The sequence below is a fragment of the Xenorhabdus entomophaga genome (assembly GCF_037996725.1).
In the GTDB taxonomy this organism is placed as follows: Bacteria; Pseudomonadota; Gammaproteobacteria; order Enterobacterales; family Enterobacteriaceae; genus Xenorhabdus; species Xenorhabdus khoisanae.
The window spans coordinates 1-57,671 of sequence record NZ_JBBMXH010000007.1; the positions used below are offsets into that span (position 1 = coordinate 1).

At 42.7% G+C, this 57,671-nt stretch carries 50 protein-coding genes, 2 tRNA genes and 1 pseudogene (1 of these 53 running past the window's edge); 18 read left to right on the forward strand and 35 right to left on the reverse strand.

The window, feature by feature from the left end; translation table 11 throughout:
- The first annotated feature begins 178 nt into the window (after nt 1–178).
- Complete coding sequence (locus AAC854_RS02255; protein WP_422824029.1) at nt 179–1,246, forward strand: PAS domain-containing protein; 1,068 nt, start codon at nt 179–181, stop codon at nt 1,244–1,246.
- A gap of 173 nt (nt 1,247–1,419) precedes the next feature.
- Here the strand turns inward: AAC854_RS02255 and AAC854_RS02265 are convergent, their stop codons facing one another.
- The 7 genes from AAC854_RS02265 to AAC854_RS02295 form a co-directional block, all read right to left on the reverse strand.
- Nucleotides 1,420–2,004, reverse strand: a complete 585-nt coding sequence (locus AAC854_RS02265; RefSeq protein WP_340615712.1) for a hypothetical protein — start codon at nt 2,002–2,004, stop codon at nt 1,420–1,422.
- Between the two features lie 347 nt (nt 2,005–2,351).
- Complete coding sequence (locus AAC854_RS02270; protein WP_340615713.1) at nt 2,352–2,660, reverse strand: peptide deformylase; 309 nt, start codon at nt 2,658–2,660, stop codon at nt 2,352–2,354.
- Between the two features lie 203 nt (nt 2,661–2,863).
- Nucleotides 2,864–4,552 (reverse strand): C4-dicarboxylic acid transporter DauA, encoded by a 1,689-nt coding sequence (dauA, locus tag AAC854_RS02275; RefSeq protein ID WP_340615714.1) that lies wholly within the window; start codon nt 4,550–4,552, stop codon nt 2,864–2,866.
- 216 nt (nt 4,553–4,768) lie between these two features.
- The gene (locus tag AAC854_RS02280) at nt 4,769–5,167 is read right to left on the reverse strand and encodes a hypothetical protein (protein ID WP_340615715.1); all 399 of its coding nucleotides are present in this window, start codon (nt 5,165–5,167) and stop codon (nt 4,769–4,771) included.
- A gap of 1 nt (nt 5,168) precedes the next feature.
- Nucleotides 5,169–6,512 (reverse strand): phosphatase PAP2/dual specificity phosphatase family protein, encoded by a 1,344-nt coding sequence (locus AAC854_RS02285; RefSeq protein WP_340615716.1) that lies wholly within the window; start codon nt 6,510–6,512, stop codon nt 5,169–5,171.
- A gap of 10 nt (nt 6,513–6,522) precedes the next feature.
- On the reverse strand, nt 6,523–8,343 hold the full coding sequence (locus AAC854_RS02290) for a bifunctional alpha/beta hydrolase/class I SAM-dependent methyltransferase (protein ID WP_340615717.1): 1,821 nt from the start codon (nt 8,341–8,343) through the stop codon (nt 6,523–6,525).
- Nucleotides 8,344–8,352: 9 nt separating this feature from the next.
- Nucleotides 8,353–8,976 carry a CDP-alcohol phosphatidyltransferase family protein gene (locus AAC854_RS02295; protein WP_340615718.1) on the reverse strand — a complete coding sequence of 208 codons (624 nt, stop codon included), beginning with the start codon at nt 8,974–8,976 and terminating at the stop codon, nt 8,353–8,355.
- A gap of 174 nt (nt 8,977–9,150) precedes the next feature.
- On the opposite strand from AAC854_RS02295, the gene AAC854_RS02300 reads away from it, so the two are divergent.
- The 3 genes from AAC854_RS02300 to AAC854_RS02310 all read left to right on the forward strand — a co-directional run bounded on the left by AAC854_RS02300 (nt 9,151) and on the right by AAC854_RS02310 (nt 11,764).
- Nucleotides 9,151–9,837, forward strand: a complete 687-nt coding sequence (locus AAC854_RS02300) for a helix-turn-helix transcriptional regulator (RefSeq protein ID WP_340615719.1) — start codon at nt 9,151–9,153, stop codon at nt 9,835–9,837.
- A 281-nt stretch (nt 9,838–10,118) separates the two neighbouring features.
- Nucleotides 10,119–10,943: a VOC family protein gene (locus tag AAC854_RS02305; protein ID WP_340615720.1), complete on the forward strand. Its 825-nt coding sequence runs from the start codon at nt 10,119–10,121 to the stop codon at nt 10,941–10,943.
- 47 nt (nt 10,944–10,990) lie between these two features.
- Entirely contained in the window at nt 10,991–11,764 is a 774-nt protein-coding gene (locus AAC854_RS02310) for an alpha/beta fold hydrolase (RefSeq protein ID WP_340615721.1), read from the forward strand.
- Between the two features lie 219 nt (nt 11,765–11,983).
- Here AAC854_RS02310 and AAC854_RS02315 read toward each other — a convergent pair whose 3' ends face one another.
- Nucleotides 11,984–12,592, reverse strand: a complete 609-nt coding sequence (locus AAC854_RS02315; RefSeq protein WP_340615722.1) for a hypothetical protein — start codon at nt 12,590–12,592, stop codon at nt 11,984–11,986.
- Between the two features lie 249 nt (nt 12,593–12,841).
- On the opposite strand from AAC854_RS02315, the gene AAC854_RS02320 reads away from it, so the two are divergent.
- The gene (locus AAC854_RS02320; RefSeq protein WP_340615723.1) at nt 12,842–13,144 is read left to right on the forward strand and encodes a DUF6622 family protein; all 303 of its coding nucleotides are present in this window, start codon (nt 12,842–12,844) and stop codon (nt 13,142–13,144) included.
- A gap of 227 nt (nt 13,145–13,371) precedes the next feature.
- Here the strand turns inward: AAC854_RS02320 and AAC854_RS02325 are convergent.
- Together AAC854_RS02325 and AAC854_RS02330 are read right to left on the reverse strand one after the other, a co-directional pair.
- Nucleotides 13,372–13,461 (reverse strand) — tRNA-Ser (locus tag AAC854_RS02325).
- A 117-nt stretch (nt 13,462–13,578) separates the two neighbouring features.
- A tRNA-Ser gene (locus tag AAC854_RS02330) sits at nt 13,579–13,668 on the reverse strand.
- A 313-nt stretch (nt 13,669–13,981) separates the two neighbouring features.
- On the opposite strand from AAC854_RS02330, the gene ghrA reads away from it, so the two are divergent.
- Both ghrA and AAC854_RS02340 read left to right on the forward strand, forming a co-directional pair.
- Complete coding sequence (gene ghrA / locus AAC854_RS02335; protein ID WP_340615724.1) at nt 13,982–14,929, forward strand: glyoxylate/hydroxypyruvate reductase GhrA; 948 nt, start codon at nt 13,982–13,984, stop codon at nt 14,927–14,929.
- A gap of 82 nt (nt 14,930–15,011) precedes the next feature.
- Complete coding sequence (locus AAC854_RS02340) at nt 15,012–15,554, forward strand: TorD/DmsD family molecular chaperone (RefSeq protein WP_340615725.1); 543 nt, start codon at nt 15,012–15,014, stop codon at nt 15,552–15,554.
- A 130-nt stretch (nt 15,555–15,684) separates the two neighbouring features.
- Here the strand turns inward: AAC854_RS02340 and AAC854_RS02345 are convergent, their stop codons facing one another.
- Together AAC854_RS02345 and mdtH are read right to left on the reverse strand one after the other, a co-directional pair.
- On the reverse strand, nt 15,685–16,248 hold the full coding sequence (locus AAC854_RS02345) for a lipoprotein (RefSeq protein WP_340615726.1): 564 nt from the start codon (nt 16,246–16,248) through the stop codon (nt 15,685–15,687).
- 51 nt (nt 16,249–16,299) lie between these two features.
- Nucleotides 16,300–17,505, reverse strand: coding sequence for a multidrug efflux MFS transporter MdtH (gene mdtH / locus AAC854_RS02350; protein ID WP_340615727.1), 1,206 nt, complete (start codon nt 17,503–17,505; stop codon nt 16,300–16,302).
- Between the two features lie 173 nt (nt 17,506–17,678).
- Between mdtH and rimJ the strand changes: the two genes are divergently transcribed.
- A complete protein-coding gene (gene rimJ / locus AAC854_RS02355; protein WP_340615728.1) occupies nt 17,679–18,263 on the forward strand; it encodes a ribosomal protein S5-alanine N-acetyltransferase in 585 nt (194 codons plus the stop codon).
- A gap of 41 nt (nt 18,264–18,304) precedes the next feature.
- Here rimJ and tssH read toward each other — a convergent pair whose 3' ends face one another.
- From tssH to AAC854_RS02445, 18 genes are all read right to left on the reverse strand, one after another.
- The gene (gene tssH / locus AAC854_RS02360; protein WP_340615729.1) at nt 18,305–20,938 is read right to left on the reverse strand and encodes a type VI secretion system ATPase TssH; all 2,634 of its coding nucleotides are present in this window, start codon (nt 20,936–20,938) and stop codon (nt 18,305–18,307) included.
- A gap of 81 nt (nt 20,939–21,019) precedes the next feature.
- On the reverse strand, nt 21,020–22,069 hold the full coding sequence (gene tssG / locus AAC854_RS02365; RefSeq protein WP_340615730.1) for a type VI secretion system baseplate subunit TssG: 1,050 nt from the start codon (nt 22,067–22,069) through the stop codon (nt 21,020–21,022).
- Nucleotides 22,070–22,083: 14 nt separating this feature from the next.
- Entirely contained in the window at nt 22,084–23,958 is a 1,875-nt protein-coding gene (gene tssF / locus AAC854_RS02370; RefSeq protein ID WP_340615731.1) for a type VI secretion system baseplate subunit TssF, read from the reverse strand.
- A gap of 33 nt (nt 23,959–23,991) precedes the next feature.
- Nucleotides 23,992–24,546: a type VI secretion system baseplate subunit TssE gene (gene tssE, locus AAC854_RS02375; protein WP_340615732.1), complete on the reverse strand. Its 555-nt coding sequence runs from the start codon at nt 24,544–24,546 to the stop codon at nt 23,992–23,994.
- A gap of 61 nt (nt 24,547–24,607) precedes the next feature.
- Nucleotides 24,608–26,323, reverse strand: coding sequence for a type VI secretion system-associated FHA domain protein (locus AAC854_RS02380; protein ID WP_340615733.1), 1,716 nt, complete (start codon nt 26,321–26,323; stop codon nt 24,608–24,610).
- A gap of 80 nt (nt 26,324–26,403) precedes the next feature.
- Complete coding sequence (locus AAC854_RS02385; RefSeq protein WP_340615734.1) at nt 26,404–26,898, reverse strand: Hcp family type VI secretion system effector; 495 nt, start codon at nt 26,896–26,898, stop codon at nt 26,404–26,406.
- Between the two features lie 133 nt (nt 26,899–27,031).
- Complete coding sequence (tssC, locus tag AAC854_RS02390) at nt 27,032–28,534, reverse strand: type VI secretion system contractile sheath large subunit (RefSeq protein ID WP_340615735.1); 1,503 nt, start codon at nt 28,532–28,534, stop codon at nt 27,032–27,034.
- A gap of 3 nt (nt 28,535–28,537) precedes the next feature.
- Nucleotides 28,538–29,071 (reverse strand): type VI secretion system contractile sheath small subunit, encoded by a 534-nt coding sequence (gene tssB / locus AAC854_RS02395; protein WP_340615736.1) that lies wholly within the window; start codon nt 29,069–29,071, stop codon nt 28,538–28,540.
- 73 nt (nt 29,072–29,144) lie between these two features.
- On the reverse strand, nt 29,145–30,227 hold the full coding sequence (gene tssA / locus AAC854_RS02400; RefSeq protein WP_340615737.1) for a type VI secretion system protein TssA: 1,083 nt from the start codon (nt 30,225–30,227) through the stop codon (nt 29,145–29,147).
- A 41-nt stretch (nt 30,228–30,268) separates the two neighbouring features.
- Complete coding sequence (gene tssM, locus AAC854_RS02405) at nt 30,269–33,904, reverse strand: type VI secretion system membrane subunit TssM (protein WP_340615738.1); 3,636 nt, start codon at nt 33,902–33,904, stop codon at nt 30,269–30,271.
- A 12-nt stretch (nt 33,905–33,916) separates the two neighbouring features.
- Nucleotides 33,917–35,134, reverse strand: a complete 1,218-nt coding sequence (locus tag AAC854_RS02410) for a DotU family type VI secretion system protein (protein ID WP_340615739.1) — start codon at nt 35,132–35,134, stop codon at nt 33,917–33,919.
- Between the two features lie 11 nt (nt 35,135–35,145).
- Nucleotides 35,146–36,492: a type VI secretion system baseplate subunit TssK gene (tssK, locus tag AAC854_RS02415; protein ID WP_340615740.1), complete on the reverse strand. Its 1,347-nt coding sequence runs from the start codon at nt 36,490–36,492 to the stop codon at nt 35,146–35,148.
- Nucleotides 36,485–37,078, reverse strand: a complete 594-nt coding sequence (gene tssJ, locus AAC854_RS02420) for a type VI secretion system lipoprotein TssJ (RefSeq protein ID WP_340615741.1) — start codon at nt 37,076–37,078, stop codon at nt 36,485–36,487. The genes tssK and tssJ overlap by 8 nt, the downstream gene beginning before the upstream one ends.
- A 39-nt stretch (nt 37,079–37,117) precedes the next feature.
- Nucleotides 37,118–37,510 (reverse strand): DUF4150 domain-containing protein, encoded by a 393-nt coding sequence (locus AAC854_RS02425; protein WP_340615742.1) that lies wholly within the window; start codon nt 37,508–37,510, stop codon nt 37,118–37,120.
- A gap of 12 nt (nt 37,511–37,522) precedes the next feature.
- Nucleotides 37,523–38,155, reverse strand: coding sequence for a DUF3540 domain-containing protein (locus AAC854_RS02430; protein ID WP_340615743.1), 633 nt, complete (start codon nt 38,153–38,155; stop codon nt 37,523–37,525).
- A gap of 14 nt (nt 38,156–38,169) precedes the next feature.
- Entirely contained in the window at nt 38,170–39,252 is a 1,083-nt protein-coding gene (locus AAC854_RS02435; protein ID WP_340615744.1) for a pentapeptide repeat-containing protein, read from the reverse strand.
- Nucleotides 39,249–41,843 (reverse strand): DUF2169 domain-containing protein, encoded by a 2,595-nt coding sequence (locus tag AAC854_RS02440; RefSeq protein WP_340615745.1) that lies wholly within the window; start codon nt 41,841–41,843, stop codon nt 39,249–39,251. The genes AAC854_RS02435 and AAC854_RS02440 overlap by 4 nt, the downstream gene beginning before the upstream one ends.
- Nucleotides 41,844–41,892: 49 nt before the next feature.
- Nucleotides 41,893–44,049 carry a type VI secretion system Vgr family protein gene (locus AAC854_RS02445; RefSeq protein WP_340615746.1) on the reverse strand — a complete coding sequence of 719 codons (2,157 nt, stop codon included), beginning with the start codon at nt 44,047–44,049 and terminating at the stop codon, nt 41,893–41,895.
- Nucleotides 44,050–44,822: 773 nt separating this feature from the next.
- Here AAC854_RS02445 and murJ point away from each other — a divergent pair.
- The gene (murJ, locus tag AAC854_RS02450; protein WP_340615747.1) at nt 44,823–46,361 is read left to right on the forward strand and encodes a murein biosynthesis integral membrane protein MurJ; all 1,539 of its coding nucleotides are present in this window, start codon (nt 44,823–44,825) and stop codon (nt 46,359–46,361) included.
- A gap of 190 nt (nt 46,362–46,551) precedes the next feature.
- Here the strand turns inward: murJ and argS are convergent, their stop codons facing one another.
- Together argS and AAC854_RS02460 are read right to left on the reverse strand one after the other, a co-directional pair.
- The gene (gene argS / locus AAC854_RS02455; protein WP_340615748.1) at nt 46,552–48,282 is read right to left on the reverse strand and encodes an arginine--tRNA ligase; all 1,731 of its coding nucleotides are present in this window, start codon (nt 48,280–48,282) and stop codon (nt 46,552–46,554) included.
- A 119-nt stretch (nt 48,283–48,401) separates the two neighbouring features.
- The gene (locus AAC854_RS02460; RefSeq protein ID WP_161796585.1) at nt 48,402–48,539 is read right to left on the reverse strand and encodes a hypothetical protein; all 138 of its coding nucleotides are present in this window, start codon (nt 48,537–48,539) and stop codon (nt 48,402–48,404) included.
- Between AAC854_RS02460 and AAC854_RS02465 the strand changes: the two genes are divergently transcribed.
- The gene (locus AAC854_RS02465; protein ID WP_340615749.1) at nt 48,533–49,087 is read left to right on the forward strand and encodes a VOC family protein; all 555 of its coding nucleotides are present in this window, start codon (nt 48,533–48,535) and stop codon (nt 49,085–49,087) included. The two genes, AAC854_RS02460 and AAC854_RS02465, sit on opposite strands and share 7 nt — an antisense overlap.
- 168 nt (nt 49,088–49,255) lie before the next feature.
- Complete coding sequence (cutC, locus tag AAC854_RS02470; protein ID WP_340615750.1) at nt 49,256–50,008, forward strand: copper homeostasis protein CutC; 753 nt, start codon at nt 49,256–49,258, stop codon at nt 50,006–50,008.
- An 87-nt stretch (nt 50,009–50,095) separates the two neighbouring features.
- Here cutC and cmoB read toward each other — a convergent pair whose 3' ends face one another.
- Both cmoB and cmoA read right to left on the reverse strand, forming a co-directional pair.
- Nucleotides 50,096–51,067 carry a tRNA 5-methoxyuridine(34)/uridine 5-oxyacetic acid(34) synthase CmoB gene (gene cmoB, locus AAC854_RS02475; RefSeq protein ID WP_340615751.1) on the reverse strand — a complete coding sequence of 324 codons (972 nt, stop codon included), beginning with the start codon at nt 51,065–51,067 and terminating at the stop codon, nt 50,096–50,098.
- Nucleotides 51,064–51,837, reverse strand: coding sequence for a carboxy-S-adenosyl-L-methionine synthase CmoA (gene cmoA, locus AAC854_RS02480; RefSeq protein WP_340615752.1), 774 nt, complete (start codon nt 51,835–51,837; stop codon nt 51,064–51,066). Before cmoA ends, cmoB begins: the two co-directional genes overlap by 4 nt.
- 136 nt (nt 51,838–51,973) lie before the next feature.
- Here cmoA and AAC854_RS02485 point away from each other — a divergent pair.
- A pseudogene (locus AAC854_RS02485) lies at nt 51,974–52,099 on the forward strand (RapZ C-terminal domain-containing protein); the annotation flags it as partial.
- A gap of 46 nt (nt 52,100–52,145) precedes the next feature.
- Here AAC854_RS02485 and AAC854_RS02490 read toward each other — a convergent pair.
- Nucleotides 52,146–52,544 (reverse strand): MAPEG family protein, encoded by a 399-nt coding sequence (locus tag AAC854_RS02490; protein ID WP_340615753.1) that lies wholly within the window; start codon nt 52,542–52,544, stop codon nt 52,146–52,148.
- A gap of 284 nt (nt 52,545–52,828) precedes the next feature.
- Here AAC854_RS02490 and aspS point away from each other — a divergent pair, with 284 nt between their 5' ends.
- The 6 genes from aspS to ruvB form a co-directional block, all read left to right on the forward strand.
- Nucleotides 52,829–54,598: an aspartate--tRNA ligase gene (gene aspS / locus AAC854_RS02495; protein ID WP_340615754.1), complete on the forward strand. Its 1,770-nt coding sequence runs from the start codon at nt 52,829–52,831 to the stop codon at nt 54,596–54,598.
- A complete protein-coding gene (nudB, locus tag AAC854_RS02500; protein ID WP_340615755.1) occupies nt 54,598–55,032 on the forward strand; it encodes a dihydroneopterin triphosphate diphosphatase in 435 nt (144 codons plus the stop codon). The genes aspS and nudB overlap by 1 nt, the downstream gene beginning before the upstream one ends.
- 26 nt (nt 55,033–55,058) lie before the next feature.
- Nucleotides 55,059–55,802 carry a YebC/PmpR family DNA-binding transcriptional regulator gene (locus tag AAC854_RS02505; protein ID WP_047964988.1) on the forward strand — a complete coding sequence of 248 codons (744 nt, stop codon included), beginning with the start codon at nt 55,059–55,061 and terminating at the stop codon, nt 55,800–55,802.
- A gap of 120 nt (nt 55,803–55,922) precedes the next feature.
- The gene (gene ruvC / locus AAC854_RS02510; protein WP_047964989.1) at nt 55,923–56,444 is read left to right on the forward strand and encodes a crossover junction endodeoxyribonuclease RuvC; all 522 of its coding nucleotides are present in this window, start codon (nt 55,923–55,925) and stop codon (nt 56,442–56,444) included.
- A gap of 79 nt (nt 56,445–56,523) precedes the next feature.
- Nucleotides 56,524–57,144, forward strand: a complete 621-nt coding sequence (gene ruvA, locus AAC854_RS02515) for a Holliday junction branch migration protein RuvA (protein ID WP_340615756.1) — start codon at nt 56,524–56,526, stop codon at nt 57,142–57,144.
- Between the two features lie 16 nt (nt 57,145–57,160).
- Nucleotides 57,161–57,671 carry the 5' portion of a Holliday junction branch migration DNA helicase RuvB gene (gene ruvB / locus AAC854_RS02520; protein ID WP_340615757.1) on the forward strand. Its footprint extends 497 nt past the window's final position, so 511 of the gene's 1,008 nt are visible here — the first part of the coding sequence; it begins with the start codon at nt 57,161–57,163; its stop codon lies off the right edge, out of view.

Here is a 57,671-nt window from a genome sequence, read left to right on the forward strand (position 1 = left end):
GCCTAAGGGAACCGCTTTTGGCCCACTGACGGAGCAAGCTATCAGCGATATGGAATTGAGGCTGAATATGACACCAAGAAAGATTTTAAATGGGCTGACGCCAATGGAAGCCTATACCGGTCGCATGTTGCACTTATTGCGTTAATCCAGCATAACTTAAATTACGAAATTTCATAATATGAGTAATATAAATCATATGAACACGGCTGACTTTATCTCGGACTGGGTAACAACTGAGGACTCTATTCGTCCATTGGTGTTTGAACACACATCACAGGCATTAATTGTATTAGATCCACACCAAAACCAGTTTATTGATGTGAATATCAGTGCCACTCAACTATTACGTTACGAACGTCATGACATTATTCAAAAAACGGTGACTTCTATTTTCGGTCATTTTAGTCAACTGCCAGATCTTCTGGCATTTACCGAAGAAGCGTTGGAACAAGGTTGGGCCTGGAGTAATGAACTGTATGCCTTTGATAAAAATGGCGGAAAAACTCAGCTGGATATTACTTCCATTTCATTACCCTATAAAAATAAAACATTACTGATATGGTCGCTGGCGGATGTCAAAGAATTAGAATTGCGCCAACACAATAAAAATGTCGATAAAGCCATTCAGGCAGATTTAAAAGAATGGCAAGCCTTACAGGAATTGTTTATAGACTCCGACACCGGTAAGCATTTATTGTTGAGCTCAGTGGGTGACGGTATTTACAGTATTAACAAACAAGGTTTGTGCACCTTTATTAACCCCGCCGGAGCTAAAATGTTGGGGCTGCAAGCTGAAGATGTGCTGAGTAATAATATCCATGAGATTCATCATCATACCCATGAAAATGGCGAGCCTTATCCTGTAGAAGAGTGCCCGATTTATGCGGCGGTACATGATGGTATTGTGTATGAAGGTATTCAGGAAATTTTCTGGCGCCGTGATGGCAGTTGCTTCCCCGTGGAATTTACCAGTACGCCTGTGATTCGTGACGGTGAAATTATTGGCGCAGTAGTTGTATTCCGCGATATTACCGATAGGCTGAATACCGAGAAGCAACTGACCCATGTCCTTGAAGAGTTGCGAGATTTAAAAAGCCGGCTGGAACAGCAAAATGAATATCTGCAAGAAGAAATTTTACAGGAAAATAAATACCATGAAATTATCGGCAATAGCGCATCCATTCTTGTTGCTATCACACGAAAATATTTGATTCTGGCAAAGATATTTCCCACCACATGTCGGTAACGATATAAACACTTACTCCCTAGTTGTAAGGACTCGCATTTATCCGCTTTTTCGGCTCACATTAACTGCAAATGAAATCCGCTACTTATTGGCTCGTCATTTTTTCGTAGGATCTGATTAACGCAGCCAACAAAACTGCAACTGGAAAATCGAAGGAGATAATATATATTTTATTATCTGAAACCAGCCAGAACGCTACGAATATTATTACGTTTTTTCGGACAGTTTTCATACTTGTGTTTTGTTGCCATATTTACATTTTTTAATTTATCGCATAATTGAGCAATATCTTTAGGTGTCCAATACAAATTATGTCCATAAAATATTCTATTGAATGGACTCAATAATCGCTCTACCCCTCCGGCTTTTAAAATTCGGGCAATTATTGTCGCACAATTCTTAATCAAAAAATTGTAATGCACATTCGTATGATTTATTGCTCTTCTTGCACTCAGCATTGCATTTACATCCAAACCATACAACCTGTAATAGACATGATACGTTTCTTGAAATTCCTGAAAAGTTTCTTCATCACTGAAAAATGCGTCTTCCCAAAATTTTTGTTGTCTAATTCTTTGTTGGAGAGATCCTTGTTGGATAGGTCTTCTGGGGTTAAAATCTACCTGATTGTCTATATAATTATGCAGATCGCCTGAATTAATTGCACCAATCAGCATTGCGGCATGACCCGTTATTGAGCCATATTCAGTATATTTAACAAATACTGTAGCACTAAGTTGCCTGTTGTCTGCCATCATGTAAATCCTCTAATAGCCTTCATCTTTAAAATTATCTGTTTAATTAGCTACATTCAATCAATCGCCATTATTTATGAATATAAGCTTATTTTTATTTTCGAGAATTTTCTTTCTTGCCAGCAGATCACAAAACTGGATATATTATTTAATATATAAAATATTTTATTGAAATTTAATAATTAATTTTAATTATATCTAAAATAAAGTTAATCATTATTTGGCTATTTAAAATCATAATCCTTACTTTCCGCTGTAATGGTCTGACCATGCCGATCCAGAGCTTTCACTTTTTCAAATCCGCTCTACATCTGCATAATATCCGGGAATAGATAAACATCCTTCCTGATTTACGACCTTACATTTTTTTCAACAATACTGGGGTTGATTAAAACCAGTGGCTGATTGCGTTCCGGCGAAATATCAATGACTAATACGGCTTCCTTTCTGCCCACCTGTGGTGCTGCCAACCCAATGCCGTTATCCGTGTTATACATTGTTTCCAGAATATCATCAATCAGAGTTTGAACATCCTCTACATCAGTGACATCAACACATTTCTGTTTCAATCTTTCATCAGGAATTGTGAGTATATCTAAAACAGCTATAACCACTCTCCTTTGTTCACGAGCCAGCCAAATAGTTCGGGGCATCAGCATAAATTGAGCTCCGCAATAATGGCTGCCAACTGCTCGGGCTGGCAGGTGATGGAGCAATGTGCCAGGTGCAGGGTAACGGGGGGTGTTATGGCGCAGGGCGTCGAGGTGACAATGACCGGGATAAACGGGGAGGCTTTAGGTTTATCCGTGGCAGTGGGTAACCATTTGGCGACCCACTGGGTGAGTATTTATAGGCAATTAGGTTAATCTATTTCTTCCAACGCCTTGGCTAAAGTAGCATAAAAACTTAATTGCCCTTTGATCGGCTCGATTTTGGCTCTTGCCAGCGTTTTCAAAGGCTGAAAGGAGATATCACACACAACGATATGTTTCTCTTTTCCCGTCTCCCGAACAAATCCCTGAAAAGCGTGTAGACCGCCCGCATCCAGCACTGGAACAGCATCCCACTGCATAATAATGGTTTGATAATCAGCGCCTTTTTCTTTTAACTCAGCAAAAATACGCTCTGCGGCAGCGAAAAACAGAGGGCCGTTAATTCGTACAACCAGCAGACCTTTATCACTATTTGTTGAAGGAGAAATGCTAATTCGGGTCATATTGGCAATTTTGCGCATAAACAAGAGCGATGCCAGAACGATACCGATCGTGATTGCTATCACCATATCAAACAGAACCGTCAGTGACAGACACAACAGCATGACGATGATATCGTCTTTAGGGGCACGGCGGATTAAATCTACAACCTTATGGGCTTCACTCATATTCCACGCCACAATCAGCAAAATAGCTGACATCGCGGCAAGTGGGAGATAAGAGAGCATCGGTGCGAGAACCAGCAGCGTCAATAATACCAGCAGAGAGTGAACAACAGCAGCAATCGGTGAAGTTGCTCCTGCACGCACATTGGCGGCTGAACGGGCGATAGCGGCGGTTGCGGTAATTCCGCCAAAGAGAGGGGCGACAATATTGCCCATTCCCTGACCAATCAACTCACCATTGGAATGATGTTTTTTTCCGGTCATGCCATCCAGAATAACGGCACACAACAAAGATTCAATTGCCCCTAACATGGCCATTGAAAATGCAGCGGGCAGCAGTGCTGATATTGTATTCCAGCTTATATCAAAGGAATGAGTGTCAGGTAAATTCCACGGCAGAATAAATTGGGGGAGAATTGGCGGAATACCCTGGCCCTGTGCGCCATCTTCCAGAATGTAGCTGAATGATGAGCCAATCGTTGCTACATCGTGGCCTAGCAAATACATGATACCCATGACGCCAGTACCTGCAATCAAAGCCGGTAAGTGACCCGGTAACTTTAATCCCAGTTTTGGCCAGAAAATCAAAACCAACAGCGTGGTAAAACCGATAAGTGTATCGCTCAACTGTAATGAAGGGAATGCTTGGGAGAGAGCAATGAGTTTATCGATATAATTTTCTGGCACATGCTCCAGTTTCAGGCCAAAGAAGTTTTGCACCTGCATGGTGGCGATAGTAATCGCAATACCAGAAGTAAACCCCAGCGTGACGGATAAGGGAATATATTCAATCAAGCGCCCCAATCGGGCTAATCCCATGACAACCAGAATAATGCCTGACATAAGCGTGGCGATAAGTAGACCGCTTAAGCCAAACTGTTGTGACACGGGGTAGAGGATCACGACAAAAGCCGCCGTTGGCCCGGAAACGCTATAACGAGATCCTCCGGTGAGAGCAATAACAATTCCTGCAATAGCTGCTGTATATAAGCCATATTGCGGCGCAACACCACTGCCGATTGCCAAAGCCATTGCCAGAGGAATTGCAATAATTCCCACTGTGACCCCAGCAATCATATCCTTGATAAAACGAGAGAAAGAGTAAGGTTCCTTCCAACAAGAGTCAATAAATGCACTAAATGGACGTATCCCCTTAATTTTACGAGTATTCATTGAAATAAAAACCAAAAATAAGACATCAAATGACGTGCTGAAAAAAAGAGAAGACAGAATATCGCTTTTATCAGCACAGAAAGGTGTTATATGTCAAAAAGTTAACTAATAGATTAGCGTTCGTGAAATAAAAATCAAATGATTAAATTGGTTTTGTTAATGCCATGTAATCCTAAAGGGAAACTAGATTCAATTTCGCATGTTTTTGGGAGCAGCTTATCTCATCAAGATAAACAGCAAAAGTACCCCCAGTTGCAGCATCAAACTCATAACTGCTCGTTTTAACAATGAAATTGAACCTTGAAAGCGATCTTTCTGTGTTCGTGACCGGGGGGACTTATTGAATATCAGCAATAATGCCTGATCGAACTCAGCACTCTTTTCAGGATGCAAACTCAAAAGCTGAAAATAGTGGCAATCGAGCCAAATGCGCCAACAATAGTACTGGCTGGACAGGGCAAAGAATAACGACATGGCATAAACTGCATGACTGCTTGCGGTTGTTATCCATATTGTTGTCGCTATAAGTACCGAAAATGCGGATAAACCCGAAATAAAGCGCCAACTTTGTAATGTGGTAATAACTACTTTGTTTGTCAGATTTTCCGGCTGCATATTACATTCTCCGGTCACGATAACATTCTGCCCATTGGATAAGGGCATCCAAATGTGTTTGCCTGAAAGTGACATAAGGTCTTGCTCGGCGAAGCATATCAATGGCGGTGGAAATATCGTACTCAGGGTGTCGTTTCAGTAACCATGCCGCCACTACCATTGCACTACGGGACAGCCCGAGTGTGCAATGAATGAATACGCTCCCTTTTTGGTGCAAATTGTCCAGCGTACAAACTGCGGATTGCAGTGCTTCAGGTCCCAATGGCAATAAATCGATTTGGGGTTGGCAAACGTAGTCTGTTGTATAGATATCAGGTTTCCTGTGCCATTCTGCCGTCATGTCCAACACACTGACTGTATTGGCTGATTTGGTGCTTGACGGATGTGGCAAACTACCAAGAATGATCCCTTCCACGATTTGATTATAAGGCGCGCTTTTTCGCCTGAACCAAAGGTAAGAAATCCAGGCACTTAATTGATAGGGAGCCATTACCCAACGTGCAGACAGTGACATTCGGCCATCGGTTTGCTTTTGAAACACTGAACTGCCCAATCCCGCATAGCCGAGAGCAACCATGAATAAAGATATAGCAGGCCACAACAGGATCCAGAAAACGCCGCCTAATCCAGATGCCATCAACGCAAACAAGAGGCTGCCTGCTGCATAATAGGCAAATAATTTTCTGGCATAGCTATCTTGGCTTGGTTGCCAGCGCCAACGGTGTGTAATAGGGAGCAAGTAACTGATCATGACTCCCACGGCAAGACCGGTGATCACATCAATAAAATGATGCTGCCAGGTCGTAAGAACCGATAAGGCAATGAGGGCAGACCAGATATGCAGCAATCCCCGCCAATAACCATGTAAGTGCGCGGCATAACGCAACCAGAGTAACCATAGCAGGATAATATGTAATGAAGGTGCCTGATTATAGGGCAGGTCAAACAGCTCCAGTTGATCGAATAACCACCCAAAAATGCCTTCGGTCACGGGACGGGAAAACGAAAATTTCAGCGGAAATAACAGGAACCCGACACAGGCAATCAGTGACGCTGTCACCAATCGCCAGCCGTGAATCCATTGCTCACGGCGGCAGGTACAGATAAACAGTGATATTCCGTAAAATAAATCGATACTCCAGTAAGGAATAATCGTCCATGACCAGAAAGGAATGTAATGTTCCCAACTGAACACCATAACTTCCACATCGTCTCTTTGTGCGGTGAGTTGATTGATTTGCCCGTAGGTAATAAAAAAGAACGGTGCCAGAAGCAACAGCCAGACAGCGGCTGTCAGCCACAAACGCGGGCGATTATTGTGAGGAAGTTTTGTCGGGTGTTTCATCTGCCTATTCTCAACGTTGGATTTTTTTGGCGATCGATACAGTGAAAATGCCCCAGTTATCAGTTAATTGATACTGCTTTTCAAAACCAGCGGCTTCTACCAGCGCATCCATTTCTCCCTGAGTACGCCGGCGCATAATCCACGGTTGGTTTTCACGATGGCTGGAAAGAACGCGAGCGATCATTTCAAGTTGTGGATGCCAAGGTTGCCCGGTATATATCAGGTAGCCGTTTTCTGCGATGGCACTGGCAAGGCCACGTAAAGAATCTTTGATTAGCGTATTGTCGGGGAATAATTCATAAAGGCCGGAAACAATGCCCAATGTGGGCTTTGGGGTAATGGACGCAATGCTATCGGCATTAAACGCATCACCGATAACAAAACGAATTTTATCTGCAAGGTGACGTTCTTCAATATACTCTTGTCCTTGATTGACATTGAGTTCGCTGTAATCTCTTAATAAAACGGAATCAACTTTGCTGAAATCATTGATTGCATCAAGAACGTAACGCCCATGTCCAGCCGCGATATCAACAATATGGACAGGTTGGTTTTGTTGATGTAAATAGCGAATGGCCTGACGGATTAATGTCTCCATATTGATTTTTCGTTGCCGTATGCCACGCCAGCCAACGTTACCCCTGAGATATTGTTGATCCAGCGTTCTCCCGAAAATTCCCTGGCCTTGTGGTTGATTGCGATAAACATAATCCAGTGTGGAACCGGAATCAAAACCTGTTTCCAGACCGAGGCGAATGCCTTCAGACGTTCTGCCCAAGCGTGTATTCATTGCCTTACGCATCAGTTTATAACTGAGGTTTTTGGGGCAGAAGCGTGGTAATGGCAGTGATAATTCCCGAAACTCGTCTGCGGTATGGCTCCAAATATCTTCATTGCTGTAATCATGTTGATAACGAGGGAACGCAAAAACGCGATCGATAAATGTACGTATTCTGCTGAAAACCAAATGGCGGTCTTTTTCGCCCAAGGTATCGTGGTAGAACCCTTCCATGACATGTTTTTCTTTAATCGGGGTGTTCAGACGCTGGTAAAATTGATGCTGTGGTTTATGGTGTACAACATAATCGCTGCCAGAAATAAAGAGTTGGGTTGGTAATGTAATGGCGCCGGCATCTTTCACTACACGTTCTGCGGTTTGATAAAGTTCTAATAGAATATTAACGGCAATTTCGCGGGTAATGAGAGGATCATTATCATAAGAGGAGATGCGGGCTTCATCGTGGGTCAGGAATTTCGCTTTCACATAAGAATTGACGAAAAAAACGCCCCGCATTTTCTGCATTAGTTGCAATCCTTGTACCGCAAAGGGGACATACAGCTTGATATCAAACGCAGGTGCAGCGAGGATCATTGCCCGAATTTTTGGAGCGTAATCATGTACCCAGGCAGACACTAACACTGCGCCAACACTTTGACCAATCACCACAATATTTTCCATTTCAATATCGTACTTTGCGCTAATAAACCTCACGAATTCATCAACATCACGAATTGACGTACCCATTGATGGACTATAACCTCGTGGCCCTTCTGTTTTTCCGTGCCCACGGGCATCCCAGGCGAACATTGGTACATCGGGCAGATTGAGTCCATCAACGACATGCTGGATCCGTCCTGAATGTTCATGACCACGATGGAAAATAATGATGGCTTTTCCGGCCTTAGCTTGTTCTTGCTGCGGCCAATAACGGTAAAACAGGGAAGCTGAATCTGATGTGGTGAAATAATGTTCTTCGGCAATACGTTGATTTGATGGTTGTGTATTCGATAAAAGCGTATTTGATGAAAGTGCCTTTGATAACTGTGTCATATTAATTCCTTATTTAGATTGTGACTCTTCATCCAGCCTGATTTCACGCAAGGTTTTAACAACACGCTGATAGCAAGTCATCAAGAGTAAAATGCCCATGAAAGGGAATAAGTAGTGGCTCCAGTTCAAGGCAGAAGGGAAAATTGCAATAATCAATCCATAAGTACCGAAGGCAAAAGCGCGGTCACTTTTTCCCATTGGGCCGTCATAGCGCCGTGATGCACCAATAGCCTGAGTCAAAACGCCAATAAATTCCGTCAGGATGGCCAAAAATAAGATAACCAACACACTCGTACTGCTGACATTCGGTAAAAAGCAGAAAGGGAGATAGAGGGCAACATCGGAAATAACATCCCCAAGTTCATTATAAATAGCGCCTAAATCGGATTTCTGGTGATGCTCCCGTGCCAACATTCCATCAATTGCATTGAGAGCCATGCGGATAAAGAGAAAAACAGGCAACAGCCAATAAAGAGCGGAAGAAGGAAATAGGCTCAATAATGAACCGATAGCGATTGATAAAAACATCGCTCCCAATGTAACTTGATTAGCGGTAATACCATGTTTGTGCAAAGAGATTACGATAGTGCGTAAGAGGTTTTGAAAACGGGGTTTTAGATTATAGATAGTCATCTTGCCCTAAGTTCCTTATAGGTCAAATTATCATCATTACTAATAAAATAAAAAATGTAAATCAAATAAAAGAGAAATTGTTTGATAGATCAACAAATTATTTATTGCAAAGAGATGATGATAAACTTTATGAGTTTTAATCAAATAGCCGATTAATGTTAAGGATACAACGCATTGTCCAGAGCACAACGTTTGTTATCTCTTATGGAGATGTTGCGTAGTTACCATTTTCCTGTACAGGGGAAAGTACTGGCAGAAAAATTAGATATTAGTTTAAGAACACTCTATCGGGATATTGCTACCTTGCAGGCTCAGGGTGCAATCATCGAAGGTGAGGCTGGTATAGGCTATATTTTACGGCCGGGTTTTGTCCTGCCGCCATTGATGCTGACGCAGAATGAAATAGAGGCTCTGGCATTGGGCGCAAGCTGGGTTGCTAAGCGTGCAGATCCACAGTTAAAAACATCCGCAATCAGCGCAATCAACAAAATTGCAGCAGTTATCCCAGCAGAATTAAAACAAGTTTTGGAAACCAATTCATTATTAGTGGGACCTGCTTCCACGAAAATTCAGCCTACCGTTGATATTCAGCAAATACGGCAAGCAATCAGTGACAGGCGTAAAATCACCTTTGCTTATCGGGATCTGAAAGGAAATCAATCCGAAAGGACGGTATGGCCATTTGCGTTGGGATATTTTGAAAATATCAGTATTGTCATTGGATGGTGTGAATTACGAGAAACATTTCGTCATTTCAGGTCGGATAGAATTAATCATTTAAAGGTTGAAAAATGGTGTTATCCGCGTTCAAGACAGTCATTACTTAAAGAATGGCGGGAAACACAAAAAATACCGAATTAGTGACTCTAGTGTATATAGAGCCAATCTCTCTCAATGAACGGGCGACTAGAATATTCCTAATAACATTATTCTCACCCCTCAGTCATCCCAGATTTTTTTAAGTAGCATATGCACCAAATTCTTCGGAAATGCCAAATATGCAGCATGATAAAAGTATAGATATTTACACGTCGAATTAATAAATATAGAAAACACTACTGACAAAAACTGTCACACCAGATTGCTACCCTGTGAACTCTACAACATGTTTTGAGTCAGCTATCTAACTATTGGAGTTTTTCATGTTAACCCTAACTTTTTCTACATCGATAAATGCAAAACCATCTCAAATTTGGGCACATTATATTGATTTTGATTTGCGGAAAAAATGGGAAACTGGCCTCGAATATCTTAAATTCGAAGGTGAAGTGAAAACTGGGCAATATGGCAGAATGGTATTAGGTGGAATGCCTGAGATACGCTTCTATCTTGCAAAGGTAGAAGTGAATAAAGAGTTCACCGATCAGGTTAATCTGCCACAGGTGGGAATATTAACTTTCTGTCACCAAATTTTGACCGATGAAAATAGCATGGCAAAGCGCATTCAGGTAACTGTTACTTTTGAGCCTGAAACGAATATGCTAAATACCCAGGCTGAGGGCTTCTTCAAACAAGTGACGCAAGATCTGGTTGAAACGATATCAAGGCTTAAGGCGATTGTTGAACAAAATGAAGCTGAAGCAAATGGAATGGTAGACTCCATCCTTGTTAATCCTAATCTTCAACTGATTTATGTTTCTGATATCGGGCGTTCTACGGTTTTTTATAAAACTATTTTCAATGCTGAACCGATCTTTTCCAGCCCGCGTTATGTGGCATTTTCTGCGGGTAAGGCGGCAATCTTTGCGATTTGGAGCGGAGGGGCAAAGCCTGATAGCGCTATTCCGAGATTTTCTGAGATTGGTATTATGCTGTCATCCAGCGAAGAAGTTGATCGACTCTTTGAAAGATGGCAAGAAAACACAAACATTGAGATTCGACAGGAGCCTTATAATGATGTGTTTGGACGCACTTTCCTCGTGAAAGATCCTGATGGTCATACTATTCGAGTGTGTCCTTTGGATTAAGAGCCTATCCCATTAGGCTCTAAGGTAAATGAAGGAGATATTATTTTATGTTAGGTTTTAATCATCAAAATGGTAGTTACTTAGAAACTGATGGCGCTCATATTTATTATGAGCGGCAAGGCAATCCAAATGGATATCCACTGATTTTTTTGCATGGTGGTTTAAGTGACATTGAGACATTTAACCGAATTGTGGACGAACTTGGAAATACTTACCAACTTATTGGTATAGATAGCAGGGGACAGGGTAAATCGACGTTAGGGCAAGGAAATTTATCGTACAAACAGCTTCAACAAGATGTAGAAGCAGTTGTCAGATATTTAACGTTAGGAAAATGCAGCGTTATTGGTCACAGTGACGGAGGTATTGTGGCGTTGCGACTGGCTGCGGCGGGAAGTATTCCAATTGATAAAATAGTCATCATAGGCGCTCATTGGACATTAAAAGAAGAGGACCCGACGAGAGAGATATTTACACTGGTGACGGCAGATGGTTGGCGAGCAATGTTACCTGATAGCTATGAAAGTTATCATAGACTGAACCCAAAAGCAGATTTCAACAAATTGTTCAGCAGTATTGTTCCTATGTGGCTTGATGATAGTGAGAGCGGTTACCCCAATGAAACTATCAGCAGAATAACGTGTAAATTGCTGGTGGTTCGGGGAGATAATGATAGCTTGGTTTCTCGTAGCAATTCAGCGGAATTAGCCGATAAAGTCACGCATTCTTGTTTTTTGAATATTCCTTTTACGAGACATTCGCCCCATGAAGAAAAACCAGAGTTGTTGATACCATTTTTGAAAGAGTTTTTATCAAATTAGATTTATACCCAATGGATTTCAAGATGCGTCGCGGCGGCAAGGGAATGAATCCCGGGAGCATAGATAACTATGTGACCGGGGTGAATGAGCGCAGCTAACAAAGAGGCAACTTGAAAGACGAAGAGTATAGGTTGCTAAATTAATCATGCCTGAGATATACACGATTGCATTTTTTGCTAAAAGCGTAATTGTGTCTCAGGCCTGTAGTCTTTCAGACTATTATTCTGCACGATTAAAATTTTTGAACTTTCTAACTATTGTTGATAGCATTCTTTTTCGGATAAATCCACTGGCTGGTCTTATGGCAAACCAATATAAAGTGCATATCTTTTGTGTTTTCTTGTTGGGACAAAAAATAAATGTTTCCGTAACTAATGAGCGATAACCATCGGGATATTCTTTGGTCAAAAAACGCAATACTAGTTTAGCGGATGTGTCATCATTAAAACTCATAAACGATTCACAATCAGGCTGATGTATAACGCCCAAATTAGCTTGCCAGAACCGACCCGTTAACCCCATGGATATCTCATGATCATTTTCATTTAGTATAGTGAATGTTTCTAAACCAAAATCATGATGCTGGAATTTTTTACTATTTGTTAGCTTTCCCAGTAAATAAATAGGCAGACTTCTAATGTTTATCAACGCATTGGTAAATATATCATCTGAGGTATCAAATTTCTTCACTGCTTGGATTATTTCTCTGGCAGGCGCATTTATTGGTTTAGATTCGTGGATTTCATAAAAATGAAAGTAAGGTAAAAATGGTGTTGGATATTGCCATTTTTTATGTTCTTTATGACTAACAATTCCTAAAAATGTCATGATTTTCCTCTTGTATTGTATTTTTTTGGTCTAATTTAGATAATAAGCGAAACTAATTTCATATTGATATATTTTCTTTATGTAATCTTTAAGGTGGACTTATAAGGTAATGATAACAGGATGATTTATTTTCTTCATATTATATTAAACCTGATTTTCATAACCATTATTGGTGAATAAGTGTGAATAATGGTCTATTTTATTTAAATCATTAATCATTTTATCAGCAATATGATAAAGGGAGGTGATATGTCGATTCTGACCATTTTGAAAGATACGCCACTCTGGGTTTGGATTTTATTTGCTTTTTTAATTAAACGAGGTGTCAATGCGTTATATGACAGGAAAATGAGAATTGAACGTTTGTTCTTTTTACCAATATTGTTTTTTATATGGGGTGGTTACAATGTATTGAATGAGACAGTATTTACAAATGTTGCATTATTAATGTTTATATTGGGGATATTGGCGGGAGGTGTTGTAGGATGGGTATTATGGAAAAACCAACCTAGATTAAGAAAAGGAAGTTACATTCTTTCAATTTTAATCTGATGTTTGGTTTTATAAGCGGTTTGTCTGATGGCGTTTTTTGGGGCGGGACACTGAATTTATTTATCCATTATTACAGAAACAACCTTAAAAATAGGCAGTGAGATAATTTTATGTTCCCTGTATTCACATAATAAGTTGCTGGGTGTGTCTTTGTTTAGGGGGATATAAATTGGTAGGGGTTTAAACGCAAAAAGCCCGAACATAAGTTCGGGCTTTCACGTATAAAATGGCGGTGAGGGAGGGATTCGAACCCTCGATACGTTTTCACGTATACACACTTTCCAGGCGTGCTCCTTCAGCCTCTCGGACACCTCACCAAATTTTGTTTTTGCAGTACTCTATAAGAGTACCTTTTGCTACATGCCCAATCATTTTTGATTGTGAATGCACTAAAAAAAAGCCTGAGCGTTTTGTTCAGGCTCTTTCAAAGAATATGGCGGTGAGGGAGGGATTCGAACCCTCGATACGTTTTCACGTATACACACTTTCCAGGCGTGCTCCTTCAGCCTCTCGGACACCTCACCATATTTTGTTATTGCAGTTAACTCGTTTAAGTTCATCGCTGCAACGGGGCGCTACTATAGGGAAAAGCAGAGCAGGCGTCAACAGGGTTGTGATGATTTTTTCCGGCTTTTTGATTGATTAGACAAATAAAAAACAATTTGCATGCTTGGCAATCAATTATGAAAGTGAATGCACTTTTTCTGCAACGAACCATGGCAAATATGTTAAGCAGATAACATTATTAATATTTTCATTCCTGTCTTTCCACCGGAAGCTTGCAACCTTCCGGCAATAGGTTAACCCTATTAGAAATACAAAAAGGAATGAGATTTTATGAACATTATTTTTTATCACCCTTCCTTTAATTTTAACGCTGATAAATGGATTCAAGGAATACAAACCAGATTACCTGAAGCTAAAGTCCGGCAGTGGGTTCATGGTGATGATGCTCCCGCTGATTATGCACTAGCCTGGTTACCCCCCCATGAAATGTTAGCAAATCGTCAGAACATAAAAGGCATATTTGCACTTGGCGCGGGTGTGGATGCCATCCTTAAACAAGAGTCGGAAAATCCGGGCACGCTGCCTGCGGGGGTTCCACTAATACGCCTTGAAGATACAGGAATGGCCCGGCAGATGCAGGAATATGTCGTTAATGCCGTTTTATACTATTTCCGCCGCATGGACGAATATAAACAATTTCAGGAGCAGCGCATTTGGAAGCCAGTGGCTCCCCATGACCGGGAAAAGTTTGTTATCGGTGTCTTAGGGGCAGGGGTTTTAGGGCTGAGTGTTATTGAGAAATTACGGGAATTTGATTTCAACGTTCGTTGCTGGAGCCGTACTCCAAAACAAATCGATAATGTTGAAAGCTTTTACGGAGAAGGGCAGCTAAATGATTTTCTTTCTGAATGCAAGGTGTTGATTAATATTCTGCCAAATACGCCGGAAACTCATGGTATCCTCAATTTTTCATTATTTAGTCAGTTAAAATCTGGCTCATATGTGATTAACGTGGCACGAGGTGTTCAGCTCATCGAACAGGATTTATTGACTGCTATTGATGAAGGCTATGTCGCTGGTGCAACGCTTGACGTATTTATTAAGGAGCCATTATCAAATCTTCATCCTTTCTGGACTCATCCGCGTATTAATATCACTCCACATATTGCGGCGATTACCATTCCTGATAAGGCCATGGATGCGATTTGTGAGAATATTCAACGAATCGAAAATGGAGAGTCACCTACTGGTCTCGTTGATATAGCTCGTGGCTACTAACAAGTTGCTTTACAGCAAGGCAGACGATTAGGGACAATAACCGTATTTATTATTAAGTAAGTTATTGAGATTGGATGAAATCATGAATGAATTTTCGATTGTTTGCCGTATTTTGGGAACATTATTTAACCGTGCACCACAAGATCCTGTTCTGCAACCTTTGATTGCCATGATTGCAGAGGGGAAACTGAAACAGGCATGGCCTTTGGAACAGGACGAATTACTGGAGCGATTACAGCAACACAGTGAATTATCGGTGATTGAAGCGGATTATCAATCTCTGTTTATTGGGGAGTCTGCTGGCGTACCCGTTTGCCGTTCTGATTATACTGATGAAGAAGAAAGTGAAGTCCGTCAGTTTTTAGCAGAGCGGGGTATGCCTTTGTCTGAAACGCCTGCTGATCAATTTGGTTCTTTATTGTTGGCTGCTTCATGGTTGGAAGATCAGGCGGCGGAAGACGAAGTTCAGGCTCAAATTACCTTGTTTGATGAGTACTTGTTACCTTGGTGTGGGCAATTTCTCGGTAAAGTTGAAGCCCATGCAACCAGTGGTTTTTATCGGACTTTAGCGATTGTCACTCGCGAAGCATTGCAGGCGTTGCGTGAAGAGCTTGAATCTGAGTGACAATGTCACTTTATCGATTTAGCGCCTGTTTTAAAAGACAAGCTTAATAGATAAATCCGCGGTTAACTGAAAGATAAGATAAAGGCAATTAATTAATAAATTGCCTTTATAATTTTTTTGGTAATAAAAATTATTTATCAGTCAAACTGATAACCAGTTTTCCAGGCTTAACTTCTAACCCTTTGGCTAATGTTACAGCAGCAGCTTCAGCTTTGCTTTTTTCCGGATTTAGCACATAGACCGGATGAATATCAAAGAATTCGCTCAACGAAGTATTCAAGTAAGGCATCAAAGCCTTAATCGGAATGGCGGCTTTTTCTGGCGTTGTCTGGTAGTCGACGACCTCTAAGTTTTTAATGAAAATAGCCTTTTTTTCTGCATTGAATACCGGCTTAGCTCTGATAATCAGTTTCATGTCAGCCTGAGTCGCTCCCAGCAAACTCACCAATTGAACTTTTGCTTGGGTTGATAGTTCAATTTTTTCTGGATCTTGACGACCCACCTGACTGGTTAAATCACCCAATGTGATATTGGCTTGGGCTACCCCGGGGATACTGATTTGCTTTTGATAATGAACTTTTTTTAATAAATAGTCATTAAGTAAACTTTCGCTGATGCTGACTTCCTTGAATTGATCACAGCCGCTGATTAAACCCACCAGTACCAATACTGTGCCTAAGAAAAATCTTCTCATGTTGTCTCCTTTTATTTTCAACAGGCAGATTTTACACGATTAACTGTGTAATTAATGTCTGTTAATCATGACAGGTTCAATCTTCTTCTGATTGAATTGGCGATTCAGGGCATAAATAGTTATTAATCCCGCTAATCCCAGCAAAAGCCACGGTAATTGCGGCATATCCAAGTTCTTGCCTGTATCATAGAGCCATCCACCGCCGGTATAACCGAAAGCGCCGCCCAGCGCCAGCCCCAGCCGACTGAATCCCATATAACTGCCACGGGCGCGGGGATCAGCCAGTGACGCACTCAATGTTTCACGGGCAGGTTCTGCTGTCACCATCCCCAGATAGAATAAGCTTATTAAACCAAATATGAGATGCAATTGACTGACCCAACCGATCGGGAACATGCAGATACTCATTAAAAACAAGCCAGCCATCAAGCGCTGTTCCTGCCGAAAATATTTTTCACTCCAGCGCGCGATGGGATAGAGCAGAGTCAGGGAAATCACTGCTTCAATAGCATACATCCACTTAACGGCAGTCGCCGTACCGGAAATTTCATGGATAATGATCGGGAACATCAACATGACTTGTACTGACAAAATAAAATAACCGGTCAACGTCAGCACATAGTAAAAGAACCGACGATCTTTGATGACACGACCCATACCTTCTTTGATGGGGGTCCGGGTTGTTGATATACGGTATGCAGGCAGGAGCCAGGCATTAAATAAGGCGGCGAGCACAAACACCGCTGCACCAATCCAACAGACGATATTGAAATTATATTGCAGCAACCAGCTTCCTATCAGTGCACCAATGACGGCTCCTGCACTGTCCTGCATCAGTAAGAGCGAATAAAAGCGTCCTCGTTCATGGGGACGGGTCAATTTAATGATCAGTGCCGCTCTCGGAGGATCAAATAATGTTCCGCCCAATCCCGATAAGACACAGGAAAAAATCAATATCCAAGGCTCAGAAGCGATTGCCATCAGGGCAAAGCCCAATGCCCGCAATAACATGCCGGTAACAATCATTGGCTTGGCACCGAACCTGTCTGCAATAGCACCGCCAAAAATACCCAATCCTTGTTGTACAAGCTGACGCAGGCCCAGAGCCAAGCCCACGATAACCGCGGCCCAACCCGTTTGTTCGACGAAACGAATTGAAATCAGGGGAAAAACAACGAAAAATCCTAAAACAACTAATAAATTATCCAATAAAAGAAAATATTTACCCAAGCTGCGTGCTTGTGAAACTAATGACATTTTGCACCATTGAAATATGAAAAAATAAATGTGATTTTTTATTATTTTGGACTTAATTTGACCTTTAAGGTAGGGGGATATAGATGATATTTTTTTATCGTAAGAGGGTGATTATTATTTCTATAAAAGCTAAATTATTGAAGAATTTTTCAAGATAAATATCAGGAGAGGGCATGTTTGGTTATCGTTCTGCATCACCCAAAATTCGCTTTATTACGGATAGAATGGTCGTTCGTCTGGTGTATGAACGGGATGCTTATCGGCTGGCTGAATATTATGCAGAAAATAAAGATTTTCTTAAGCCATGGGAACCAACGAGGGATGGTAGTTTTTATCAACCTTCGGGGTGGACAAATAGATTGAGTTATATTGCGGAATTGCAACGGAAGGAGGCGACATTTAATTTCCTGTTATTAGACCCAGGTGAAAATGAAGTCATGGGCGTGGCTAATTTCACCAATATTATGCGTGGAGCATTTCATTCCTGTTATCTTGGTTATTCTTTAGGTGAAAAATGGCAGGGACAGGGGTTAATGCACGAAGCGTTGTTACCGGCAATTCGTTATATGCAGCGCTATCAGAAAATGCATCGGATTATGGCTAATTATATGCCGCATAACCATCGCAGTGGAAACCTACTCAAGAAGCTCGGTTTCGAACAGGAAGGTTATGCCAGGAATTACTTAATGATTGATGGCATTTGGCAAGATCATATACTGACAGCACTGACTGATCACTTATGGGATGTTGGGTTATAAGTCAGAAATATTCTACAGGATAGGTGGTTTTGATTAGCTGTTTAATCAGTGAACTGAAATTGAAACTCACCTTGCTCAAGGGATACTTGCAATTGACGATAGTGTTCATCGTGGGCACTGGCAAAAAGCAGTTGCCGGCTGATTTGTGGTAGCAAAGTATTTGTCAGGATAGCATCAACCATGCGCCCACCCGATTCAATTTCTGTACACCTGCTGACGATATGCTCAACCATTGCATCATCAAATGTCGCTGTAATGCCATGATTTTCCAATAGGCGTTTTTTAATTCTTCCCAATTGCAGGTGCACAATATTGGTCATCACTTCATCACTTAATGGATAGTAAGGAATGACCAGCAATCGCCCCAGCAGGGCCGCAGGAAACACGTTCAGTAATGGCTTACGCAATGCAGTGCTGAGTTCATCTGGCTCTGGGATAGTGTCCTGTTGAGTACAGAATGTGCTGACTAAATCAGCACCGACATTGGATGTCAGGATAATGATGGTATTGCGAAAATCAATGTGGCGTCCCTCTCCATCTTCCATCCAGCCTTTATCAAAAACCTGGAAGAAAATTTCATGGACATCGGGATGCGCTTTTTCTATTTCATCCAACAATACCACACTGTAGGGACGGCGTCGGACAGCTTCAGTCAGCACACCACCTTCACCATAACCGACATAACCGGGCGGAGCCCCTTTCAGGGTCGATACCGTATGTGCTTCCTGAAATTCACTCATATTGATGGTGATGAGGTTTTGTTCTCCGCCATACAGCGTTTCTGCAAGGGCGAGTGCCGTTTCAGTTTTACCCACGCCAGAAGGGCCGCATAACATGAATACACCGACCGGTTTATTGGGATCATCCAGTTTGGCGCGTGAAGTGCGTACACGTTTAGCGATTAACTCTAACCCATGATACTGACCGATGACGCGCTGGCTGAGTGTGTCAGCCAACCGTAATACGGCATCAATTTCGTCTTTTACCATCCGGTTGAGAGGGATGCCGGTCCAGTCTGAAACAACTGAAGAAACAACATTATCATCTACGGCAGCAAAGATAAGGGGTTCTTCTCCTTGCAACGTTTTCAATTGTTGTTGTAATTCTGACAGTTCAGCGTGTTTTGTCTCAAATTCATCATGCTGCTCTTCGTGTAATTCCATTCGCAGATGAATAATTTTATTGATCAATAAAAGTTCCTGTTCCCAGCGCTCTTGCAACTGCGTTCTTTGTTCTTCCAAGGTCGATAGTTCACTAAGAATAGTTTCTGAACGTTGTTGATCACCGATACCGACTTTGGATTCTCGTTCAGCAATGTCCAATTCAATTTGCAATGCTTCTATGCGGTGACGACAATTTTCCAGTTGCGGCGGTTCTGCATGTTGGCTGACAGCAACTCTGGCGCAAGCGGTATCGAGCAGGGCCACCGCCTTATCCGGTAATTGGCGGGCAGGGATATAGCGATGTGAAAGGCGAACGGCAGCTTCAACGGCTTCATCCAGCAAAAGTACGTGATGATGTTGCTCCAAAGGATGGATCAGGCTGCGTAGCATGAGCAGTGCTTTGGTTTCATCAGGCTCATGAACCTGAACCACTTGAAACCGGCGGGTTAGGGCAGGATCTTTTTCGATATATTTTTTATATTCAGACCAAGTAGTGGCACCAAGAGTACGTAATTGACCACGTGCTAACGCAGGTTTCAACAGATTGGCAGCATCTCCGGTTCCTTGTTGCCCGCCAGCCCCAATTAAGGTATGGATTTCATCAATGAACAAAATGATCGGAATTGGGCTGGATTGCACTTCATCAATCACTTTACGTAAACGAGATTCGAATTCGCCTTTGACGCTGGCCCCTGCCTGTAGCATTCCGATGTCCAACAGCCAAAGCTGGACATTGCGCAAAGGTGGTGGAACTTCGCCTGCGACAATCCTTAATGCCAATCCTTCAATGACAGCGGTTTTGCCAACGCCAGCTTCACCCGTTAATAGAGGGTTGTTTTGACGGCGGCGCATGAGAATATCAACGATTTGACGAATTTCTTCATCACGTCCGGATACGGGGTCCATTTCACCGTTACGTGCACGGGCAGTCAATTCTTGCCCATATTGTTGTAATGCCGATTGCTGTAATGACGATTTTTCCCCTGCCTGTGAAGTGGTTCCCTGTACATCTGATGGTGATGTATTTACCTGAGATTCATCGCTTTCACTGCAAATTTCATTGAGATTGTCGAGCAGAATATCCGCATTAATGCGATCAAACTGAGGAGAAATGGATTTCAATACATTGCGTAAGTTAAAGGTTTTCAATATGCCTGTCAGCAAATGTGCACTGCGAATCTCATTCACGCCAAATTTAAGTGAGCCGTATACCCAGGCGCGTTCTACAGCATTATCAATATGCTCAGAAAGATCAGAGATGGCACTGGCTCCACGTGGCAAGCGATCCAGTGCTGTAACAATATCTTTAGTCAGTGCGGATTCATCCAGCGCAAAATGGCGGATAAGTTGCCGTAAGTCACTATTTTGTTGCTGCATGAGTTGATGCAACCAATGTACTAATTCGACATAAGGATTGCCGCGTAATTTGCAAAAGGTTGTGGCATTTTCCAAAGAGGTGAATAAAACACGGTTAAGTTTGCCAAAGAGGACAGAACGGCTGATTTCTGACATAGGATATAATCCGTAGCTTATTGTTAACAGAAGTTATGCGTGTGGGAATAATGTAGAGATAGTGTGGAAACAGGAAGTGCGCTAAGAAGCAATTAAGTACTCTGAGTTATAGAGCAGGTCTCCGCGATGGGCTGGCTGTTCAATTTTGCCGAGCCAACTGTTCAGGCCCAATTTTGTCGGTTCTGATAAATGAATTCCTTTTATATCAGATTGATGGAGTATCAAGCGAACATCCCATGCGTATTCAATCCCCAGATATTGATAAACCCAGTCACGTAATTGTTGTGATTTTGGCCCTCCCGGCAAGAACATGCCATATTCAGCCATTCTTAACGGGCCCAGTTCAATGCGAAATTTATGTTGGATATCGTACAGGGCCGTCCCTAAAAAGGCAGAAATACCTAAACGGGGCATATTGCGTCCGGTACTTAACTGAGCCTGATCGGGTACTCCGATTTCTAGCCATTGAGGGATATTTTGGATAATTTTCAGCGGAATATTGAAATAACCGAACAGTATCTTTGCCAGTCCTTCTGCGTTATGCCCCGGACGGGAAAGGTGACCAGAGAGTGAATAACGGGCATGTTCACTAATCGAGTCTGTTTTTTTCTGAGCGGACAATCCCATACCTATCAGGCAGGAAAGATAATGGCAAAAGCGTTGGTTATCCTGACGGTCTAGTGATACGGTTGGTTGGGCATTGGCCCAGGCGCGGTAGAATAACAGGATTAATCTATGATGAAATAGATTGGTAAATGCGTTCAGGGTAGTGTCTTGAAAATTATATTGCCGTGCATAGGTATATTCGGTCATGTGTAATGGTAATGGCCCATTGGGGCCAAATAAACCGAAACTGTAAATCAACATATCATAGAGTTTTGAATTCTCCCGTTGTTTGACCTCAGATATGGTCGATGGCGCGAAAATCATGGATGCTTTTTGCCCTAACCGCAAGAGTTCGTATTTTGGCAACGGGGAAGACCCGAGCATGTAATATTCCCCGGATTGGGCATCTATCCGGCGTAGGGTTTGGAATAAATCGAATTGCCACGGTGTCTGGGTGAGCTGCTTCCAAAAATCATCCGGTAAGCGACATATACGATGAATGGAGATGGCGTTTTCTTGACTCATATTCATTTTGTCTTTTATATCAATTTCTTATTACCCATCTGGGCAGGCCAAAAACCGATATTGCCACGTTGCTGGCTATACAATGTCATTTCGGTAAAGGAATTCATGGTTACCAGATTAGAGAAGAGCTTTTCCAGTACACTGCCTAACAGCCAAGGGCTGGTGCCTGCAAATTCCTGTTCATTCACTTCCAACCGAATACTGACGCCACGGGCAAAAACTATCGGGCCGGGCACAGGAACCCGTCGATAAATGGTTTTTAATGAGCAATGGCGAATGCCATTAATCTGGCGGATGATAGCTGGCTCTGCAAGGTTGGCATACAGACTTAACAATTGCCGTAATGCTTGAGTGCCTTTTTCGTCATTTTTGTCCATGAAGTGCGAGTAATTAAGTTGAAGTTGACTGATTAAGTTCCAGGAGGCTGAACCTTGCGCCAGGGCCGGGCGTGGGGCGGTTGGCCTTTTGAGAAACATAATCTTATTGATGGGAATGGAATCCAGCATGGCAAAGTTGTCGAGATCTTGTTGGCGCAGCATCGCAGACAAATCACGGTTGGTGCACATGATATCGGCAGTCAGGAATTTTAGCTTATTGGGCCATGGAGAGTGTTGTTCATCAACAATGGAAACAAAAGTTTCTGTACCAACATAACTGGATCGCGTCCCGTATTGGCGGGCTTGTTCAGATAAAATACGGGGATCACGGCGCAAGGAAAAATAAGCACCATAGTTGTTTTTATCATCACTGAAAGTAGACCAGAAGGGCCTGAATACTCGCGTTTCTTTATGGGTGATATCAACGCCGCGCAGACGTTGTACCGAAAAAATTTCGTAATCCAGAGGGCGGGTATTATCAACAACCAAATGATATTCATTGGAATTTTCTTCCACTGTGACACGTTCAGTGACTTTGGGAAATAAATTAATGACAGGCGTACTGTTTAAGGTCAGGTAAGAGGCATCTATCAGGCGTTCCAGATCAGCATCGACTTTATTCAACAGCAGAATCAGTTCAAATTCATTCTTTTCTTCAGTTTGTTTCAGTAAAGATCCCATGCCGCTGATACTAAAGAATTGAAAACGTGCCGGAAAAGTAAAATATTCCTGAAGTTGCCGGTATCCGCTGAAATTACGGGGATCGTTAGGGAGCAATGACTGGTCATCATCAAATCCCTCATGATGTGGAAAAATATCGGGTAAAACCTGATATTGCGGGGTGTCACCAAGCGTCTTACATACCATGCCAACGGAATGTTCCATAATCAGTTCCAACAACTGTTGGGATTGAATATCTGGCCCTGAAAGAAAAAATACCAGCTTGTTAAGCGCCAGTTCATTAAGGAAAAATTTTTCCTGGCATTTCAGATGAATGCGCAGGGCGCTGACGGCACCGTATTGGTGAAGGTTTAGTGCCACCAGTGGAAGATTGGCCGGAATTTTGCCAAGTTCCACATGTTGCAGATGTAACGGTTGTAAGGTGACATCTTGAGTGGTGGCGTAGTGAAAAGTAATGCCGTCCTTTTTCAGCGTTTGGCAGTGCATGATAGTTCCACGTGGCACTAAAAACCCATGACTGATATCCCCCTTGCTGGTATCAGGCTGGAGTTCGACAATCGCCATTGAAGGAGTCGGAGACAGATAATTAGGATATAGCATCTCCAGTAAATGCTCGGAAAAATGCGGAAATTCAGCATCCATTTTTAATTGGATGCGGGAGGTCAGAAAAGCAAAGCCTTCCATAAGACGTTCAACATAGGGATCGACAACATCGATACCATGCATTCCCAGACGATTGGCGACTTTCGGATAACGTTCGGCAAATTCTTTGCCCATTTCACGCAAATACACCAATTCACGGTTATAGTACTCAAGCAGTTTACTGTCCATGGCCACCCCTCTTAAGTTGTCTTTATCTTAACGTTATCCGGCTTCTCGTATGGTGAAGTAACCATTTTCCAGATCGATATCACTGCGGAATAGGAATTCGAGTGGCCAGGGAGCACACCACAAAAACCCTTTTATTTCTATGGATAAGGTGTTGTATAAAGTCAGTGAATGGGTATCGGAAATACAATTTATCTCAAGCTCATCGGGGATGATACGTGGTTCGAATATGTGAATGGCCCTGGTGATTCTGTGCTGAATATCTTCCCATTCTATTCCTGACATGTACTTACCCGCCAGAGGAGGCAGACCAAAGTTATAAACAGAACGAAGGATCTCCGGAAATGGGCTTAAATCCTGATCTGATTCACTATTGATACTATTGAGTAACCATTGTAAATCTCTCAGGACACTTTGTCGCAAGGCACTGTGTGACAGAAGATAACTGTTGATAGCTTCTTGTTTTTTATCCGGTTCGTTATCCGTGAGCTTATCCAGCAAAAGGGGCTGCATTCTATCTTTGGCGGTAATACGCGCCGCTTTATTCCGGCTACGATAACCACCATGCAGCAAAGTGATATTGTCATTCATGGGTTACCTATTGATCGTCAGGATAATGGGGGAGTGATGAGAAAATGGTCAGCGATAAACGTTATTTTTGGGCCCTGTCTTGGAAGTCTTTATACCGATTAACTTCTGCTTCATAGGCTTGCAGAAAGCCTTCGCCAAACAGGACAGAATCCTGTTCAAGCTCACTGGCGGTTGTTTGATAATATTTGATGAGGTAATCCCACATTGATGCTTTGTAGGTTGACGATAGAGACAAACGGGGTAAACACCCTTCACTCTGTGCTTTTTGTTCAAGAAGAACGGGGTGGAATAATTGCAATATGTCTGCCACATTGGCACGTATCCCCGCAATCATCCCCAACTGATGGGCCTGTAATTCGATCAGAACATCGCGGGTTGCCTGCTCAAGTGGCATAAACCCGGGCATATGACCGCCAAATATCAGTGCCAAAATAGATTGACCCGAAGGTAAAAGTTTAAATGGATTATTTGCCTCTGATTGCATTTGGGGTATGTCTGCATCTGCTTTGCGTTTAAGTAAATTGCGTGAGGCGTTAAGTACCACAATGCCTTGAGATAATTGACTGACCAGTTGCCCTAATTGGTACATGTGGTGTTCATCAAATTGCACTCTGTGGAAATCTTTCAGCCCCATGCCATCCAGCAAGGCCGCCAGCAATTTTCCTTCCAATATGGATTCGTTGTTTTGATGATGGAAAGTGTTTTGATGGTGAGTCGTGTTTTGATGGTGAGACGTGTCCTGATGATTATGGAGAATTTCTTCTATGGGGTTCTTTATCTGTGCCTTAGTTGTTTCTTGTTTGGGTTTTTCTTGTTCGAAAAGTGGCGGCGAGGGAGTCTCTGGCGTAAATAGTTGTGTTTTTGTATATGCCGGTACAGGGTCTGATTCGGGAATAAATTGAGGTTCAGAAACATCAGAAGTAATTGTGCCATCCAAAGAATTTAGCGGGGCTGCATTATCCAACAACATGTTCAGGGGATCATCATTATTTTTGGCATGTTGTCGGGGGCTGATTTGTTCGTTATCAAACAATGTCAGTGGGTCCACTTCCTTTTTATCTTCATCTTGATTGCCATCTGGTTCGTTACGTTGCAACAACGTTGTAGGAGTATGATCATTCAGGATATTTTCTCGCTGGAAAGTCGTATCTGAATCGAACATAGCAATGGGATCTGTCGCCCGTAACTGTAGCGTTTCAAGGACGGTTGTCGTTTCCATCTGCGCTAAAGGGTCAATCGGATTCCGCTCCTTATGCTGCTGTTCTCTTACCAGAGGATGATTATCGTTCAATCTCTGTGTGTTTGGTGCTGCCTGATGCAGATCTGAAGGAGACGAGGGATTGGATGTCGTAAGAATTTGCTCAAGATCGTCCCAAACTTCGTTGGGAATTCTTGATTTATTCGCATTCGGTTGTTGGTTATCACTATTTGTCAGGTCGGCGGCCCGAGATGGTGAACTCTTCTTTACATCAATGATCTGGATTTGATATTTGCCGATATTCAGCACATCACCATCACGAATTTCAACCTGCCGATCAGGTGCCAACGGTATCATATTCAGTAAAATATCGGATGCAGAACCCTGATTGTTAATCCGGCATTCTCCATCAGCAGAAATGGATACAATAGCTTGCAATCGGGCAATAACCAGATCTTCATCGGGTAAACACCAGTTATTATCTGCGCTGCGGCCGATAGTGCCACCGGGAGGAAGAAAATCATGACTCTGTTGTGGAGGCTGGCTTGTACTCGTGTTTTTGACAATGGTGAATCGCATAATCACGGATACCTATTGTTGATGGAGTAACTCCCCTCAGGGTATCCTGAGGGGAGTTATTGATGTGGTTTATATGTGTATCAGCCGACTTGATTAGTGTAAGAATCCCAATCGTAACTAACTTCAGCACCTTTAGCACCCGAAGCAAATTCTTGAGAAAAGTAACTTTCTTTATGTTTTTGAAAGGCTACAACTAATGAAGAAGAGAAGCCGTTCGCTCCGTATGTCAGGAGGGAATCTGCGATTAAGGCATTTGACAGAACTAACTTATACCAATCTTGTTGTTTTCCCCCTTGGCGACGTACTTTAAGTGTAGCTTCTTTAATGTGTGTCCCTTTGACGATATATTGGCGCAGGGTAACGGCTGATTTATCAAACAGAAGCTCCAGAGTTAAGCCAGAAACATCTACAATACCGGCACCCAGTCCGGTGCCCTGATTTTCGTGGTTAACGCGGTTAGCCAGTTGAAGAGAGAATGACTTAACGGCTGTCCAGTCCTTGAAGTCTTTATCACCTGCTTCGCCTGAAACACCTTTAAATTGAATGTAGGCATCAATGCCTGATGCAGTAGACATAATTTTTCACCTTAATTAATAAAGTTTAGCTGAGTCCAATAAATGAATATTGGGGTTATAAAGAGATATGTGTATTGCTGTCTGAAGATTAGGGATGGGTTATTGTTTAGAAAGCATGATGTCTAATGTTGCGTTATGCTCCTTTTAATGAAGGAAGTTTTGAAACCAGACGTAGGGAAACGGTCAAACCTTCTAGCTGATAATGAGGACGCAGGAAAAATTTAGCCTGGTAATATCCCGGGTTGCTCTCGACTTCTTCTACCTGAACCTCTGCGGCCGCCAGCGGTTTTCTCGCTTTGGTTCCTTGTGACGAGTTGACAGGATCACCATCCACGTAATTTGTAATCCAATCATTAAGCCAGCGTTCCATATCAGCACGTTCTTGGAAACTGCCTATTTTGTCGCGCACGATACATTTCAGGTAGTGGGCAAAACGACAGCAGGCGAATAAGTAGGGCAGGCGTGCTGAAAGGTTAGCATTGGCAGTGGCATCAGGATCGTAGTATTCGGATGGTTTTTGCAGTGACTGAGCACCAATAAAGGCAGCCATATCGGTGTTTTTACGATGCAATAATGGAATGAAACCATTTTTTGCTAATTCTGCCTCGCGGCGATCGCTGATGGCAATTTCGGTGGGGCACTTCATATCTACACCGCCATCATCAGAGGGAAACGTGTAGCAAGGAAGATTTTCCACAATACCGCCAGATTCTACGCCGCGAATAGAGGTACACCAGCCATACAGTTTAAACGAGCGGTTAATATTCACCGCCATGGCATAAGCTGCATTTGACCAAGTGTAGTTGCTATGCGTCGGGCCTTCCGTGTTTTCCTCAAAATTGAAATTATCAACGGGATTTGTAAGGGCGCCGTAGGGTAAACGGGAAAGGAAACGTGGCAGTGCTAAACCGATATAACGCACGTCTTCCGATTCGCGTAAACTGCGCCAGGGCGCATATTCAGTATTTTGGAAAATCTTTGTCAGATCTCTGGGATTGGCTAATTCCTGCCAGGATTCCATCTGCATCACACTTGGCGATGCGCCTGAAATGAACGGGCAGTGTGCTGCTGCGCTAACTTGTGCCATTTGGCGCAAAAGCTCAACATCCGGTGCCGTGTGGTCGAAATAGTAATCCCCCACCAGACAGCCGAATGGTTCACCACCAAACTGACCGTATTCCGCTTCATAGATTTTTTTGAAAATCGGGCTTTGATCCCAACTAACTCCTTTGAAACGTTTCAGTGTGTTGCTCAGCTCCTTTTTGGAAAGGCACATCACACGGATTTTCAACATTTCATCGGTTTCTGTGTTATTGATCAGATGATGCAAACCACGCCAGGCGCCTTCCAGTTTCTGGAATTCCTCATGGTGCAAAATATGATTCATCTGCTGTGAGATTTTGGAATCGATTTCAGCAATCAATGACTGAATGGTACGATAAGTATCACCAGAGACAGTCACCGTATTTTCCAGTGCTTGCTGTGCCAGCGTTTTCACCGCATTTTCAACTGCATTGCGGGTATGATCACTTTGCGGACGAAATTCCTTATCCAGCAAGGTGCTTAATTCATCAGGGGTATATTCTTTCGATGCCTGCCCCTGTTGCACCTGAGTGTCTTGTTCAGTTGCGCTCATCAATTACTCCTTAACATCTTCAGTGCCATCTCCCGAAACGGTATCTTCAGGATTTGGCGTTTCCGCCAACGATTTCAGTAGAGCGGGATTTTGCAATATTTCGGAAATCAGTTTCTCTGCGCCGTTTTTACCGTCCATATAAGACAGCAGATTTGCCAACTGAATACGGGCTTCCAGCAATTTAGCCAAGGGCTCTATTTTTTTAGCTATGGCATCTGGCTGAAAATCCGTCATATTTTCAAACGATAACTCAACATTCAATTTGCCATCACCCGTCAGGGTATTATCAACCTGAAAGGCTACACGGGGTTTTATTGAATTCATGCGCTCATCAAAGTTGTCAACGTCAATTTCCAGAAATTTGCGGTTATTGATGTCAGGTAAGGCTTCTAAAGGTTTTCCTGCCAAATCAGCCATAACTCCCATGACAAAGGGTAATTGAACCACTTTTTCCGAGCCGTAAAGTTCAACATCGTATTCAATCTGTACTCGGGGAGCACGATTTCGGGCTATAAACTTTTGTCCGCTGGACTTCATGACAAATTCTCCATTATTGGCTAGATAGATAAATGAGTAAGTCGAAACCCATTGGGTATAAAATAAGCAGTGATTAATCCACATCAGGGTTGTTTAAGCGCCCAAAAACGATTTCGAGCTGACTTACGCTTTCTGGTGAAAGATCGTGAATAATCTTCATAAAATCGCGGTCAATTAGCCGCTGAATGCGATCAATCATCATTGGAGCCGGGTGGCTTGGCTCGTACTTTAGAAAATAAGCTTTAGCTTTTTCCAATAAAATGCGTGCTTCATCGCGGTTACTGGCCTCAGTTTCATGCCAATAGAATGATGGCATTTTTTCCGGGCTGGTAATGGTTGTTGATGGTGAAGTTATCTGTTCTGTAGATGTTTTCTGTTTTATCGACGGAACCGATCCGGGTAATTCTGTATTGGCAGCATTCTCTGAAATATCTATTCCTGCATTATGAATGGGACAAAATTCAATAATTGTATCCAGCTGTTTCAGGAATTGTGGCAGTTCGGGTATGTGATTATTGGATAAATGATGGCGAATAATATCCGTCAGGGCGGTAAGATGCTCACGAATGGCTATCATTGCCATAATTTCAGGGTTATTGGTCTGTTGCCTCAATTCATCTATTAATCTGGTACGCCCACCTGTATAACCTTTGATTTCTGTTACCGTGCCATTAAGGAGTGAACAAACTTCCTGCAAAGATAATTCCTTCGAAACACTTTTCAGAATAACGGTACGCTGAGCTTTTATCGTACAGGGTGAACCATCTTCAATGGCTGCCAATGTGTTTAATCGAAGTAAAAAATCATATTCCCCGTCGAATTCCAGTTTTGGCCATACTTCTTCCCAATAACGCTCCAGAGTCTGACGGAGTAAACCCAGCCCGTCGGCATAACCAGACAACCCCCGAATGTTCAGCCATGACTGAGTAAGGGCAATGATAATGCGTAGATCTTTAGAGCGGGAAAACAGTTGAGTAGCGTGTTTTTCAACTTCTATCCAGTTGGGCGGTTCGGCCGGAATCAGTACATCACCAAATTGCTGCTCCGGTTTTTCGATTAAGATTTGTTCTAATGCCAGAAATTCACCATCATATTCGAGGTATTCCCCACAGGGTGACTCCGCACTGATTGGGGCAAGTAAGGTATCAATGTTCATGGTATCTTCAGCTTATATTCAGTTTGAAGTGGGGCGATTGATCATGCTGCTTTAAAAACCTGAGGGTTCGGGCAGACAAAAGCAGGGAGTTTAAACGGGCTTAACACGCTGTTTGGGGTAAACTCCAGTAAAACAGTATGACCATCAATATTAAACCCTGCCCGAAAGCTCGTATTATCAGTTGTTGAATTGCGTGAGATGCGCTCCGCGTGATCCAATAGCCGGTTCAAAGCCCAGAATCCGGAAGTCGATAAATTCGTGGTTGTGCCATCGCTTAAATTCAACTGGATGCGAACCAGATTTTTTTTGGCAGGGCCGGGCCAACTGATGAGCTGTGAAAGTTGTGGGCCGTGGCTATATTGCAATTTCTGCCCATCTACATCCAATATCATGCTTAATATATCGTTACTCATGCTGATTGGACGAACCATAACACTGAATGATGGTGATGGGCCGTTGGTAAATAAAGCATTGCGGATAACTTGAGCTTGCTGGAAAGGCTCGAGCAAATCCCCTCCATCGGTTAGGGGCTTGCCATTCATTCCCGGCAAAAACTGCCATTTTGGTAAAGTCATATCTACTTTACCCACTAAATTTTTCTGAAAAAAACGGTCCATTAAACCTGTTTCGGGAGCAAACATCCGCGCCATATCATTAGGTTTGATATCGTTGCGGGCTTTAGGCATCAATGGATAACGATTAGCAATGGCCTGATTGCAAAAACCGCTGATTTCTGCCTTGAGATGCTTGCCGACATTTTTTATATCACTGGATTGGGTATCGCTGCTGGCTCCAACTGCCAATGAGGAAATCATGTTGCTGAATGGTACGGGTAAATCTTTAGATGCTGTTTGTAGTTGCATGATAATAGTATTGGGAGGGAGAGGCATATCAGTATTGATTGCATTTTGCAGGGCAGTTAAATATTGATATAGCTTACCAACATCTTGCAACGTTGTATCAAAAGGTATGTTTTGATTATTAGCGCTCGTATTTTTTGCTAATGAAATAATATCTGCAAAATGCTCTTCCAAGTGTTGTTCTGGTGTGGGTTGGGCATTATTTGACAATATTTGTTCGGGAACTAAATTTGTCAATTTGCCCGATTTATTTTTTGCGATGTTGCCAAGTTTATTGGTACCAAGTTTCTTGGCACTATTGATAGCCATGTTTTTTTTTTGATTCAGAGTGATATTTTTACTGGCATTAACCAGAAGGCGGCGTATAGGTGAATCAAAAGAAGACAGCAAACGTGCTGTATTGATTCGTTGATCTAAATCATCGATATTATTTAAGCGAATATCAGAAAGAAACTTATCCCAGTGATATATGTAGTCGTTGATATAGAACTGTTCAACGGATGCTTTTATTTCTTTAGTCGTCTGCTTTCGCGCATAAGTATCAAGCACCCAATTATCTTGCGAATACAGCGTGGTCAGAAAAGTATTGAGATCTTTGTCAATGCCTTTCTGATAACCGGCCGGAGTGAACATACCAGGTATACCATCAGTGATGGGAGTCCCGCTGGTGCGTGAGAAAACTAACTCAGCTTGGGGGCCTGCAAGTGTGACCAAATTCACTGGAATTAAACTGGAATCATCCAACAACTTATATTTCAAATAATTGTAAGCGCGTTGTGCTGGTGGAGTGCTGCTGATGAATAGTTGTTTTTGCTCGACCAAATTATCATTGCGTATAAACGGTGATGTGACGACTTGGTTATCCAGTAATTGACCGATATGCCGATCAATTTGTTGATACTGATCTTGGGTGGTATTTGTTTTTAAGTCAGTTTTCAAATATTCCATTACCCAATCATGCAGAAATTTTCCGTCGTAATGTTGAGGCTGATATAACATTTGATACGCTTTTAACGTATTGTAAGTTTTCTCTATATCATCGCCATTATCACTATGCAGTTGATTTGTGATAAGTGATGCTATTTGTGGCAGCAGCAATGTTTGTAATGCTTTTCTATACAGAGATTGACTTGCACTACTGACTTGTTCACCGGAATACAGCCCCATACGGTAAGAGAGCGGGGGATTTTCTAAGGAAAAATCGTTGCTTTTATCTAAATAAGCCAGGCCATTTAAAATGGGGAGCAGGGCATAAATATCCTCGTTCTTCTGTAAGTTAGCGCCTTGTTGAACAATGGCCGGAATTTTGGCCTGTACTTCCATCAGATAATTTTTGTTATTGTTATAGCTGGTTAAGAATAAATCGGTAACCAGCGCCAGTATCACAGTCAGGACAATATATCCCAACCCATCCAGCAGGCGTTTGCGGTATATCCACCAACGGTTATAGCCCGCCATTCCTGCTTCCTGAAAGATGTTTTCCAGCAAATTCTTTAAAAAATAGGTTTGGCGGGCCGGTTTAGGATACCCGATCGCTTTATCATTCCCCCATGACATTGAGTCACTATCGTTATTTGTCGCCAATTGGAACCTATGGTTAAATTTTTCCATAACATTATCTAGTGGGGTCCCTTCTTGTATTCCGCTGGTGAAATACAGCCCTCGTGGGTGGCTGGGTATTTCAAATCCTGATCTGGCGAATACGATTTCAAAATAATGTGCAATCAGTGGACGTAAGGCAGCGAACTCTTGTGGAAACAGGTAACTTTCAGCAGATTGCCGTGCATTTTGTCCATTTAAGAGAATATGGGGAAGTTCAGCATCCAAACGGTGCTGTAATTGGCTATATTGCTGTTCAAATATTGTATTCAGATTCCAGTCAGTTTTTTTATCCCAAGGAAAGTTGAATCCCCAAACCTGCTCACGTAATGTTTTGTCAAAATGGTTGAAATAAGCGGTAAATCCTTTTAACAAATCGGTTTTGGTAATAATGATGTAAATGGGAAATTGTATTTTAAATTGTTCATGTAACTCTGACAGACGCCTGCGCAGCATATAGGCTTGCTGATCCCGTGTTTCAGTTGATGGATTAAGTAAATCTTCCACACTGATAGTAATAACGATCCCATTGAGGGGTTGGCGTGCACGATATTTATTCAACAACCGGATAAAATTTTTCCATTCTTTAGCGCCTTGCTCGTGCGGACCGTTCTGCGTGGTGTAACGCCCGCTGGTATCGAGCAGCACAGCGTTATTGGTAAACCACCAGTTACAATTGTCCGTACTTCTCATGTACGAAACCGATTTTCTAAGATAGTCAGCCAATGGAAAATGTAGGCCAGAATTCGCCAGCGCTGTTGTTTTACCTGAATTGGGTGCTCCGATAATGAGATACCAAGGTAATTGGTAGATATATTGACGACTGAAAAAATTTATCCAATGAGGTTTCTTGTTATTAAGTAAGCCGGAAAAATAGGCTTTTTTCAATAATCGTGCAGCATCAGAAAAACGCTCTGCCAAGGTAATATATTGTACACTTTGTTTTTTTTCCTCTGCCTCATCCTGACTGATATTCAATTGGTTAGCTAACTTTTTATTGAGCCATGATTGATATAGCCGGGGGAATAACTGATTTAAGAGCCAGGTCAGGTAAAAAGAAATAATAATTATTATTCGTATCGTCATTGACTTAAAAGGGACTGCATTCCCGACAGAAATAATCGGACCAATAAACCAAAGAGCACAGGAAATAATCGTTATTCCGATAAAACTCCATGTCAATCGGCTGGTGATGACAGAAAGGAGCGCATTTAGCATGTCTTCTTATCCTTACATCGTTTGGCTGACAGGAGGTGCTAACAGTGTAATCTGGACGCGTCTGTTTTTGGCCCGATTGCCGGAAGTATTATTTGGAGCGACAGGATCACTGGCACCTTTTCCTTCAACTTTGACTCTTTCAGGATGAATTAAATAACGTTGTAGTTCTCTTTGTACCGATTTGGCTCTGGCCAGCGATAAAGCATAGTTAGATGAGAAACGGGAATAAAGGGTATTAATGGGAATATTATCGGTATATCCGGCGACTAAAATCTCGCCTTTGAAATTATTCATTGCTTCTGCAATATCTTTGATGACATCCAAATAACGATTTTTGATCTGAATTGAATTGCTTGTGAACAAACCGTCTCCTTTTAACGTGATCACGCTTCTGTCAGGCGTGTCTATGACATTTAATAACCCTGCTGAAATGTCGCCTTTCAACACTTCCTTCAGGTTCAGAACAGGTGATGCGGGTGGAGAGACTGGATTACTGACCGTCACGTTGGGTAAATCAATTTGGTATATTTTTGCCAAAACCGGATTGAGTATATCCCCTAACCGCCAATTCAGGCTGATATACAGGAGACACACCAAAAAGCTGAGTAATGCCGCAGAAACCCATATTGGTACAGAAAATCGCCAGGATTTGCCCGGTACTGTGATGGCTTGTACGTTTGATGACAGCTCAGCAGGGGGGTTGCCTCGAATCGAACGTATTAACTGAAACAGGCGTTGTTTCACTGTTTCCAACTGGGTACGGCCGTTATCCATAACACGGTAGCGCCCTTCAAATCCCAGCTGGAGGCAGAAGTTAATGAGTTCCAACAGGAATATATTTTCTTTGGGGTTTTGCGATAATTTAGCCAACAGTTGGAAAAATTTTTCTCCTCCCCAGGTTTCGTTGTGAAAAGTAACGAGTAAACCACTTCCTGACCAAACACTGCGAAGTCCCCAGGGGGTAAGCGCAGCCGCTTCGTCCAATGCCGTGCATAAACAGTAGCGTGCGCCAATGATCACGGCATAGGGCAGCTTGGCATGTTGGCACTCCACCTCAAAACGCCGTATTTCATTGATCAGTTGCTGCCGTAAATCTGTGGGATCAGGGTGAACAATAGAATGCCGAATCTGTGGGATGGTATTCAGCAGTGGATTTGAGGCAGAAACCAATGGGTTATAATTGGCATCACTAGAAAGTATATTATGTTCTGCTTTCTGCTTTTCTTGCATTCTCAGCCCCGTTACCTCGATTTTTCCTGATTACGGACAGCCCAGAACTCTATGTTCAGACCGGGGAACTCACCTGCCAGATGTAGTGCAAAGCCACTGGATTTCTCCATCTGCTTCCATAAGTCTCCCTCTTTTTCCAATTCGAAATAGACATAGCCTGAATGCCAGGGAATTTGTCTGGGTACAGATGGCATGGCGCGCAGCGGAATACCGGGTAATTGCAGTTGTACCAATTCACGTATGCGATCAATGGGGGAAATTTTCATCTGGGCCGGGAAGTTGCTCATCAATATATCATTGGCAACGTCAGCATGGATGGCCAGAATAAAGCTGAACATATGTATCATATTGGAATTCGGTAACGTAGCTATGTTCAAGCCATGAGAATATTCCGTTAATGGTAACTGAATCGCATGTTCTTCCAGAATGATTGATAATCCCTGACGCAGTTGTAACATTAGTTGATTGAAACATTGCGTCAAATTGTCATGGTCATAGCGAGGTAAAACCTCTTCAGGCAGTCGATTCTGGGAATATGTTGCTAATTCAGTAGCAAATTGCAGCCATTCACTGAATAAACGTTCTGGATGCAGCAATGACAGGTTCAGAATATGGCTCACCTGACCGCTATAGCGATTCAAAAGTGACAGTAAGAGAAAATCCATAATTTCAGAGTCATTGTAGCGCCCTAACTGTAATAAACGTTGGCTGATTTGTTGACGGCGCTGTTCCAATAAACCTTGTATATTGTTGATAAACCCTATGATTTGTGGACTTGCACGGCAGTTGAGCAGGGAAGGAATGAAGAGTGAATCAAGATGAAGTTTATTGTCACTTGTTTTATTCACAACATGTACGATGCCCAATGCAGTCCATTCTGGGGTCAAATCAGATTCCAACATTAAACGCAAACGCATTTTCCCGAACTGTATTGTGGCATTGCCGACTGCCATGGCGTTAGCATCATTCACTTCAACTTCAATGCTGACAAAACGTGCCATAGATTCCTTTTGTTCACTGAAAATAACCTCTTCTTTTCCTCGCCGAAAAGTTGGTAAAGCCAATACTACATTGATATTTGTGTCATTTTCAGTAAGTTGCAAAGGAATGGGAGCATGGGCCGCATCGAAATTAAATGGTGTTCCATCAGGAAAAATACCGCTGGCTGAAGAAAGTTTTACTTTACCCTGATTAAGTAGCTCTTGATCTAATTCAAAGGTCAAAAATCCCCAATAGTAAGGTGACTGTGCCATCCCCCAGTCGCGGATATAGGCTTCCAAATGATTTTCAGCCTGCTGGAAATGGTGGGGGCGTAAAAACATACCTTCTGTCCAAATAACTTTTTCTGATCTATTCATTATTTTCTTCAGTTCCTGCTGTACAACTTAAGTTGCATTCTTTGATGAGACTTAAGCCATTGTTAGTGACCTTAACGCACACATGTAGTTCGTCAGGAGAAGAACGCCAGAACTCATAAAAAGAGGGTTTTTCAGGTATGGGAACGGGAAATGAAATACGCCATTTCTTACCGTGCAATTGCTTATATCCAGCAATAATTCCAATGTAATTGGCCTCTGGCAGATTTTTTTCCAATAAATAAAGTTCAGCCTGGAAAGGGCGTATAAAAGATTGATCTTCATTAACCATTTTATCACCTAATGTATCCTGAGCTTTATCTTGCAAAGCAAAGAAATCAGCAGACATAAATTCTTCTTTCGATTTCAATAAAAAAAGATGTATCTTCAATGGCGATGAATTATTGACGTTAGGTGTATTCGTAAAGATTATTTTATAAGGGAGTAATTTTGTTTTTTTTTCTTGCGATGAACAGCCTGCTAAGGTCATAAGAAATATTAACGGGAATATACCCTTAAATAACCATCTGGTTAGGTTAATCTTACCTATTATTTTGATTTTCTTTCTTAGCGAAAAGGATAGGATCATAATGCCCACCAGGATATATCCCAATATAACTTGTAAATACTAAGCGGCACTGATAAGAACTTTTGTCTGACTGGGTACGATACGGGAACCCATCGCATTAGTTGAATTCTGTATGCTGGAACTCGACAAACGTGTTACCGGTGTACCTTTGATCAAGACAGAGTTAGCGCCCATGACATGGCGGGATGGTCCCATTACAGTACCGGAAGCGGCGCCAAGACTGACACCGGGGTTATCTCCGGTTGTCAGGGGAATGGTTGTTGCTAAATTATGTGCCGGGCAGCCCGCCAATAGAATGTTGAGTGCGTTACTGATGGCAGTTGCACCTTGTGCCATATTGGGATAAGCCACTGGCACGGTGTAAAACATGGGTGTTAAACAGACATCGGGAGTCGCCATATCCATTCCACCACTTTGCGTATTGGCAAACATAATCTCTTCTCCTTAGCCGATATGAATTTGTTCAGCATCAATTTTGGTGATAGCTTTGGCTGACACGATTGTGTTTTGAGCATGTAACCGGACATAGTTTTCAGCCTGTATATCCAATTGACCGGCATGAACTTTCTCTGTCTGGGTTGTATGACGAAATAGCCGATTACTCATTTGTGTTACCGTCTGCCAGAGGGATTCAAACTGGTTGCCAACCAAACGCGTGATTGAAACCCATGCAGACAATGATTTTCCACTGTATTGCATTTCATCAATATGGCAGTTTCCGCTGCTGGCCGTGATATTTAACCCATTGCTATGTATATTTAAATTGCCATGGGACGTGATAGTAAGGTCGCCGGGAACGCTGATTTCAGAGAGCGTCTGTTGCTCCTCACGTTCTAATATGGCTAATATCCAGAGCTGATCATCGATTTTTGTAATTAAAACGATATCTCCCAGATTGGGGGCCAATAGGCAACTGGCTGCCCGCCGGCAATGCCAGCCACGGTTATTTTTGCTCTCTGCCATAAAGCTGCCATCCCGGAGAATACAGACGATCTGTCCGGTAATCTGTTGTAATGGTTCGGTCGTCAGAGAGGAGGTAAAGGCATATGAGGAAAGTGCATGAGAATGTTTCGTCATTTTGATTCTCCTGATTAAATCTTATTATGTGGCATATTATTGTGTTGCATACTCCACTCTTCAGCAGCGAATAGCTCAGGATCATTTTCCAATATGCCCTGACGGTCTGAAAATAATGCTCCGTCCTGTTGAGCACGATGAAAAAGTGTTCTCATGAAGTGGGCTGTGCGGAAATCACTGTTGTTGATGTTTGCATAGGAAAGATCGGTATAAGTCATATCGCAACCCGTAAATTGTGAATTCACTGCATGCACTTTGTGCATTATTGCCAATGGGAGCTTACTGTACCGAAAATCGGCAGACTCAAGGCATGCTCCGATAAAAATGGCTTGTTCAAACAGGCTGTTTTTGCAACAGGCCCGGGTTAAATCTGCCTCCATAAATAACGCCTGAGCAGCATTGACGTAGGACAAGAGAGCGTCTTGTAAAACAGAGCCTTTGAAATTGCAGTTAGCCAATATTGCGTGATTGAAATTGACTTTTTCAAGTTGGCTATTTGTGAATTGGCATTCTTTAAATGTCTGCTTGTGGAAATTTTGATTACGTAGATCGCATTCAAAAAAAACAACTTTGGTAAATTCACTGGCAGTAAAATCGACAGTCTGTAAATCCTGACAAAAAAAAGTCACTCTGAATAAATGACCGTGGCTGAGTTTTGTTTGATCCACGGGGGAATCAAGAAATATAACTTGGTCAAAATGACTGTGGCTGAAATCAGCATATTGTAGTGAACAGGATGAAAACTGAGAGTCGTTTAGTTTTGTTGCCGTAAATTGCGTTTTTTTCAAAACAGATTGATTGAAAGTGTTGTTTATCAATGTGCAGTTATTGAAAGTTGTTTGCCCGAAATCGCACTGTTCAAAAATACTTTGTTCAATGACGGCTGAGTCGAAAATAGCGCCTTCTGCCCGGCATTGGGTAAAAACGGACTCTTTTATTACAGCATGAGAAAGATCAGCACCGGAAAAATCGACTTCTCTAAAAATTCCCCCGGATAAATCACGTCCTGTCAGGGATATGTTCTGTAAATTGATCTTTTCAATAACTTCACCCTGTTTAATTTTATCCACTAATTCATCAGCAGTGAGTAAATTCATATCACATCCTTATTCCGTTTGGGCAATGTTTTGATGTGTTTAATGTAAGCATTCTCAATTGAAGTTGAATCGCTGATAATTGACTGGGACATATCAGCACGGAATAGATTAGCTTCCCGTAAATCGGTATTGTTGAAGCTGCATTTCTGCATTAACGTACTCATCAGGTTGGCATTGTTTAATAGGGCGCCCCGAAAATCAGTTCTGATAAATATGCTTTTCATTGCATTGAGATACTGCATATCCGCCGATTGGCAGTTAGCTTCACTCAGGTCACTATTATTTAAGGTTGTGGCATAAAACTTGGCATGAACCAGAGGCATTTGGCGCAAGTTGCATTCCGTCAACGTCGCATGGCTGAAATCAGCCTGATTCAGTTCACTGTCCATGGCAAATGCGCAGGTCAATAAATTCGCTGAGCAAAATTGGCTTCCGTTTGCTTTAGTTTCTACCCATGAACAACTTTCCAGTTCCGCATGGTTGAAAACTGCTTGTGTCAGCTTACATTGAATAAATGAGACTTTATTCAGATGGGCGTGATTGAATTTAAGTGCCGGTAGTTCAAGTTCCATAAAAATGCAGTCTTTCCATTGTGAATATTGGAAGTCGCAATGGGTAATAAAAATATTTTGTAGAAGCAGGCCTGTAAATACAACGTGGTTAAAGCGACAATGATCAAATCGGGTTTCTTGCAGTTGTGTCTCATTAAAGCTTGCAGAAGAAAAATCACTCTGTTCACATTTAGCCAGAGCCAGACTGGCCTTATCCAATTTGGTTCCGCGTAATGAAGCGTTGCAAATTTCTGTTCTGGCAAGAACAGCTTCGCTGAAATTAGCTTCATCTAGCTGACAATGATTTAAACAGGCGCTTTCCAGCAGGGTCTGAGTGAAGTTGGCTCCCCGCAGATCCAGATCTGACAAATCAGCGCCAGTAAAATCCATGCCACTGAAATCTTTTCCTTCCAGCATGATTTTTTGCACGCGTTTCCGAATGATCTGTGACAGGTTACCCGTTAAACGCAGAGCCGGAGCTTGCGTTTGTACTGAGGATAAGTACATTGTATGTATTGATTTTTCCATTTGAGCCAGATCATCATCACTGAGCTGCATTTCGTGTTGCTGCTGGCGTAATGTATCCCTCATTCGATGCAGATTTTCCGGCCCTCTGTGCTGAGGTTTTGTCGTTGAGTCATCAACATCAATTCCTTGCTGTTTAGCCTGAGCGATTGCCTCCGCCTGTTTCAACTCAATTTCAGCCTGTTTTCTGGCGGCATCCTGTTCAGTTTTTTCTACGAATTCGGGTAGTTCATCCAGTCTGGGAAGTGAGATGGGGGCACTTTCAACGTCGAACAGGGTATTAATATCCTGACCATATTCAGCCATCCGCTCTTTTTGTTGCTCGCGCAGACGTTTTTCACGATTCTGAAAATTCTGTTGCAATGGAGAAGGTGAATCATTTTGGGGTTGCTCTGTATCCAGCCACGAGCCGATAATTTCTTCAGGAATAAGATCTTTTTCCCGGAAAGTATATAGCGCCCCTTTTTCCTTATCCATACGTTGCTCAAGAACGTGCAAATAATGACTCTCTGGACGGGGATTATCATTTAATTCCAGTGCAGAGATCATTTGTAAAACATCTTTGGCATCATCTTCATTGATTTCTGCACTGCCATGCCAAATCAGGATCATTTGCTCTAAATGAGGAAAGAACCATATTGTCGTTTTGCGCATGACGACTTCTTCAACAATTTCTTCATCAAGGCGTAACCGTTTTATAAAACAGCGCGCGTTCCATGATGGCAAAATCCCCTCCTGCACCGGTTTTTCTGGATGCATGTTCCAAATACGCCATTGCGCCTGTTCCGGCAGGGCACTATTTTCTGTCCACCATTGATCTTCGGGAGCGGCATTAAATAATCGCCAATCGATATCATGGGAAAATCCGGGGAATTCGTTTTCTAACCATTCCTTATCGTATTGTTTTCCGATGCGGCTAAAACGACGCGACCATGTAAAATCTAACGGGCAAAAACTTGCCGGAGCAGGGAGTTCTTTCTGTGATGTTAATTGCTGTTGTGACATCAAACGGTTATGCAACGCTTCAATATTGGGTAAACGGTGAACCTTCATCCCGTTTTCCTGTTCTTCTGGATTGAAACCGATACCGTGTGGATTCTCTTCATAACTTTTTCCACCAAAAGCCCGGCTCCAATCCAGACGCATCTGTGCAAAAGTATGGGGTTTTGAAGGCTTATCATCGATCCAATAGCGATCACCGAAAGCCGCTAACGTTTTTTCCAACTGCCCGATTTGAATACGTGCAGTACAGGCAGTTTTATCTGTCTGATGGTGTGTGTAGGCATATCCTGTCGCCAAAAATTCAGCACAGGATTTAGGCATAGCTAAGTCAATAATCCCATTGCACGTTTTCAGCTCATTTTCTGCCAATTGCCAAAGCTCGGGTTCTGGACGCAGGCGTGGGGCAGAACCCATATCAGCCAATGCCATCATAGAGATGCCAAGGTGATTTTTTTGCAGCCAGCGATAAGGCCGATAAAGTACACTTAAACGTAGGGGCTTAATGATTTTCATTGAAATACTGACGGATATTTAGTTGTTCGGAAAAAGCACCAGAAATGCTTCAGGATATTATGTGCAATTGGCTATTGACGATATTGCAAGAGGATTTATTAAGTGCAAGTTTTGATTCATCCACTTTCATTTTACTCTTTGAAACTTCTATACTTGTTTTATTCAAAGAGGCTGTTTTTCCAGTGATAGAAATATCGGTTTGTTCAAAACTAACACTGGTTTTGCCATGCCTAAAACCAGTGTTAGAGGAGCCTATTAAAGTTTTACTTATACTTAATGCTGTTACGGCGTAAGAAAAGATTTTAGCTGAGAAAAAAGAAAAGGGCGTGTCAATTTCCACTTTGGTATCACTTTTTATCGTAATGAGGCTGGGGCTTGTGATCGTTGTTTCCCCTGTAATGTTCTGTACCCAATCTCCATTAATTTTTGCGTCTAATTTTCCTTTAAGTTTGTACGTATCTCCTCCATCGATCTCTGTTTTTCGTCCATTATTGATGGTTTCGTGCTGGCCTTTTTTGATAGTCAGTGTATCTTTACCTTCAATAGTCGTTTCATGGTTTGCCTTATAAGTAAAATTAGCATCACCTTTTACGGTATCTTTTTGTTGTTTTTTTATTTCAGTAGTGCGATTTCCATCAATAGTGACTTTTTTATCTTTTTCCACCGAAATATTCATATTTCGTTCTGCGTGTAGATCAAATAATTCTTTATCTGGTTCGTCATCTAAATAGAGATAATTGGCCTGGTCATGTTTACCTCCTTTCGTATTTGACATAATACCTACACGGGTTTGATGTTTGGGCAGATCCCACGGTGGCATATTTTCATTATTATAAGTACTGCCGATGACTAAAGGCTTATCAGGATCACCGTTGACGAAGCTGATAACAACTTCTTCACCCACGCGTGGAACACATACGTTACCATAGCGCCAGCCAGCCCAATAGCTTGCAACGCGTATCCAGCAAGAGCGGGTATCATCATTTTTGTCGTCTCTGTCCCAACGGAATTTCACTTTTATCCGGCCGTATTTGTCAGTCCATATTTTTTTACCCTTAGGGCCTGTGACAACGGCGGTTTCAAGGCCTGTTACTTTTGGCCATGGTGTCACTGCCGAAGGTTTCCAGGGGGTGTTAGCCGGGATAGCATCAAATTGAATGATATTTTTATCTTGACCAGGGGAATATTGAGCCTGATTAGATAGGTAAGGCGCTTCATAAAGAAAGTAGTGTGCACCTGTGATTAGGTAGTCACTGTGGTCATCACCTTTGATATCATTGGGTAGCAGTAGTGTGAAAGTATGTCCCGGCGCTATTCCCAGTACGTTTCCTTTTCCATTAATCAGCTCGCTTTTTGCTTCGGCTGCCTGCTGGAGCACTCGTGCATAAAATTCCCCTTGATCGTGTTCGACATAATGTCCGGGCCAAATGAATATCTCTGTATCATCAAGGGAACTGGCTGGGGTCTGAGTGGCGGTATATAATTTAGCCCGTGGTTTACGGAAGTTGTAGTCATCAATACTATAGGTATTGGGTATAGTGATGCTACTGACATTCCAGTTATAGATATATTCTGAATCTGGTGAGTATTTTTTTGATAAGTTTCCCGCATTGACATATTTAATTGTTTGATATCCCGGCATGGGCTGATGTAACTGGGGGGAATCAATCAGAATCATAGTATGGCTTCCCATAGTATGGTTGAAATAGTAATAAATTCCTTCATGCTCCATCAGTCGATGAATAAAATCGAAATCAGTTTCATTATGTTTAACGCAATATTCCCATGTGCGGTATTTTTCTACGAGTTGATTTTCAAAAATAATGCCTGCTTTATTCAATACTTCTGTAATAATATCGGGTACATTTTTATTTTGCCAAATACTATAGCCAAGTCTTTGTTTTAATTCCCATAATCTGGGTCGTACTGTGGCAGTATATAAATAGAGACCTTCATCATCTTTATAGAATGGAGCATAGGATATCTTTTCTATATAACCATTTAAATATCTTGTCGGTACTGACTTGTTTTTTATTTCTACGGTTAGCATTGTATTATGTAGAGATATCGGATCTGATAATCTCTTTTTACTCAATAGCTGAACTTCAAACTCGTAAGCTTCTGATAATCTTTCTATCCCTACAAGTGATTTGAAATATAAAGATTTTCCAGATAGTGAAGTATGTGCAATAAAATGTCTGCCCATAAAATTTCCTTGCTCGTGTTTATAGCTACCGCATATCCCTTGTGATCCAAGGAATAATACAGTGATTAGGTTGATGTATGGAGGTGGTTTCTCTGACTATGAGTTAAGCATAATGTTTACTATTTGCAATTATTGATGCCTCTTCGTTTATAAACCATATAATTTTATTTTTATTATTTCATGACATGGTTATGTATGTATTTATTAAATAAGATTTTTTAAAATAAAAAGATATCCTCATGGAAAGTGACATCATAAATGAGTTTATTAAATCATGGTATTTGGTGGTATTGATATATAACTATTTAATATTTAAATATTTTATTGAATTCTAGTAACCGAATATAAAAAGTTGTAATCTTCTGCAAAGTGAATGTTTACGATCTTATTAACACGTTTTTCAGCAAAAAATATATTTAGAAATAAATAGTTGACTAAAATTTAAAGTTTATTTTTTTTAATGTGTTTGTCATGTTTTCTGTAAGTAACTATAAATTTATTTTTATGATGTTAAGTGCCTGCACTAAGAAACCTGATGTTCGGTAGAGTGAGACTAACTGGGTGGGGGATGAGCGAAAACGCTGAATAGTCCCTGATTATCAAAACCAAAATAACATCTTGTAAAATCATTTAGTTATATGTAGATTGTTTAAACTCTTTTCAGCTTTGAGATGAATGAAAATCATTTAATATTCAGCTATATTGATCTTATCATCCTAATAGCTTCATACATTTTATGCTCATTTCATAAAAATCAATTTTAGAATAATATCATGAACTTACTCAAATCACTGGCAGCGGTTAGCTCAATGACGATGTTTTCTCGCGTTCTGGGCTTTATTCGTGATGCCATCATTGCCCGTATATTTGGAGCCGGCGTGGCAGCGGATGCTTTTTTTGTTGCTTTCAAGCTTCCTAACTTGTTACGGCGTATTTTTGCCGAGGGTGCTTTTTCACAGGCATTTGTTCCTATTCTTGCTGAATATAAAAATCAGCAGGGTGATGAGGCAACCCGTACATTTATTGCGTATGTGTCGGGAATGTTGACACTAATTTTGGCGATAGTCACGGTGATAGGTGTGATTGCCGCTCCTTGGGTTATTTATGTGACGGCCCCCGGTTTCGCTGATACGCCGGATAAGTTTGTTTTAACCCGTGATCTGCTGAGAATTACCTTTCCCTACATCTTCCTGATATCGTTGGTTTCTTTATCAGGGGCTATCCTCAATACATGGAATCGCTTTTCTGTGCCGGCGTTTGCGCCTACGTTGCTCAATGTCAGTATGATCGTCTTTTCACTGTTTGTGGCACCTTACTGTAATCCGCCTGTGATGGCATTGGGGTGGGCGGTTATTGCTGGTGGTATCTTGCAATTGACCTACCAGCTTCCTCACCTGAAAAAAATCGGCATGCTGGTATTACCCAGAGTTTCTTTCCGTGATAGTGGCGTATGGCGTGTTATCCGCCAGATGGGGCCAGCTATTTTAGGTGTTTCAGTCAGCCAGATTTCATTAATCATCAACACTATTTTTGCTTCATTTCTGGTTTCAGGCTCCGTTTCGTGGATGTATTACGCAGACCGTTTAATGGAATTGCCTTCCGGGGTATTGGGGGTAGCACTGGGGACGATCTTATTGCCTTCATTGGCGAAAAGTTTTTCTAGTGGGAATCATGAAGAATATCGGAAATTAATGGATTGGGGGCTGCGTCTCTGCTTCTTGCTGGCCTTACCTTGTGCGGTGGCGTTGGGTATTCTGGCAGAGCCATTAACGGTATCACTTTTTCAATACGGCAATTTTTCCGCCTTTGATGCAGAAATGACGCAACGGGCATTGATCGCCTATTGTTTTGGTTTAATGGGATTGATTGTGGTTAAAATTCTGGCGCCGGGTTTCTATTCCCGTCAGGATATAAAAACGCCGGTTAAGATTGCAATTGCAACTCTGATCTTAACTCAGTTGATGAATCTGGCTTTTATTGGTCCACTGAAACATGCAGGGCTGGCGCTTTCTATTGGTTTGGCTGCGTGTTTCAATGCAAGTATGCTCTATTGGCAATTGCGCAAGCGTGAGATCTTCAAGCCATTGGCAGGATGGGGCGTATTTCTGCTGAAACTGGCGGTGGCCATTGCGGTAATGGTTGGGGTATTGCTGACAATGTTGTGGTTTATGCCCGCTTGGGAGCAGGGCAATATGGCATTACGTCTGCTACGGTTAATGGGTGTTGTGATTGCCGGGGCGGGTAGTTATTTTGCAGCACTGGCTCTGATGGGATTCAGGTTGAAAGATTTCGCCCATCGTGGATTGCAATAAGTTTTTTCATTTATCATAAATAAGCTAATAAGAAGCCCGTTATTAATGGGTTTTTTAAATTTTATTTGCCATTATGAACTTAGGCTATGCTCTTATTTAAATGGTTTTTAGAGTTTGTTACAGGCAATAAAATTATTAATTTTAAAACTGGCGTAAAACAATTTATTTACGCCAATTTTAAATAAAGTGTTTACATCCGTTCTACTGTCTGGATACCCAAAGTATCAAGACCTTGCTTCAATGTTTTCGCCGTCAGCAGAGCCAATTTCAGGCGGCTTTGGCGCACTTCTTCGCTATCGGCACTCAGGATCGGGCAATGTTCGTAGAAACCAGAGAACAGGCCTGCCAAATCGTACAGATAAGCACACATTACGTGAGGCGTACCTTCGCGGGCAACAGTCATGATGGTTTCTTCGAATTGCAGTAAGCGAGTCGCCAGAGACTGTTCGCGTTCTTCGTTCAGAAGAACCGGTTTTGTCAGGCTGTTTTCATCAATTTCAGCACGTTTGAAGATAGAATTGACGCGGGTATAAGCATACTGCATATAAGGTGCGGTATTGCCTTCAAAGGCAAGCATGTTATCCCAGTCAAATACATAGTCGGTGGTACGGTTTTTGGAGAGATCGGCATATTTTACCGCGCCAATGCCCACCGCTTCGATAACTTTTTTCAGCTCGTCTTCAGGCATATCCGGGTTTTTCTCACGGATCAGCGCTTCCGAGCGTTCAATCGCTTCATCCAGCAAATCAGACAGTTTTACTGTACCGCCTGCACGGGTTTTGAATGGTTTACCGTCTTTACCCAACATCATGCCAAACATGTGGTGTTCAAGCGACATGGATTCCGGGATATAACCTGCCTTGTGTACAATCGTCCAAGCCTGCATCAGATGTTGGTGTTGGCGTGAATCAATGTAGTAAAGAACACGGTCGGCATGCAGAACTTCATGACGGTATTTGGCACAGGCAATATCTGTGGTGGTGTAAAGGTAGCCACCATCCTTTTTCTGGATGATAACGCCCATCGGTTCACCTTCTTTATTTTTGAATTCATCAAGGTAAACCACGATCGCGCCATCACTCTCAACGGCAAGCCCACGCTGTTTTAGATCGGCAACAATGCCCGGCAGCATATCGTTATACAGGCTTTCACCCATAACATCTTTTTCTGTCAGGGTGACGTTAAGGCGGTTATAGGTTTCCTGATTCTGTGACATGGTGATATCAACCAGCTTGCGCCACATTGCACGGCAATATTCATCACCGCCTTGCAGTTTCACGACATAGCCGCGGGCACGAACAGCAAACTCTTCGTCTTCATCGTAAGTTTTCTTCGCTTCACGATAGAAAGCTTCCAAATCCGCCAGCGCCATTTTATCGGCATTCTCATTCTGGACTTTTTCCAGATAGGCAATCAGCATCCCGAATTGGGTTCCCCAGTCACCGAGATGGTTGGCCCGGATAACGTTATGACCCAAAAACTCCAGAGTACGCGCAGCGGCATCGCCAATGATGGTGGAACGGATATGACCGATGTGCATCTGCTTGGCAACATTCGGGGCAGAATAGTCGATAACGATAGTTTGTGGTTCTACTGGCGTAATACCCAGTTTTTCGGCTGTCAGTGCAGTTTCGACATTGGCAGCAACCCACACTTTATCCAGAAAAATATTGATGAAGCCCGGCCCCGCGATTTCAATTTTGCTGGCGATTCCTTGCAGATCCAGCAAACCGACGACTTTTTCTGCCAATTGTCGGGGTGGCATGCCCACTTTTTTAGCTGCCGCCATGACGCCGTTTGCTTGGTAGTCACCAAATTGGGCTTTTGCAGATTGACGAACGTGAGCTTCGCTGTCGGCTGGAGCACCGGCTGCAATCAACGCGTGGCTGATTTTTTCTGAAAGAATGGCCTGAATATTCACCGTGTTACCTTAAGTTACGCACAAAAGCTCCTGCATTGGAATTATGCAAACACTTTCAAGCGTGTGGATTTTAGAAAATAACGGGTTTTATATCATATTCAGCATCCTGCATGCTACCATCAGCCCGCGTTGGTGGTATGACTTTTTGTTTTCAGCTTGTCTTTCAGGCGATTCTTCGCCATTTCTAGGGTAATTGCCGTGTTTTCCACATGGCAGGAAATATTTTTGACGACTTTTTGATGGGTACGAGATGACACACTTTTCAGCAATTTCTGAATTACAGGATTTAGTTTCTGATTTAGGGGCGTTTGAACAAAAATTAATGCAATTTGGTGGGCATCTTGGTTTATCTCTTGAGCAATATTCCGCAGATCATATTTCCCTGCGTTGTCATGAAAGTGTGATAGCAGATCGCTGGCGTCAGGGCTTTCTACAATGTGGTCAGTTGATGTCTGAAAATATCATCAATGGTCGCCCAATTTGTTTGTTTGAATTGGAACAGCCAATTACCGTGCTTGAATGGCAAATTGATTGTGTGGAGCTGCCTTATCCGGGTAAAAAACATTATGTTCACCAAGGCTGGGAACACGTTGAACTTGTTCTGCCTGTAAAGCCAGAGCAACTTATACATGAAGCCTATCAGTTATTACCCCATCCGCTTCCTGACGGTTTTCGCACAAAAGAGAGCCATCCTAAAGGGGAGAAGGAAAGGTTACCAAACCCAACATTAGCGGTAACTGATAGTGAAATCACGATTAAATTCCACCCTTTTTCTATCAAAGACATTATCAAAAGTGAGTACTAGTCAGCAAAAATGACTTTTTTTCATGTAGGTTCAGCAAAAAATTCTAACCTTGTGACTTTCAACAAGCCACTAACGAAAATTAATTGTCATAGTTAATAAATTCATTAATGAAATATTTTGAAAGCATATAATCGGTTTGTTGGCGAATTTATATCCGAGGGGCTTTAAATGATAAAGCTGGAAATTTGCTGTTATAGCATAAGTTGTGCTTTGGTTGCGCAACAAGCAGGTGCTGATCGCATTGAATTATGCGCAAGCCCGTCGGAAGGTGGGGTGACTCCTAGTTTTGGGGCGTTGCGGCAGGCAATGCAGCAGATATCCATTCCTGTGCATCCTATTGTCCGGCCAAGGGGGGGAGACTTTTGCTATAGCAACGGGGACTTTGAAGTCATGAAAAATGATGTGGCCCTTATCCGTGATATGGGGTTCCCCGGCATTGTTTTTGGAGTTTTGAACGAAGAAGGTCATATTGACTGGCTTCGTATGCGGCAACTGATGTCGTTGTCAGGGAATATGGCGGTAACTTTTCATCGTGCTTTTGATATGTGTCTGAATCCATATGCTGCATTACAGCAACTAACTGAGCTGGGTGTGCAGCGCATTTTGACCTCAGGCCAACAGCAAAATGCTGAAATGGGGCTGCCTCTGCTAAAAGAATTAGTCGAAGCCAGCCAAGGGCCGATTATTATGCCGGGAGCGGGTGTCAGAATGAGTAATATCGGTAAGTTTCTGGAAATTGAAACGACGGAAATTCATAGCTCAGCAGGTAAGATGGTGCCTTCTTCTATGAAATATCGAAAGGTTGGTGTGACGATGAATTCAGATGAGCGCGATGTAGATGAATATTCATACTACCGTGTTGATGGTCAGTTAGTTGAATCGATGAAGAATATCATTAGCCTGTTCAAACGAAAAAAATAAAATATTAATTATTTTATGCCAGTTAAAGGTGAAATTTAATTATTAAGGGTATGAACTGCCATAACGGGCAGTTCATACACCAAATGATTATGGCTTACGCGCGATAAGAACAGCCCGTAATGGTGCAGGGTAGCCTTCAATCGTTTTACTGTGATCGCCCGGCTCAAGAAAATCAATCAGGGATTCAGTTTTCATCCATTCTGTCTGACGTTGTTCATCCACTGTTGTAACCGCTTGATCGACAATCCTGACATCTTCAAAACCGCATTTTTCCAGCCAGGCTTTCAGCATCTTGGCTGATGGGATAAAGTAGACATTCCGCATTTGTGCGTAACGTTCACCCGGAATGAGGCATTGGTGTTCATCACCTTCAATGACCAAACTTTCTAAAATAAGCTCACCACCGGAAACCAGTTGGTTTTTCAATTGCCACAAATGATCGAGGGGAGAACGACGGTGATAAAGCACGCCCATTGAAAATACGGTGTCAAAGGCTTTTAATTCGGGTAATTGCTCAATACCCAATGGCAGAAGATGGGCACGTTGATTGTTACCCAGTAATTTTCTGACTGCTTCAAACTGGCAAAGGAAAAGTTGGGTTGGATCAATACCCACAACGAATTGTGCTCCTTCACCCACCATGCGCCACATGTGATAACCGCTGCCACAACCGACATCCAGCACGGTTTTCCCTTCTAAAGGCGAAATATGGGGAAGAACGCGATCCCATTTCCAGTCAGAACGCCATTCGGTATCAATCTCAACGCCATACAGTGAAAAAGGCCCTTTGCGCCACGGCATTAATATTTTAAGAATATTGCGGATGCGCGCCTTTTCACCATCGGGCAATTCGGGTTCATGTGTGGCAATAACACCATTTTTCAGGTTAAGGTGAGAAGGTTGAATCTCAGGCAAATTCTCCAGATTTTTTACCCACGAACTGAACTGACCATGCAGTGATGCTTTTTGCCAATGGTTCAATTGCGCGGGTAAGCATTCCAACCAATGACTCAAGTGATTTTTGGCGATCAATTGATAGAAATTGCCGAAATCGATCATTGGTCAGCTCCCTTTATTGCCAATAGTGAACCAAAATTAAAGCACTGGAACCAGACTTCAACATGCTGGAACCCTGCTTGTTTGAGACGTGATTTATGGGTTTCAACAGAATCTGTCCGCATGACGTTTTCCAGCATACTGCGTTTCTGGCTGATCTCCAGTTCACTGTATCCATTGGCTCGCTTGAAATCGTAGTGCATGTTGAATAATAATTCGCCGATTCGGTCATCTTCAAAATTGAATTTTTCAGAGAGAACCAGAACGCCGCCGGGTTTTAATCCCGCATAAATTTTATCCAGCATTTTCTGACGATCATCAGGATGCAGGAATTGCAATGTGAAATTCAGCACAACCATTGACGCATTTTGAATATCAATATCAAGAATATTTTGTTCGATCACCTCAACGGGGATGATGGCCTTGAAAGAGTTAATATGGCGACGGCAGCGTTCCACCATTGCAGGTGAATTATCGACAGCAATAATACGGCAACCTTCTGTATCACAGTTATCGGCACTGATGGCGCGGCGGATTGATAACGTGGCTGCGCCAAGGGAACAACCGAGATCATAAATTTGACTGTCCGGCGTTACAAAACGTTCTGCCAGCATACCTATCATGGAAATGATATTGGAGTAACCGGGAATGGAGCGTTTCACCATATCAGGAAAGACTTCGGCAACCCGTTCGTCGAAATTCCAGTCGCCTAAATTGGCGATAGGGGCAGAGAACAGGCTGTCCCGTTGATTATGAGGATCTTGATTTGACATAACAGCATTGGTTTTGGAAACAATAATAAGAAGCGGGCATTCTAACAGAATGCGGGAAAAGGCAGAAAGGGATAATCAAGAGAAACCCGCCGGTAGAGATAATTTTTGACTGAATTAGCCGATAGTTTCGCTAATTAATGAGCAAAGTTATCTGACCGTTGCCATCAGTTGTTCCGGCGGTAAGCTCTGTTCCGTTTACATGGCGGAGCGGCTATCGGGTTACTTTCGCTCCCGTGAAAGTAACTCCAATATTGGGTCATAACATCAATATATGGGTTTTATATAGTGAGCCACCTACGATGAGCTATTTACGAATAGAGAGAAAAAATTTGTTCCCAAGGTAGATAGTAAATATTAGTAATAATCATTATCAGCATTGAGATATAGGTTGCCGCCATACCCATACGTCGCCAGCGTACCTCGCGATGACGCAGGCCAAAGTAGTGCAGTAACCTGCCGGAAAGTAACACTAACCCACAAATATGCAGCATCCAGACGGCTGCACCATTCATCTCCATTACGATCAATAACAGCATTGAGATTGGAATGTATTCAACCGCGTTACCATGAACCCGAATGGCTGTTTGTAATTCGTAAAAACCGCCATCGCCATAGGCTATTTTATATTGCGTTCTTAATTTGACTACATCCAGAGACAGCTTAATCAGTAGTAGTGCGCCCAGTATTATATAAAGCGAGCTAACCATTTTTAACTCCATTGCCTAACCAAAAAACGGCCGAATGATGATAAACCCCAAAAAGCAACCTGTCGCTATAAATCATAGTATTTAATAATAAATCCTATGAATGTTATCGGGTAGCAAAAATTGTCTTGATAAGAACGATGTTATAGCCTTATCTCTGGTTAGAATTTCCAGTATAATGGCTATCTTTTTTGACAATTCTTCTCAAAAGAACAATCTTTTTTCGAAAGAACAATGCCAAAATTTCCGCAGCAGAAAGCATAACGAGCTGAGTAAAAGGATATTGTATGCGTACTAATTATTGTGGGCAGTTGAGCCGAGCCCATGAAGGCCAAAAAGTGACTCTTAGTGGATGGGTAAACCGTCGTCGTGATTTGGGTGGTCTGATATTTATTGATATGCGAGATCGCGAAGGTATCGTTCAGGTATTCTTTGATCCGGATCAGAAAGAGGCATTTGCTCAGGCTTCTGAACTGCGTAATGAATTTTGTATCCAAATTACAGGAACGGTACGTGCCCGTCCCGACAGCCAGATCAATAAAGATATGGCGACTGGTGAAGTGGAAGTGTTCGCAGACAGCCTGATGATTTTCAATCGCTCTGAGCCATTGCCACTGGACAGCAACCAGAACAATAGCGAAGAGCAACGTCTGAAGTATCGCTATCTTGACTTGCGCCGCCCTGAAATGTCACAGCGTCTGAAGACGCGCGCAAAAATCACCAGTTTTGTTCGCCGCTTTATGGATGATGCCGGTTTCCTCGATGTGGAAACGCCAATGCTGACCAAAGCAACACCGGAAGGTGCCCGTGACTATCTGGTGCCGAGCCGTGTTCATAAAGGCGAATTTTATGCGTTGCCACAGTCTCCGCAGCTTTTTAAACAATTGCTGATGATGTCAGGTTTCGACCGCTATTACCAGATTGTAAAATGCTTCCGTGATGAAGACCTGCGCGCAGACCGTCAGCCTGAATTTACCCAGATCGACGTTGAAACTTCCTTTATGACCGCTGAGCAAGTTCGCGAAATCATGGAAAAAATGATCCGCGAATTGTGGCTGGATGCACGGGGTGTCGATTTAGGCACTTTCCCAATCATGACTTTCGAAGAAGCCATGCGTCGCTTTGGTTCGGATAAACCAGACCTGCGTAACCCACTGGAGCTGGTGGATGTTGCTGATCTGGTCAAAGACGTGGAGTTTTCCGTTTTTGCCGAGCCGGCAAATAATCCGAAAGGCCGTGTTGCCACGATCTGTGTTCCTGGCGGAGCAGAATTAAGCCGTAAGCAAATTGATGAATACGGTAAATTTGTTGGCATCTATGGTGCGAAAGGTCTGGCATGGATGAAAGTTAACAACCGTGCTGCGGGTTTGGAAGGGGTACAAAGCCCGATTGCCAAATTCCTGTCTGCTGAGGTTGTTGAAGGCCTGCTTTCCCGTACCAATGCGCAGGATGGTGATATTCTGTTCTTTGGCGCTGACAAGAAAAGTGTGGTCACCGATGCAATGGGTGCGTTGCGCCTGAAACTGGGCCGTGACTTGAACATCACCGATTTGGCAAGCTGGAAACCGCTTTGGGTTGTTGATTTCCCAATGTTTGAAGAAAACGGGGAAGGTGGTTTAACGGCAATGCACCATCCATTTACCTCTCCACGCGATATGTCAGCGGCTGAATTGGAAAGTAATCCTGAATCCGCCATCGCAAATGCTTATGACATGGTTATCAATGGCTATGAAGTGGGCGGTGGTTCTGTTCGTATTCACCGTAGTGAAATGCAACAGGTTGTATTCCGCATTCTGGGTATCAATGAAGCGGAACAACAGGAAAAATTCGGCTTCTTATTGAACGCCCTGAAATACGGTACGCCGCCACATGCCGGTCTGGCTTTTGGTTTGGATCGCCTCGTTATGTTATTGACCGATACTGATAATATTCGCGATGTCATTGCATTCCCGAAAACAACAGCAGCGGCATGCCTGATGACTGATGCGCCAAGTCACGCAAACCCGGCATCATTGGAAGAACTGGCAATTTCAGTTGTTAAAAAAGAGAGCGCATAATGGCTTATAAGCACCCTGAATCTGTATTGGTTGTGATTTATGCCGTTAACAGCAAAAGGGTGCTGATGTTACAGCGACGGGATGATCCTGAATTCTGGCAATCCGTAACGGGTAGCCTTGAAGAGGGTGAAAAGCCGCGGGAAGCAGCGTTGCGTGAAGTACAGGAAGAGATAGGCATTGATATTGTCAATGAAGATCTTAATCTGACAGATTGCCAACGCTGTATTTATTATGAGATTTTCTCACATTTGCGATATCGCTATGCTCCGGGTGTGACACGCAATAAAGAACATTGGTTCTCTCTGGCGTTACCTGAGGAGCGGGAAATCCTGTTGACTGAACATTTGGCTTATCACTGGCTGGCAGTTGAAGACGCGGCCAGCCTGACGAAGTCATGGAGCAATCGGCAGGCGATTGAAGAATTTGTTATTTAGTTTACTGTTTTATCGGAGATATTTTCATGGCAGGTCATAGTAAATGGGCCAATACAAAACACCGCAAAGCTGCGCAGGATGCAAAACGCGGTAAGATTTTTACCAAAATTATCCGTGAATTGGTAACGGCTGCACGTTTAGGTGGCGGTGATCTCACTTCTAACCCGCGTTTGCGTGCGGCAGTCGATAAGGCGCTGTCTAACAACATGACTCGCGATACCCTGAACCGTGCGATTGCCCGTGGTGTTGGCAATGATGATTCAGATAACATGGAAACCATCATTTATGAAGGTTACGGCCCGGGTGGTACAGCGGTGATGGTTGAATGCTTAAGTGATAACCGCAACCGTACTGTTTCTGACGTTCGTCATGCTTTCACCAAAACCGGCGGGAACTTGGGTACTGATGGTTCTGTTTCTTATCTGTTCACCAAGAAAGGGGTTATTTCCTACGCGCCGGGCTTGGATGAAGATGCAGTGATGGAAGCGGCGTTGGAAGCAGGTGCTGATGACGTTGAAACTTATGATGATGGCGCAATTGACGTCTATACTACTCCAGAAAGCTTCGGTGATGTTAAAGATGCTCTGGATGCAGCAGGCTTCAAGGCTGATTCTGCTGAAGTCTCCATGATCCCGTCTACCAAAGCGGAACTGGATGCAGAAACGGCACCTAAATTACTTCGTCTGATCGACATGCTTGAAGATTCTGACGACGTTCAGGAAGTTTATCATAATGGTGAAATTTCTGATGAGGTTGCAGCACTGCTGTAATTTTTATTAGGGTTCACAGCGTAGAGAAAGTGTTCCTTATCTTTAGGATATCAGGGCACTTTCTCTAACGTTTTTATCCCCCTGGCACAGGCGGATATTTAGGCGAATAGATAGTTTGATATGGCAATTATCCTAGGTATTGACCCCGGCTCCAGAGTCACGGGGTATGGCGTGATTCGCCAGAATGGACGGCAGCTTATCTATCTCGGTAGCGGTTGTATTCGGACAAAAGTCGATGATTTGCCCACTCGTTTGCAGAGGGTTTATGCCGGAGTTACCGAAATCATCACACAATTCCAGCCCGATGCTTTTGCAATAGAGCAGGTTTTCATGGCAAAAAATGCAGATTCAGCCTTGAAATTGGGGCAAGCGCGCGGTGTAGCAATTGTGGCCGCCGCAAACCAATCCATTCCCGTATTTGAATATGCGGCCCGTCAGGTTAAACAAACGGTAGTAGGTACAGGAGCCGCTGAAAAAAGCCAGATTCAGCACATGGTACGTTCGATGCTGAAATTGTCGGCTGAACCGCAGGCCGACGCCGCCGATGCTCTGGCAATTGCTATTACGCACTGTCATTTCAGTCAAAATTTACTGCGGGTCGGTGATGCACGGTTAAATTTAACGCGAGGGCGTCTGAAATAGTTTGTGCTGGATATACGTCCAGCCTTTTTTGTGCTATAAGCTAGCGGAACAATTTATTTTCATTTTCAGGGGGTAAACAGTGATAGGGCGTTTGAGAGGAACCGTGTTGGAAAAACAGCCACCGTTGGTTTTATTGGAAACCAGCAATGGTGTCGGTTATGAAGTTCATATGCCAATGACCTGTTTTTATGAACTTCCTGAAATTGGCCAGGAAGCCATTTTATTTACACAATTTATTGTGCGTGAAGATGCCCAGTTATTATATGGGTTTAATGATAAACAAGAACGTGCGCTGTTCCGTGAGCTGGTGAAAGTGAATGGTGTCGGGCCTAAACTGGCTCTGGCGATCCTGTCTGGCATGTCTGCCCAGCAATTTGTGGCTGCTATTGAACAGGAATCTATTGCTTCATTGGTCAAGCTGCCGGGAGTCGGCAAAAAAACGGCTGAAAGGCTGGTAGTCGAAATGAAAGATCGCTTTAAAGGGCTGAATGGCGATCTGTTTAATCAGAGTAGTGACATTAATTTGCCTGCCGCTGCCAAACAGGCGAATTCCGATGCTGATATTGAAGCAGAAGCTGTGGCCGCACTGGTTTCTTTGGGATATAAACCACAGGAAGCCAGCCGAATGGTAAGCAAAGTCGCAAAACCGGGCGCAGATTGTGAAACTCTTATTCGAGAAGCGCTTCGTGCGGCTCTGTAATTTTAGGAGTTAAGTAATGATTGAAGCTGATCGCCTGGTTTCGGCAGAAGTTCTGCAAGATGATGAAGCCATTGACCGCGCCATTCGCCCCAAGTTTTTGTCTGAATATGTCGGGCAACCCCATGTTTGTGAACAGATGGAAATTTTTATTCAGGCTGCGCGGCAGCGTGGTGATGCACTGGATCACCTGCTGATTTTTGGCCCTCCCGGATTGGGTAAAACCACGTTGGCAAATATTGTTGCGAATGAAATGGGGGTTAATCTTCGCACAACATCGGGGCCAGTGCTGGAAAAGGCAGGCGATCTTGCCGCCATGCTGACTAACCTCGAACCTCATGATGTGTTGTTCATTGATGAAATTCACCGTTTATCACCCGTTGTAGAAGAAATTCTTTATCCTGCAATGGAAGATTATCAACTGGATATCATGATTGGCGAGGGGCCTGCCGCTCGCTCAATCAAGATTGATCTCCCTCCCTTTACACTGGTTGGCGCTACCACTCGCGCGGGTTCTCTGACCTCACCAC

Coding starts and splice junctions, on each gene's coding strand:
- AAC854_RS02255 (WP_422824029.1), top strand. CDS start 179: ATGAGTAATATAAATCATATGAACACGGCTGACTTTATCTCGGACTGG.
- AAC854_RS02265 (WP_340615712.1), bottom strand. CDS start 2,004: ATGATGGCAGACAACAGGCAACTTAGTGCTACAGTATTTGTTAAATAT.
- AAC854_RS02270 (WP_340615713.1), bottom strand. CDS start 2,660: ATGCTGATGCCCCGAACTATTTGGCTGGCTCGTGAACAAAGGAGAGTG.
- dauA (WP_340615714.1), bottom strand. CDS start 4,552: ATGAATACTCGTAAAATTAAGGGGATACGTCCATTTAGTGCATTTATT.
- AAC854_RS02280 (WP_340615715.1), bottom strand. CDS start 5,167: ATGCAGCCGGAAAATCTGACAAACAAAGTAGTTATTACCACATTACAA.
- AAC854_RS02285 (WP_340615716.1), bottom strand. CDS start 6,512: ATGAAACACCCGACAAAACTTCCTCACAATAATCGCCCGCGTTTGTGG.
- AAC854_RS02290 (WP_340615717.1), bottom strand. CDS start 8,343: ATGACACAGTTATCAAAGGCACTTTCATCAAATACGCTTTTATCGAAT.
- AAC854_RS02295 (WP_340615718.1), bottom strand. CDS start 8,976: ATGACTATCTATAATCTAAAACCCCGTTTTCAAAACCTCTTACGCACT.
- AAC854_RS02305 (WP_340615720.1), top strand. CDS start 10,119: ATGTTAACCCTAACTTTTTCTACATCGATAAATGCAAAACCATCTCAA.
- AAC854_RS02310 (WP_340615721.1), top strand. CDS start 10,991: ATGTTAGGTTTTAATCATCAAAATGGTAGTTACTTAGAAACTGATGGC.
- AAC854_RS02315 (WP_340615722.1), bottom strand. CDS start 12,592: ATGACATTTTTAGGAATTGTTAGTCATAAAGAACATAAAAAATGGCAA.
- AAC854_RS02320 (WP_340615723.1), top strand. CDS start 12,842: ATGTCGATTCTGACCATTTTGAAAGATACGCCACTCTGGGTTTGGATT.
- ghrA (WP_340615724.1), top strand. CDS start 13,982: ATGAACATTATTTTTTATCACCCTTCCTTTAATTTTAACGCTGATAAA.
- AAC854_RS02340 (WP_340615725.1), top strand. CDS start 15,012: ATGAATGAATTTTCGATTGTTTGCCGTATTTTGGGAACATTATTTAAC.
- AAC854_RS02345 (WP_340615726.1), bottom strand. CDS start 16,248: ATGAGAAGATTTTTCTTAGGCACAGTATTGGTACTGGTGGGTTTAATC.
- mdtH (WP_340615727.1), bottom strand. CDS start 17,505: ATGTCATTAGTTTCACAAGCACGCAGCTTGGGTAAATATTTTCTTTTA.
- rimJ (WP_340615728.1), top strand. CDS start 17,679: ATGTTTGGTTATCGTTCTGCATCACCCAAAATTCGCTTTATTACGGAT.
- tssH (WP_340615729.1), bottom strand. CDS start 20,938: ATGTCAGAAATCAGCCGTTCTGTCCTCTTTGGCAAACTTAACCGTGTT.
- tssG (WP_340615730.1), bottom strand. CDS start 22,069: ATGAGTCAAGAAAACGCCATCTCCATTCATCGTATATGTCGCTTACCG.
- tssF (WP_340615731.1), bottom strand. CDS start 23,958: ATGGACAGTAAACTGCTTGAGTACTATAACCGTGAATTGGTGTATTTG.
- tssE (WP_340615732.1), bottom strand. CDS start 24,546: ATGAATGACAATATCACTTTGCTGCATGGTGGTTATCGTAGCCGGAAT.
- AAC854_RS02380 (WP_340615733.1), bottom strand. CDS start 26,323: ATGCGATTCACCATTGTCAAAAACACGAGTACAAGCCAGCCTCCACAA.
- AAC854_RS02385 (WP_340615734.1), bottom strand. CDS start 26,898: ATGTCTACTGCATCAGGCATTGATGCCTACATTCAATTTAAAGGTGTT.
- tssC (WP_340615735.1), bottom strand. CDS start 28,534: ATGAGCGCAACTGAACAAGACACTCAGGTGCAACAGGGGCAGGCATCG.
- tssB (WP_340615736.1), bottom strand. CDS start 29,071: ATGAAGTCCAGCGGACAAAAGTTTATAGCCCGAAATCGTGCTCCCCGA.
- tssA (WP_340615737.1), bottom strand. CDS start 30,227: ATGAACATTGATACCTTACTTGCCCCAATCAGTGCGGAGTCACCCTGT.
- tssM (WP_340615738.1), bottom strand. CDS start 33,904: ATGCTAAATGCGCTCCTTTCTGTCATCACCAGCCGATTGACATGGAGT.
- AAC854_RS02410 (WP_340615739.1), bottom strand. CDS start 35,134: ATGCAAGAAAAGCAGAAAGCAGAACATAATATACTTTCTAGTGATGCC.
- tssK (WP_340615740.1), bottom strand. CDS start 36,492: ATGAATAGATCAGAAAAAGTTATTTGGACAGAAGGTATGTTTTTACGC.
- tssJ (WP_340615741.1), bottom strand. CDS start 37,078: ATGATCCTATCCTTTTCGCTAAGAAAGAAAATCAAAATAATAGGTAAG.
- AAC854_RS02425 (WP_340615742.1), bottom strand. CDS start 37,510: ATGTTTGCCAATACGCAAAGTGGTGGAATGGATATGGCGACTCCCGAT.
- AAC854_RS02430 (WP_340615743.1), bottom strand. CDS start 38,155: ATGACGAAACATTCTCATGCACTTTCCTCATATGCCTTTACCTCCTCT.
- AAC854_RS02435 (WP_340615744.1), bottom strand. CDS start 39,252: ATGAATTTACTCACTGCTGATGAATTAGTGGATAAAATTAAACAGGGT.
- AAC854_RS02440 (WP_340615745.1), bottom strand. CDS start 41,843: ATGAAAATCATTAAGCCCCTACGTTTAAGTGTACTTTATCGGCCTTAT.
- AAC854_RS02445 (WP_340615746.1), bottom strand. CDS start 44,049: ATGGGCAGACATTTTATTGCACATACTTCACTATCTGGAAAATCTTTA.
- murJ (WP_340615747.1), top strand. CDS start 44,823: ATGAACTTACTCAAATCACTGGCAGCGGTTAGCTCAATGACGATGTTT.
- AAC854_RS02465 (WP_340615749.1), top strand. CDS start 48,533: ATGACACACTTTTCAGCAATTTCTGAATTACAGGATTTAGTTTCTGAT.
- cutC (WP_340615750.1), top strand. CDS start 49,256: ATGATAAAGCTGGAAATTTGCTGTTATAGCATAAGTTGTGCTTTGGTT.
- cmoB (WP_340615751.1), bottom strand. CDS start 51,067: ATGATCGATTTCGGCAATTTCTATCAATTGATCGCCAAAAATCACTTG.
- cmoA (WP_340615752.1), bottom strand. CDS start 51,837: ATGTCAAATCAAGATCCTCATAATCAACGGGACAGCCTGTTCTCTGCC.
- AAC854_RS02490 (WP_340615753.1), bottom strand. CDS start 52,544: ATGGTTAGCTCGCTTTATATAATACTGGGCGCACTACTACTGATTAAG.
- aspS (WP_340615754.1), top strand. CDS start 52,829: ATGCGTACTAATTATTGTGGGCAGTTGAGCCGAGCCCATGAAGGCCAA.
- nudB (WP_340615755.1), top strand. CDS start 54,598: ATGGCTTATAAGCACCCTGAATCTGTATTGGTTGTGATTTATGCCGTT.
- AAC854_RS02505 (WP_047964988.1), top strand. CDS start 55,059: ATGGCAGGTCATAGTAAATGGGCCAATACAAAACACCGCAAAGCTGCG.
- ruvC (WP_047964989.1), top strand. CDS start 55,923: ATGGCAATTATCCTAGGTATTGACCCCGGCTCCAGAGTCACGGGGTAT.